The following is a 54422-nucleotide window of genomic DNA, read 5'->3' on the forward strand; positions in this document are numbered from 1 at the left end:
TCACATCCGCGACGCGCTGGATCTCGTCTATCGGCATGTTAAACGCCGATTGCATGTTGGTGATGATGTCGGCCGCGTCGGCGATGTCCAGATCGGAGGCCAGCGCCAGATTTACCGTTGATTCGGTCGATTTCAGAATGGCATCGCCGTTAAAGCCGGATTTCGCCAATACGGATTGCGTGCGCGCGACGTCCGTCGGCGAAAACGCGGTCGTGGCGCCAATATCCCGCGCCTGCTGGCGAATGGCGGCCAATTGCTTGTCATTTTTCGCCAGCCCTAACGTGGCTTGCGTGTCTGACATCTGCCTGTCGAACTGCACCCCCGGTGCAATAAACGCCCCTTCAGCGACCAGCCCGGCGGTAGCGATACCCAGCCCGGCCGCGCTGGTATTACGGACAGCCGCAGTTGCCGATTGCCCGGCCCGGTAACGCGCGCCGACGCGATTAACCTGCTCTTGTTTCTTGCTCAGGCGATCCAGCTCGCCGCGCTGGCGGCCAAGCGCTGTCGTGGCTTCGCTGGCGCTGGCCTTCAACCGGCGCTGTTCTGCGCTCAGGTTCCGGGTAGCGATGCCGTCAGCGTTGAGCGCGTCACGCTGGCGCTGCACCGACTGGCGCAGGCCGTTGTATTTCGTTTGCAGCTCGGCGGCGGCGCGCTTTGATGCCTCCAGCAAGCGCGCTTGCTGCGCCGTGGGCTTTTCCGTCGCCTTGAACTGGACGGCCAGCGCGGCCGCCTCTTCCTTGGCTTTCTTCAGTGCCTTGCCGGTAACGGCAAGCTGTCCCTGCGCCTTGCGAAATCCCTCAATCCGGGCGCTTTGCGCGTCCAGAGCCTTGAGGGTTTGCTGCGTGGTTTTGATGTCACCGGCAAGCTGTTTGCTTGCCTGTTGGATACTCTTTAGCGGGCGGGTGGCTTGGTCTACGGCCTTCAGCAGCACCTGTAGCTGCAGGCTTTTACTCATCGTGATTAACTCCGCTGCGTTGTAGTGCCAAATGGCGCCAGTTCAACAGCTCCGTGAGCGTCATTCCGGCCATTTCAGACGGCGGCCAGTGGAAGATCACCGCGATGTCCGCCATCAGGTCATCAACGCCCAGCCGGGCGTCGGGGATTACGCTGCCGAGTTCGGCGACAAAAAACCGACCACTTTCCCGGCCAGCGCCACCAAATCCGGCAGCTCAAGGCGCGCGCATTCTTCTTTTGTCAGGTTCGGCACGGTCACACGCGGCAGCACAACCAGCAGCGCGTCAACGTCGGCGTTGGCGATCGCCGCCAGCCCGACGCCGCGCAGCGCGCCCGCGTTCGGTTTAATCACCTGCACCTCGGTGATGGTGGTTTCACCACGCTGGATCGGGGTATCGAGGGTAACGGTATTTTCTTTTACGTCTTTCATGGTGTTCTCTCAAATCAGGGGGAAAAGGGCCAGCCCGGCGGGCTGGCGCCCAAATTACAGGCCGATCGCCTTGCGATGCTCGGCCAGGCGGTCAACGCCGTTGACCTTTTCGACCATGTTCACGGTATCGACCTCGATCAGCTCTTTGCTGTCCACGGTCAGCTTGAAGTAAGTACACTCGGTGGATACTTTGGTTTCGGTATCCTCACCCTGCTTGTACTCGCCAAAGTCAATTTCTTTGTGGCGGCCACGCATCACCACTTCCACAGCGGACACCTCGCCGGTGTCGTCACGCTGGAAGGAACCGGCAAAGCGCAGCGGCACGGCATCGACGGCGCCCCACTGCTTCAACACCAGCTCATCAATGCCGCCCATCGACCACTCAACGGCCAGCGCGTCATCGTCCAGCCCCATATCGATGGAGGCCGCACCGTTCATGCCACCGCCCCGGTATTTCTCCAGCTTGCGGGTGAGCTTCGGCAGCGTCAGCGAGGACACCACGCCCATGTAGCTGTAGCCGTCGTTGAACAGGTTCAGGTATTTCAGTTTTTTCGGCAGTGCCATGTTCTAACGTCTCCTTTAGCGGCTCACTGATGCCGCAAACGTCGCCAGATAGCGATCGGTGATACGCTGGCGCAGGGTTAAATCTTCCAGCGGTGGCACCGGCGTGTAGTCGTAATCGATAAACAGCTTGCCCGCCTTCAGGGTTGCGACAGTGTTGGCGCTTTCGTCGTACCAGCAATTACCGTCGATAATCAGCCCGGCGGATTTCAGCTCGCGGAATTTCGCGTTGATACCGTCAATCATGTCGCGCACCAGCGTAGGCGTTACCGGGCGGTCAACAGCCCATAGATGCGCCTCGGCCATGGTATCGGCCAGCACCTGCGCGGTGCGGGTGTAGTTCTCGAACAGGAACAACGGATCATCGGAACAGGTGCGGGAACCCCAGAATTTAAAGCCGTCTTTGCGGATCAACGTGGTGACGCACGCTTGGTTTAACAGGTCGGCATCGGTGCCGGGCGCCTGCAAATCCCAGAACACGCTGGCGGTGATGCCGGTCACGCCGTTAACACCGACGTTTGAAAGCGTCTTATGCCAGCCGGTTTCCGTGTCGATTTTGGCACGCAGGCCCAGCGCGCGGGCGGTGGCATAGGCGATGTCGCTCTGGTTGGCGGTGGTGTTCCAGCTGACAAAATCCGGCCAGATCAGCATCAGCTCGCGCTGGCTGAAATTGTCGCGGTACTTAATCGCCTCTTGCACGGTTTTGCAGCCGTAGGCACTGATATAGCCGAACGCGCGCAACTGCTGGCAAATCCCGGCCAGCGCCGTCGCGACCTCCTGATTATCCAGCCCCGGCACGCCGAGGATGCGCGGCTTAACGCCCAGCTCAGCCTGTGCAGATAACAGCGCTTTCATGCCGGTGTAACGGCCTTCAGCGTTCGCGCCGCCGATGATGTTGGAGGTGGTTTCCGCAGCGTCTTTGCCGGTGGCAACGCGAACAACCACCGTGACCGGCTTCGCCTGTTCGGCGATCGCCCGCAGCGACGCCGCCAGCGTGCCTTTTTTACCGGCCTTGCCGGAGGCGGCCAGCACATCGGTGATAAGTACCGGGGTATCGAGCGGGAAAACCGACGCGTCGGCATCCTCCGCCGTGCAGACCATGCCGACGATTGCCGTCGATACGGTGGAAATAACGCGGGTGCCGTCGTTGATTTCGACGACGCGCACGCCGTGATGATAATCGCCCATTAATTTGCTCCGGGTGGTGAGTAGGTGCAGGCATGATGACGCCCGGCGCGCCGGGCCGCACGCGGTGGGTGCTGGAAGGCCGACCAGACAACAGGCCGGGCCGGATTGGGAGATTTTGAGGAAATAACGATCGCTCGCGCCGATCAATAACGCTGTATTGATCTATGCAATCAATTGGACGGATTTTAGCCGGGCGGGGTAATGTCGAAAGGTAGATGCGGCAACATCAGGGAATACCGCAAATACAAAAGCCCGCATCGCTGCGGGCTTTTTTCTTAGGCGGCGGGCGCCACCGGCCAGTCAATTTCCGGGGCTGACATATCAAGACGATTCAGCGTCACGCGGTATTTTTTCCAGTCCGCCAACAGCGCTTTTTCTGCCTCGGTCGCCATATCCAAATCAACAGCATCCTGAAGCGGCGCAACAGCCTTACCCGCGATCGCCAGTAATTCATTTTTTCTGGCTTCAGCCCTCGCCATCATTTCTTCGGCAGAATAGGCGCGCGGGCTCACCTTCTTACCGTCAAACACCCACTCACCATTAGCCAGACAGCGCTTTGGCAGTTTCGTTGGGTTCAGCTCAATAACCGATAAGCCAATCGGCCACAGCATCGACACATCGCTGTTAATCGCGCAGATAATGCCGCTTTCGTCATAAGCCAGTTTTACGGTGTCCGGCGAAAACAATTTTTGCGCAGCGTACCAGTCAATACCGTTATCATCCTGAAGATAAATCACGTTCTCGCCGAGGAATAATTCTTCCGGCGTGTATCTCATCAAATTCTTAATGTGTTGCATTTTACACCGTTCCAATTGTTGCCCATGTGCCGTTAATCAGCACCTGAACCGCTGAATAAGCGCCCCAGATTGAGGGGTTGTAGTTTGAGCCGGACATACCCGTATAAACACAGCCCGACGGTAAATCGATGCGCCCGCCGGTATCCGCGATAACCGTGCGCCCGGCCATGCGCACACCCTGAACCAAATTCTGATAGGCCCAGTTCTGCGCATTGTTCTGCGCAGCCGAGATATTTTTATTAAGCCAGTTGCTGAGGTAGCCGCCCCAGCAGCTGCCCTGAACGTTGCCGTCCGGATGCCACGTTGTCCCGCTGGATGTGGTGATCGCGGGCCAGTTACCGCCGATATGCATACCTGACTCAAAGGCGGCGGCACCGGTTCTGACATCCACAGAGAACGGACGCAGGTTGTTGAATGTGCCGTACTGGTCGTTTTCTTTTGTCAGCAGAAGGTAAAGTCGGTTGCCGTCATTGCGCCAGAAGGAACCGAACCCACCGCCGACCATGCGATAATTATCAATGTGGGTAGATTGGATCTCCGCGCTGGTCTTTAGCGTCCCGGTTAGCTGCCCGCCGGTCTTCGCCAGATAGCGGCCATCTGCTTCGGTTTTATTCCACGCGTTAACGTCAGCGGCCAACAAATTGACATCGGCGGACAGCGGCTTACCGTTCACCTTGATAGAGCGCAGCGCGTATTTCTGCGCGGCCTGCGCGTCGGTCAGCGCGCCAACGTCAGCCGCCGTCGGTTTGTAGTCCGTCGTATAAACTCGCGCCCAGCGGAGCGAAGCCGAGTTGTCTTTTCGCATCGAGCGCAAATAAAACGCCATATCGCCGGAGCCTACGGCAAATTGCACATTGCGGAATTCGTTCACTTTGCCGGTAAACAACACCCCCATGCCGCCCGGCACGGGATAGCCCTTATTGGTAGTGGCAACCAGTGATTCTACGGTAAAGCCATTTTCGCGATTTAAGTCATCATCAGCATTGGCGGTATTCTCGTTCGGGAATACGATACGCGGCAGAGTTAACGCCCCTTTCATCGTGTCGCCGGTCTGTTTTACATAGCGGCCATCCGCTTCGGTTTTGTTCCATGCGTTGACATCACCGGCAAACAGATTGACATTCCCGCTCAACGGTTTGCCGTTCACCTTGATGGATCGCAGCGCATATTTCTGCATAGCCTGCGCATCCGTCAGCGCACCGGTTTCTTGCGCGGTAGGCGGTTTCGCCGTCGTATAAATACGCGGATTTGCTCCCTGATTAGCTTCAGCTCCCCAATGCAGCTCGTCATCGATCCCCATACCAAGACGCATCAGTGCCTTCCCGGCGACTTGGAAACCGACTGATAAATTACTCTGTGCTGAAGGGCGGCTCATGACCAACGGCGTATGCTGGTTTCCCTCAATATTCAGTGAGTCCCCATCCGTTTCAGCGTTGCCGGGCTTAATAGCCAGTTTTTTAACCGTGCCACCGGACAGCATCAGAAAACGACCGTCAGCTTCGGTTTTACTCCATGCACCGACATCGGCGGCCGTTGGTTTGTAATCCGTGGTGTAAATCCGTGACCACACCACCCCATTTTCCGGCCGGTTAGAACGGCCAATAAAGCCATGCCCCAACCCCGACACGCTGACATAGCCCGTTGATGGTGCGGCATCGCAAGGCAAGCTCAGCACCCCGGCGGCAATATTTCCAGCGATCGGCGGCTTGTTCTCAGAGGTCGCATTCAGCCGGTAAATTTGCGCAGTGTTGCAATAAGCGTTATCGAAAGCCCGCGCGCCCGCACCCAGACCAAACGCACCGACCTCCATCAACTGCCCGCCATCCACCCCGACGTTTTTGGTCGCGGCCGTACCTAACGCCAGATTGCCACGCGCGGCGGCCTTGTCTGGCAAGTCGGACAGATTGGCGGCCTTTTTCATGCTGGCATCGCTGACCGTTTTAAGCGCCTTCGGCGTGCTGGCTTTCGTTTCGTCGGTACTGGTTGTCGCGCTGCTCAACTGTACCAGCCCTTTCGCTATGGTGCTGGCATCCGGGTGATTGCGGGTTTTCTCATGCGCGGCGATCGCCTCAGCCACAAAATCTTTTGTCGCCAGCACGGTGTCATCACCGGCGATCACCTGAATCGCTTCGGAACTGCTGACAATCAAAATCATGCGCAGCGTCTGCGTGCGGCCGCTGCCTTCTGCCAGCTTCGGCTTGTAGCTCTCCGCCATATTGCTGACGGCAATCAGCGTCCCGGCCTCGTCATAGAGGCCCATTTCACGCAGCCAGAAGCCGCCGACGTTCGCCGGAATAATCATTTCGGCCAGAATGTGATTTTTCACTGCCTTATCAATAGTCAGCCCATTGAGCGCCGCACGGTATTTCTCATTGACGAGCGTTGTTTGTGCCGGGTTAGGTGTCGGCAGCGTGCCGTTTCCGTCGCCGACGGCCATAGAGACGATTTTCAACTGCGTGCCGCCCGCGCTGGCGGCGGCAATCTTGGCCGCCCCGGCGGTGGTAATAATCGCTTTGTATTTGCTCATGATTTTCTCTTATCCGGGGTAAACGGTAATGACATCGCCATCAATAGCGGCCGCGCCGGTGTAAATCCGGCCGGGGATGTCCTGCAAAATGTTGAGGCCGATCAGGTGGCGGCTCAGGGGCTTGGCGTCAGCGATCAGGCGCTCCATTTCCTGATACATTTCCTCGGTGATGCCGGTTTCAAGTACGCCAATATCCAGCCGGAAGGTGCCGGGCGGATCTGCGCCGTCGGTGTGGAACCATTCGATAACGTTGATCAGGTAGCCGAGCGGCTCCACCACGCGGCGCACAGCGCCGATAGTGCCCTTGTGCCGGTGAATATAGAACGCAGCAGAAACCACGCCCCGCTTGACGTCCTCCGGCCACGCCTCATCCCATCTATCGACAGAAAACGCCCACGCCAGATAGGGCAGCAGATGCACCGGGCAGGTTTTCGGGTTCCACAAATCACGCAGGGGAACCGGCACGCGCTCCAGCTCGGCACACGCGGCAGCGGCCGCAACCTCCAGCGGTGATGAGCCGACAGGCAATAAGCGGTTAGTCATCGGCGCGCCCCGGTGTGATTTTCACGCCGGTGCAGTAACCCGCCTGCGTTTTATCCAGCACGATGTCGGTGGTCGGTTGAGCAACCTCAACACGTTCAACACCTTCTACGGTCAGCGCTGCGATGATGCCGGAGCGCCGGATACTGCGGCCTAAGCGGCGCATGGTCAGCACATAATTTTGCAAACGTTGTTTGGCCTCCGTGAGGATCGGCGCAACCTCCGGGCCGGGATAGAGAAACAGCGTGGCAACAATGCCATAGCGGGTTATTTTGGCCGCTTGCACGATGACGCGATCGGCAACCGGGCGCACGTCCTCATCATTCAGCGCATCGCGGACAACCTGCAACAATTCGGGGCTGGCGGTGCCGTCGCCGTCCCGCGACAACACGGTGACGATCACGTTAGCCGGTGATGGGCTGATTGCCGTCACATCAGCCACCCGGCCATCGGCCGAGCGGGCGTGAAAACGGTAGGAACCGGCCGATCCCGCTGTGCTCATGCCTTCGAAAGCATCCTGCAGGCGCAGGCGGTAATCTTCATCCGTTTCCATGATTGCCGGTGTCGGCGGGATAGTGCTTTCATCCGCCGGGGTGATCACCAGCCTCGGCGTATTGAAGTTGGCGCCGAGCTGGTCGAGATCTTCGCCGGTGGCGTGCGCCAGCATCACCGCTTTAGCGGCATCATTGACGCGCTGGCGTAAAATCACCTCGCGGTAGGCGTTCTCCTGCAGCAACTTAACGATCGGCTCCGACTCCAGCGACAGCGTACGCGCGACGGCCTCCCGCTGTTCCTCCGGGTTAAGCGAAATCAGCATAGCCTTACGCTCTGCCAAAATGTCTTCATAATCCAGCACCTCAACGACGATCGGCGCGGGCAGTTGGCTTAAATCGATAGTTGCCATGGTTTCAGCTCACAGGAACAGACAGCGACAGCGCGCCGGGGGCATCGGTGCGGGTGCCGGTGATGTCGATCACCATCTTGCCGTCAAAAGTGGTATTAAAAGCGATGCCGGTCAGCTTAACGCGCGGCTCCCACGCCAAAATCGCGCTATAGCAGGCAGCCATAATCTGCAGGCGCAGCGCGTCGTTCTGCGGCTGGTCGAGCAGCTCAGTGAGCAACGAGCCATAAGCCCGGCGCATCGGGCGTGAACCCTGCGGCGTGATAAGGATGTCCGCCATGGACTGGCGAATATGCTCGATGTCCGTCAGCGTGCGGCCGGTGCCTCGGTTCATGCCGATATATTTGGCGCTGTTCATGTTGGTTTCCCCGTTTGGCCGCCGCCGGTCTGGACGCCACCGTGGGTGTGCGTATCAACAACAACACCGTTGGATGAGAACGTACCGCCGCTGTGCTCAATGCTCCCGCGCATCGCCCCGCCTTTTTGCACTTCCAGCATGCCGGTGGTGAGTTTGTTGGTGCAGATCACCTCCGACGCATCGAGCGTGATTTTGTCAGCCGTAACGATCACCACTTTTGTGCTGGCGGTGATGGACTCCGACGCCTGCACGTCGGCGGTTTTAATGCCGGACACGCTCAGCGCGCCGATTTCCGGTTCATACTCGATGACCGCGCCATCCGGGAACGCGATATGCAGCGCATCCGCCGACGCAGACGGGGCCGGGAAGTCATCGGAGAAAATGCCGCACAGCACAAAAGCGGTATCGAGTTCGCCACCCAGCGCAAAGATCAGCACCTGCTCGCCGACGGAAGGCGCCGACCAGCTGCGGGTTCGCCCGGCGCGACAGGTTAACCAGTTGAGCCAATCGGTAAGATTGCCGCCGGTTTCGACACGGCACAGGCCGTTATCGAGGTCGACGGCACTCACTGTGCCGATGCGGATTAGGTTGCGCAGCAGGCGCAATATGTCATGTTGATTGTTCATGACTTGAAGGATGCCGCCCGGCGCGGGCGGCGACAACGAGGAGAGGTTGGAAGACCAAACAAACAACAAACTAATGAATAATCAAACCAACTCAATTAATTGCTTACAAACCTCAAGCAATTCGTTTCGTCTAGAGCCATCACTATGCTGATATTGATCCCTTTCCAAAATTTCTTCAGCAGTCATATGAGGCCACAGCTTCTCTAATACTTGAACTTTTCTAATTTGCGTATGTTGATTTATTATTACCTTCATATCGTCAAAATCAGTTACATTTACATGTACTTCTTTCGCTCTAAAAATAGCATTAGGATGCAAATAATTCTCACACTCTCGTTTCCTAGTAAGGTGACAGAAAACACCACCTTCTCTATACCCATCTATCTCTGGTAACTTCTTAAGAAATTCCGGACTGCTCCCATCACCTAAATCATCAGAATCCAAGAACACTGCCCAAGGTCTATTCAAAGACTTTATTATATTTAAATTAACCCAATGCTTGAGATTTCCACAGCCACCACTAATTAATGGGGTAATGTTTTTATCCTGTAAGCTATGCGTTAAATATCCAGCAGCTTTTAATTTATCACTCAAGCTATTCAGGAATATTACATCCGCATACCCTTCCACCATAACAAAAGCATTAGCACCATAAACTTCTTTGTTAGGCAATATACCTAAGGTTGATGCTACTTTTTCATAAGTTGCGTCATCACCTTTATTAATAGTAACACTGTTATCCTCACCTTTCTCTATAAACCTTATCCCTGACAGTGGAAGTAGACCAGCAAGAGCAGGCACATGAGTTGTCAAAATGACCTGACACCTATCTCTAAGTGAGAGTTTATACAATGCTTTTATTAGCATTTGTTGATTGCCCGGATGTTGAGCAGTTTCAGGTTCTTCAATTGCATATATAACATTTGATGTATTTTCTGATGCGTAGTGTTTCTCAGCCTCCGCCCTAAAGAAATTTAGCAAGATCAAACGCCTGACACCACTCCCCCTTTTATTTACTGAAATACCACTATCAGAAGCCAATGATAATTTAAATAAACTTTTCCAATCCGGCTCTTTAGTAAAATCTGGATTTAAATCTTTCGCTAAAGAACTATCCATCTCCTCAAGTTTTTCTAGTGTACGCTTTGCCACATCCAAGGCCCTTAGACGAACATGTTCTTTTATCTCATCCAGACGGCCTTCAACTTCTTTCAATGCATTAATAATCGCTAATTTCATAGGATCTTGAACTTCCGAATCCTGATCATTACTTCCTCTATCAGAACGGAACAAAGCGTAAACAGGAAGATATTTAGACAATGCCTCCCATATCGCTTTAGCATCCTCTTTATTAACAGCAACTTCGGTCCTTGCCAACACTAATTTTTCATTGGCGTATAGTGTTTTCCTTATCTCAACATTAGAACGCTGATCTGGCACCGCCTTAATATCTATACCTTTCTCTTGTAACCTTTTCTTTAAATCAGATTGTTTTAATGAGTGTAGATCTGACAATCCATTGTTTGTTGGATGGTTTGCAAGAATAGTTATTTTTTCCGAAGGTGTTTTCTTAGTTAAATCGAACGATTTTTTAACCTCCAAGAATCCATCCTCGTTTAATAATAACTCTTGCTGCAATGTTGTTTTGGAAGTTGAGTCTAGGACCACCTCATTAGGTAAATCATCGAATATACAACTTATTGATGCCGTACCATCTTGTGAAAAAACATTCCTGTCAGTTGAATCTATCTTTATTTGCTGGTTATTAAAGAATATCTCCAAAGCCTCTAATATCGTTGACTTGCCTGCATCATTCTTACCTATAACACCTGTCAAAGCATCATCTATATCAATCATCGCTTCATCTTTGTAGCCACGAAAATTAGATAACCTTACCTGTCTAAGACGCATGTCATATCCTCACCAATAAATAAAAAAATCATTGTAACATGCAGAAATATTGGCATTGAGATCTAGCTCAAAATTAGATTACATCAAAATTCACTGAGATGATTAATTATTTCAACTTCAATGATATTCATTATTCTACTATTAAAACCCAGTAATGGCCTAGCGTCATACTTTACCGCCTCGCTGTGCGGCGTCGGCCGATCGCGCAGGCCGTAATGATGCACATTGGCCATGCGCTGAACCCGCCCAACAAACTCAACCACGGCCGCATCGCTGTTGCCCTGGGCTTTCAGATAGCGGGCCGTGCGCAGCTTGGAGAACATCGCCCAATCGCGCAGGCGCTTTTTGCTGCGAAGCCGCGTTTTGCGCGGCGCGTAAGGTGTACCGTCCGGCGCCTGCTGGCGTTTGATGTGTTGCTGTTGACCGGCGCGCAGTCGCTTTGACACGGCAACGGCCAGCGACTTACGCGACTGCGGCGACAGCTTGGCAATCAGCCCGGCCAGCCGGGTGTCAAAGGGGTTAAGCTCGCTCATGCCATTCACTCACTAATTCGCCGTGAACAAAGAGCTGCATCGGCCGCGTCACGTCCTCCGGTAACGGCGGCTCCGGCAGGTGCTCAACATGCAACGCGCCATCGCCTTGCTCTTTCACCAAAACACGTTCGGTCAGCTGCAGCGACACGCTGAAATCGTAAGAGCCGTTGTTGTTAAAGTCGCTCGCAAAGGTGATCCCGGTGCGGCGCTTTTCCTCCGTTGCCATGATGTCCGGCTGGTTTTCCCGTAGCCATGCCTGAACCGGCACCATGATTAAATCCAGATCGCCGGTATAGTCCAAAAACAGCAGGTTCAGCGTATAGCGGTACTCATGGGACAGCGAGACGGCAAGCGTGGCGGCCACATTGCCGCGCTCTACCCGAACTTGCAGGTTTTCAGGGTTGCGCTGTAGCCACGGCAGGCAGCGTGTCAGCTCAGCGCGGAGCTGTTGCGGTTTTAACATCGTGTTGTTCCTGACAGTGTTTTATCGTTTCGACCTGCACCGCGCAGGCCGCCAAGGCGTTTTCAAGTTGGCGAATATCGGCGCTCAGATCGCCGTTAGTCGCCGGGCGGCTGGCCGGGATTTGGCACAGACTCACTTTCGGACAGCCAACGTAGATAATCCGCGGCGCTGGTGAAGCCGGGGCGCTGGTGCAGCCGGGCAACGTCAGCAGGCAAAGCAGTGTTAAACCAATCGCGTAATTGCTGATTTTCATTGAGTAGCCTCTGTATTTTCTGCTCGCGCGTCAGTGCCAGCCGGTGCGCGGCGTTTAGGTCGCCCCTTAACTTTTCCTCTTCCTGCGCCAGCACACCTGCCGCCGCCTGCAGCGTGTCGATCGCCGCGCGGGTATCGGTCAGCGCCGCCGCTATCCGGCCGTTCTCCTGCCGGGCGCTTTCCAGCCGTTCACCCAACGTGACAACCTGCCATTTCATCCAACCGGCGACGACCAGCGCCAGCACCAGAAACCAGCCGATCGCGCGGCTCATTGCGCGGCCCCGATCAGGCAGTGGGCCAGCTCCGCCGCCCGACGCCGTTCCAGCCCCGGCGATTTGACGCCGTTGACGAACACCCAGCGCGGTAACTGCTGGCAGGCGCTGTGCCAGTCCTGCCGCTTGATGAAACCGGCCAGCGTAGAACCGCAGGCGGCCGTGACGCCGACGTTAAAGGCAAAGGACACCACCGCGTCATAAACCGGCGGCGGCATCGTGACAGGCATACAGCGCCCTATGCCGCGCTCCACGCGATACACGTCGGCAACGAGGTTAACGGCAGCTTGGCGCTCGCTGATAACCGTGCCGGGCTTTACCCCGGCCGTGTGGCCGATGCCGCTTGTCCAGACGCCCGCCTGACACTGGTAAGGGGATAAACGGCAGCCCTCGAAATCGGCCAGCAGGCGCAACCCGGCCTCAGAGATCTGCAGCGCGCTGAATTGCGGCAGCAGCACCGCCAGCGCCAGCACGGCGGCCACGCTGCAGCGTTTAGCGATTGAGTTCATCGTAAACCCTCCGGCTGACGCCCAACTTGTTCAACAGCTGGTAGCTTTTGCGGCGGTAGTACCAGTTAACGAGGAACGTCCCAACGCCAACGGCGGCGCCGACCATAAAGCCGATGTCCTGCGGACTGTATCGGCCAATCCAAGCGAGAAAGGCCGCTACGGTATAGGCCACCCACGACGTAATTTTCTCCATTGCTAATCCCATAAATTGACGGTTTCACGCTGCGGCGCGGCGGTCACGTCCGGCAGCTCGACCGGGTGGCCGTGGGGCAAAATCGCCCCGGTAGCGGCCAGCCCTTCATTTAGCGAATAGACCTGCTCAACCACGCCCTGCGTGCGCCCGTAGTAGCGCCAGCAAATAGCGTCAACGGTGTCGCCCTGCAGGGCGTAGACTCTCATCAGAGCAGCCCGATGATGCAGTGGCTACGCTCGGCCACGTTACTGATCGCGTTGCGGGCGTTGCGCCACAGCTCGCCGATCGAGGCTTCGACCACATCAGCCTTGCGGCCGCCGGTGGCGGTGGCGGTGGTGTCGAAACTGCGGTATTGCTCCGAGAGCGTCGCCATGGTCATCGCGCTAACGGCATTGCGGTATTCGCTCACCCGCACGCTTTCGCCGTCGAGCTGTTCGCCCGGCACATCCTCAAGCCGCTGATAGCCGTCGGCCATCTGGTCGCGGCGGAAAGTGAACAGCTCGGCGTTCACCTCCGCGATCGCGCTTTTAATTGCCAGCCGCAGGCGCGGGGCGGTGATGCTGCCTTCAATGCGCATCACGTCGCGCACGTCCGCCGGGTCAATGTCCGGCCAGAAAAAGACGTTTTTAACGATCGGCTCATCCTCCGGGCGCGGTGCTGGCGCGTCCGGGCGTGGCCGTTGGATCACAACGGTGCTCATATGACCTCAGAAAGTTAGGGGGCGGTGGACGACGGCGTTGACGAGGTGAAACCTGTCGCGGCCGTCGTGCCGCCCGGCGCGGGGCGCGTTCTGTCAGCGGCTGGCGGCGGTGCGTATTGCCCGCTCCAGCCGTTCAATGTCTTTTTTCACGCCGCAGCCGTTATGCAACTGCAGCGCACGCTTAAGGTGGTTCAATGCCAGTTCAGCCCTGCCCGCCGCGCGCAAGACGTACCCGGTGATTTTGTGCAACTTGGCGCGCACTTGGTCGGGCATGTCTTCTGCGTCGGTGAGTTCCATCGTCTGCGTGAGGTGGTCAATGTTGACCGGCTCCCCGGCCTCAAAGGCGCGGGTGGCAGACTCGGCGACGTCTTCTGCGATGAGGTATGGCGTGGAGCGCGCGAAATTGCCCGGCGGCGCCAGTTGGTAACGCAGCGCATAGCGGGCGATGTCCAGCGCGCCGGGAATGTCCCCGGCATCCAGACGCCAGATCATGACCGTCATCAGAATGGCGTCCTGCGCGCCGCGACCTTCGGCCAGCACACCGGCAACCCAGGGGGCATAGTCCGGCAGCAGTTGGCGCTTGAGTTCGGCCTTACGCTCTTGTGAGCGCACCTGTTTGAGCTTTCGCTTATCTTCATTGAGTTTATGCATCATCCGTTCATAGCCGTTGGCGTGGCGCAGCGGGTCATTCTCCCGCTGCGCGGCCTCGACCGCTGACTGGCGCATAAGGTGACGGCGGGCAGGGCTGGTCATGGTTATTTACCGCCTTTCGCTTTGTCGTCTGCCGGTGCTTCCTCCGGGGCTTTCACCTCGGTATCAGCGGCAGGCTCCGCTGGTGCGGCGGCTACTTTGACCGCCTTAACAATGGCCTCGGCCAGCTCGGCGATTTCATCTTTTTTTGGTTCCGTCGGTAACAGCTTAATGTTCTCCACCAGACAGCCGCAGGCGTAATCCTCCACCACATAATCCTCATTGATGGATTCATAGTTTTCGATGCGGTCACGCTTCGAGTTTTCCACCATATGGCGTCGGTGCGTGTCCTCCTGCCAGTAGATCGACAGGTTATCCATGCGCGTAATCAGCAGCGCATCCGCCGGGAAGTACGGCACACGCACAGCAGGCAGGTTGCCGATGCGTTTCTGGCTGATAATCAGATCGGCGGCCAGCGCTTCGGTGTTGGGCTGTTCCTGATTGACCAGCGGAAAATACTTGTCGGCCAGCAGTTGGCGACCGCAGATCACCACCAGTTCCGGATCTTCCTGATACCATGGCGCGATCAGGGTGTTGGTGGCATCCATCACCAGTGCGTCGAGGTTGGCGTAATCGCCACCGGCGCCCACGCGGACTTTTTCAGACACCACGCTGCCGTCCTCCCCCACGACTTTATTCATCACGCGGCCCGGCGCGTTCTCGCGGTACTTCTGCAACCAGCCCGGCCCGATGTCTTGCAACAGCGGGAATTTAACGCGGTTGGAGGTTTTCGCGCGGTGAGTACCGTTAAAGCCGATCATGATGCGGTCAAGCGCCTGACGTTCAACAATTGCATCGCGTAAACGGGTCTGGAAATCCTGATAACGGGCCCACAGGTCAAGCGTGTTGTAGCGGATGTGGAAATCGTAATTCACCTGCTGGCAGAAATAGCCTTCTGCATCCAGCGTGGCAAAGTCGGCCGTTTCACGTTCATCGCCGCCGGCGGTATCGGTGGTGCTGGCGATGGAGCCGCTCACACCTAAACCGACTTTCTCTCCCTTCATTTCCTTAACCGGCAAGATATTAATGCGGGTCAGGAACGTCGAGGAATCCTGTACGCGGGTCATGATGGTCTGCGTAACGGACGGCTCTACGCTGAATTTTTTATCCAGATCGCCGGTAGCGACGCCGTTCAGTTCGGCAAGGCGGGACATAAACGCATTAAATTTAAAACGAGTTTGCTTGCGCATTTTTCTTCCTGTTTTATTCGGTTTTATCGGGTGCGACTGCCTTAGCAGTCGGTCAACACGTCTTGCGCGCTGTTGCCGCCAGTGGCATCCGGGCGCGCCGGTTGGCTGAAATCTTCCGAGGCGGAAAGCTGGGCTTGCAGCGCGCTGAACGCATCGCTGCCGGTTTTTACCTGTAGCTTGAGGTCGGCAACCTGCTTGCTCAATGCAGCGAATTTCTCGGTAAAGCGTGTGTCCGCGTCCTGCAACTGCTCGGCCACGGTCATCACGGCGCCTTCCATCTCGCCAAAGCGCACATCGTCGGTAGTCTGCTTGCGGCTAAACATCGCTTTGATGCGGGCAGAGAATGAGGCTTCCGGGTCAGCGACCGGCTCAAAATCGAAACAGACTTCCAGCGGCGCGGAGAACTCGACGTTCTCGTGGCGGCGGCTGAACTCCAACATGTCAGTGCCGAGGCTGGCCGGATCATCGGTGACGGCCAGCCCGACCAGATAAGACTTGCCGCTCTTGGCGAAATCGCGGCGGATCTCCATCGAGGTGAAAACCTTTTGGCCCGCGCCGACCATCGACACCAGATCGGCGGTTGGGGCCAGACTGGCATACAGCGCCCACTTGCCGTGTAACAGCGGTTCATCCGGCTCGTCGATTTTCTCGGCCTTCAGCTCAACCACGCCGCCGTAACGACGAAAATAGCCGTCAGGCAAAATCCCCTTGATGTGCTCCATATTGATGCGGGCGCCGAACACCTTCGGGCTGTAGGTCTCGGCCATCTGCTGAATATCCGCAGCGCCGATCTCGCGGCCGTCAACGGTGTCGCCTTCAACGCCGATGCGGAAAAACTTAGTAACTTTCTTTGCCATGTAAACGGCTCCGGTTGTGGTGATTGGGTTCGGGGCTAGTTTCGGGGGAATGGCGCCGCGTCTCAACGCGTTGCAGTTGGAAGATCTGAGGCACAACAAGGGCTTAATGCGAGTCGCCCGGTGCTTTCGTAGCCTTGGCGACATGAATACGACACAGGCAACAACCATCATCAGCGATCCGCGCCGCCAAGCTGCCTTGCTCTACTGGCAGGGCTTTTCTGTGCGCCAAATTGCGGAAACGCTGAACCTCAAGGGGCCGACCGTGCAGAGCTGGAAACTGCGCGATAAATGGGACGACATCGCGCCCATTTCCCGCGTGGAGCAGAGCATGGAAGCGCGGTTGATTCAGCTCATTATGAAAGACGTCAAGGAGGGGAAAGACTTCAAAGAAATCGACCTGTTAGGCCGCCAGATTGAACGGCTGGCGCGGGTCAATCGCTATTCGGCGACCGGCAACGAGGCGGACTTAAACCCGAACGTCGCCAACCGCAACAAAGGCGAGCGCAAGCCCGCCGAGCGCAACGTGTTCAGCGAGGCCGCCGTAGAGAAGCTACAAAGCATCTTCACGGAAACCACCTTCGAGTATCAAATGGGGTGGTATCGCGCCGGGCTGCAACACCGTATTCGCAACATCCTGAAATCGCGCCAGATCGGCGCCACGTTCTTCTTTGCCCGCGAGGCGTTGCTCGATGCGCTGACTACCGGCCGCAATCAGATTTTCTTGTCGGCCAGTAAGGCGCAGGCGCATGTATTCCGCAATTACATCATTGATTTTGCCCGGCTGGTCGAGGTTGACCTGAAAGGCGATCCGATGGTGCTGCCGAACGGCGCCCGGCTGATGTTCCTCGGCACCAACGTGCGCACCGCGCAGAGTTACACCGGCAATCTGTATCTGGATGAGTATTTCTGGATACCGAAGTTTCAGGAGCTGCGCAAAGTCGCCAGCGGGATGTCGCTGCACAAGCGGTGGCGCACTACCTACTTTTCCACGCCGTCGAGTCTGGCGCACTCCGCTTATCCGTTCTGGTCGGGGGAACTGTTCAACAAAGGCCGCCGCAGCAAAGCCGATCACGTTCAGCTCGACCTCAGCCACAGCCACCTGTCAAAAGGCGTGCTGTGCGGCGATGGGCAATGGCGCCAGATTGTCACGGTTGAGGATGCTCTGACCGGCGGCTGTAACCTGTTTGACCTCGATCAGCTGTCGCTCGAATACAGCCCGGCAGAGTATCAGAACTTGCTGATGTGCGAATTTGTGGACGATACCGCGTCGGTATTCCCGTTCGCCGAGCTGCAAGGCTGCATGGTCGATACGCTGGAAGAATGGGAAGACTTCAACCCTTACGCCCTGCGGCCGTTCGGCTATCGCTCGGTGTGGATCGGCTACGACCCATCGGAAGCCAACGGCGGCGACAGCGCCGGGTGCGCGGTGATCGCGCCGCCAATGGTGGCAGGGGGCAAGTTCCGCGTGCTCGAGCGCCACCAGTGGCAGGGCATGAACTTTGCCGCTCAGGCCCAGAAGATTAAAGACCTTACCGAAAAATATTGCGTGGAGTACATCGGCATCGATGCGACCACCGTCGGCCAAGGTGTTTTCCAGTTGGTGCGCGAGTTCTTCCCGGCCGCGCGGGAAATCAAATACACCCCGGAAATCAAAACCGCCATGGTGCTGAAGGCAAAAGACACCATCGGGCGCGGCTGTCTGGAATACGACACCAGCCACACCGACATTACCGCCGCCTTTATGGCGATCCGCAAAACCATGACCGCCAGCGGCGCGCGCTCCACCTACACCGCCAGCCGCAGCGAAGAAGCCAGCCACGCCGATGTCGCGTGGGCAATCATGCACGCCCTCTTAAACGAACCGCTGACCGCAGGCAGCGGCCACAGCAGCCCGAACATTTTGGAGTTTTACTGATGAGCAAGCGCAAAGGCCGCAAGGCATTTATCCCCCCGGCACCAGCCCCGGCAACAAGGCAGGAACAGGAATTTGAGGCGTTTACCTTTGGCGAGCCGTCCGCAGTGCTGGATAAGCGGGAAATTCTGAATTACATCGAATGCACGACCAATGGCAAGTGGTACGAGCCGCCAATCAGCTTCGATGGGCTGGCACGCAGCCTGCGCGCCGCCGTCCATCACAGCTCACCGATGTATGTTAAGCGCAACATTTTGGCGTCTACGTTCATCCCGCACCGGCTGTTAAGTCAGCAGGAGTTTAGCCGCTATGCGTTGGATTATCTGGTGTTCGGCAACGCCTATTTAGAAGAGCGCCAAAACCGGCTCGGCGCGCCGCTGCAGCTGAAATCCTCCCCGGCCAAGTACACGCGGCGCGGCGTGGATCGCGGCTCGTACTGGTTTGTGCAGGACTGGAAAGAGGCGCACCGCTTCAAGACCGACAGCGTTTTTCACCTGATTGAGCCGGACATCAATCAGGAGCTGTACGGCCTGCCAGAGTACCTCAGTGCGCTTAACTCCGCTTGGCTGAACGAGGCGGCGACGCTGTTCCGCCGTAAGTATTACCAGAACGGAGCGCACGCCGGTTACATCCTGTATATGACCGACGCCGCGCAAAGTACAAGCGACGTTGACAGGATGCGCCAAGCCATGCGCGACACCAAGGGCTTGGGGAACTTTCGCAATCTGTTCATGTACGCCCCGAACGGTAAGCCGGACGGCATTAAGATTTTGCCGCTGTCCGAGGTTGCCACCAAAGACGACTTTTTTAACATCAAGAACGCCAGCCGCGACGATCTGCTGAGCGCGCACCGCGTACCGCCGCAGATGATGGGAATTATCCCAAACAATACCGGCGGTTTCGGGGATGTGAAAAAGGCCGCTCAGGTGTTTGTGCGCAACGAGCTAACGCCGCTGCAAGAGCGCATGAAGGAGGTGAACGACTGGGTCGGGGAAGAGGTTATTCGATTCACGCCGTATGAGTTGCCAACCGAATAAGCAAAAAGCCGCCAGTCATTGGCGGCTTAATTTTTTTCAAGACGTTAGCATCACTGCAACTACATGAAAGACAGAAGGCCATTGAACATCAGTCGATGTGTAGGCTAATACCCAAGCGTTTAGCTTCCATCGTCAGAATTTTTTCACCTAAAGATAGATCACCTTTATGTAGACGATCAAAAAGCGCGCCTAAAAGGTATATGCTAAGGTAATCGGCGTTAATCGGCGAATGCTCAGTAAACGTTATATTCTCTCTAGCAAACTCAGCATTTGCGACAACCTCAGTTTTCGCAATAGCTTCTGTAACTAGGTTGATTAATGATTCCTCGTGACAAGCTATCGTCTCAAGTATGAATTGTTCCTGTTCTTGCGTGAACTCTTGCTCCACCTCATCACCTCTTAATTATCATGTAACCACAATCATTATAAAACAGTCAGTTAAATAGTTTATAAACGAAAAGTTATTAAGTATCTAGCTATAAAGTCAGCATACAGCTCTATCGTTACAAATCATAAAACCGTTAATCTTTGCCTGCTAATAAAAATAACGGTTATTGCATTATTCCAAGAGTTGGGACATAGTTGCGCGCAATGCTATCCCCGCCTCGCCTGCGCGCTTTATGTGTCGCTTTTAATGCAGTTGCATGATCCAGCGCGATCCGCGCCAGTGCTGCCTCTGCGGGGATAAAACTCACACCGGATCATGATGCAAATTCATGCGCCTAATGCATGCTTAGGGTGTTTAGACTGGAGCTGGCTACACTCCCTAGCAGCACACAATCAAATCAGACAGTCCGTTCTGTGCGAGAAGCGGATATTGACATATTTGTTCCGGTAACTAAATTTAGTGCGCCATTAGAAATTTGGCACTTTTCTAGGCTAAGAGCCTATCTCAGTAGGCGTAACTGGCGCAGGCAGTTTGAACATGGACAGCGCATAGAAACCGGTTTGTAGGGCATTGTCCTGTTCAAAACGGCAAGTAAAATAGCCCTAATGGGATAGGCCCGAAGTTCCACAATCTTTCATCTCTCCTCAGCACTTCAATGCTACTTATAGTCTGTAGACTCATTGTCATCTTTTAGATTTAATCGATTGTTATGAAAAAAAATGACTATCAAGTTTGTTTTGGTTTAGCTGTCAGAAAGCATCGAAACAATCGGAACTTAACACAAGAAGAACTTGCAAGCTTATGTGACTTGGACAGGACTTACATAGGTAGTATAGAGCGTGGAGAGAGAAACGTCAGTCTAGTAAATATCCATAAGATTGCCTCAGCTTTAGATATAGAAGTTAAGGAATTATTTGAATGAATTACGCTCAGTTGAAACAAGATATTTTTTCCTATTTCCACTCAAATTTAACGGTTATTGCCAGAAATATACAAGCTAAAAACATCCCACATGGTGGGAAGTCAACACTTATAAATCAAGCGGTTGAAAGTGTAAAAAATGATTTAGAATGTACATTAGCCATTCAACACTCACATTTAGATCGCTCAAAACTATGTATGCTTCTCCAATATTGCTATTCAGTTATGAGCTTTGAATATCGGAATGCCGTTTGGCCATATGAATATATGGCATTTTCACGAAGGAATGGAGAATTGTGGGAGCGTTTTTGCAAAGCTGCATGGGATCATTCTTCACTGCCAAATCTATATCGTATTGCAGCACCAAGTTTCCATGAGGTTAGAAATAGCTTTAGAGATCGCATAATAAATTACACCCAAGGAAATCAATATCAACACCATATCGTAAATGACGTAGATAGTGTTTTTGAACTTGTAGGTGAGATTAATATGATTGAAGATGAAATGTTCAATCTAAATGGACGAAATCATATTATAGACTTTAAAAGTGGCTTTGGTTCCAACGAAAAAGGAAATACACTTCGTTTGATTGCTGTCGGACGGGCCTACAAACATTGGGACCCTAATGTCAATTTACTATTTCTTGTTAGACAAAACGAAAATAATAACTATTTAGAGACTATTCGCAGGAGTAACCTTTGGGAAGTTCATTGTGGGGATGCTGCTTACCGAAAAATAGATGAACTGACAAATGCAGGGATATGCGAAATTAGACGAGAAGCCATTGATTTTAGGAATGACCTATCACCTAACTTTTGGAGCTACTTAGTTAATAACAATCTAGCTCATTATTTAGATTGGTAATGTTAAAGTGGTGCACATAGTGCACCATTTTTAAAAGATCGAGGAAATAAAATCATTTCTTTTGTCTTCTGTTTTTTCCCACCCTTGCATTTTCGCTAACTCGATTATTTTGCTTGCTTCTAACAGCTCAGCTTCGGTCAACTTAGGAACGTTAATTCGCTTCAAATAATTCGCGGAGTTATTAGCCCCTGGTGATACCAGGGACTTTTGTTCTGTTGCAAATGGGTGATTTAGGTAAATCAATAAAAAATCATGATAGCTTGTCTTTTTAGCGAAAACACCAACAACACCTTGGTCAAAAATGCAGTTATCCATTTCTGAAGCTGTTAACCTTCCTGAGGTAACCATAGGTATTGCAAGTCCCTTTTTAAAATAAAAATCTTTGTTTTGAAGCCGAGCTTTCTTATCTTTATAATAATACGTTACAGCTTCATGATCCCATCGAATACAGCTATTTGTAGCTTCGAAGACATTTCTATGCCCTCCTCGAACAAAAGGCACATAAGCTATATCTGAATCTATGCCATGTTCCTTCTCAAGCTCATTTGGAGTTAGATTTACTAGACTCCAATCAACAGGGTGACCATTGATTCTTTTAGGAGGGTTTTCAGAGTCATATCCACAAAACCTTTGGTTATCACCTGTATAAATTCCTGTTTTGCACTCAGCAATCTCACCCAGAGTTACAGTTTCGCGAGATATCTTAATTGATTCGAATAATTTTGGATTAATCCAAGCTTTATCCACGTTATTAATAAAATAATCACCACAAACAAGTGTATTATCCGTTTCTAGCAATTGTAATAGAGATTGATTTGAGTCAACTGCATCGATCCATTTAACTTCGCTATCAGCACTAAGAGTGGCCACATTACCAGCAATAATGCACATATTACTGTAACCGAAGTTAACAGAACCAAATCGCTTACTTTTAAACTGAATGATATGGCTTGGCTTAGCTGATTTAAGTATGAAATGTCTCATATATCTCAAATTCGTACTCGTAAGGAAGGTATCAGGGATAATGAAAACATATCGCCCTCCTTTTTTTAATTTCTGCAAGGTAAAATAGAAGAATAAGGCATAAGATTCTTTAGCATACACATCAGGGAATGCTTTTTTTATCAGTTTTCTATACTCTTGTGATAACTTTAAACCATAAGGCGGGTTGCAAATAGTTGAATCATATTCAGTATTAGGGAGTGCAATTTTACGATTATTTGGTCGAACAAAATAATCGATGAAATCGGCGTGAAAATAATTACAACCCTGTACATTCAAGTCATTTAAAAAATGATGTTCGTCAATGTCAATAGCATCAATATTTTTAGGCTTGCCGATTAGGTTCTTTATAAATGCCCCCTCACCGAAGCAAGGTTCAATGATATTTTGATTAGACACATCCCCCAACAAACTAATCATTGTATTTCTAATATCATGGGCGTCTGTAAAAAAAGCTTGAAAAGATTTATCCGTAATATGTTGGTGCATTTTAATCGCTCAATCTTAAGTGTGCTACTTTTAGTCGTCATTTTACTATATTTTTTACAACTTTCAAGCTAATGATAACTTGGATAAATTATGCGACGTATTTCAACCTAGCGAGCACCCCACACTGGGACTGGCTCTTCTCAGGCTGTGCCAACAGCATCTGTACCTGTTGAATCTAGGCACTGTGCCCCAACCTAATAATCACTTTAAAAACAAAATTATAGATCAAAATTTAAGCATGCTCAGATAGTTTCTCGCCGTTTTTCGGAGCGTGTAGCTATACGCCGCTTTTTTCAGGGGCAATGCTGGTTTTCATCTCCCCCGCCAGTTCTGAAATCCATATCAGTGCAATGTCTTTGTCTTTCGCTTGGCTCTCATAACAAACCCCCAGACGGGCGATGAGTTCAATTCTTTCTAAAACAACTACTTCATCCACTGCTTGCACCCTTTCCCTCCGATGCTTAATTACTGTATACATATACAGTATATGTCTATCGGATTTAATTGCGCAAGAAATTATTGGAAGCCTGCCCAATCGCTAACCACTGGATAGTGCATTGAAATATCACCAAATTTGACTTTAGCACCGCACGCCAGAGCCTCAAGTTCCCAGCGCGTCGGCTCGATACCATGTAGTGCCAGCTCTGAGTAAATTTTGGTTACGCGATCGCGCTCAGCGGTGGTCAACCTGGCCGATGCAGCAGGCTCTATGCGCTTATGTGGGTCAATTCCTCTTTGCTGTCTGTTTATCTGCGGAGCATTTGCCCGTAAACGCGTCATAACAGACCGTGCAACGGTCATGTCATCCCAGTCAATCTGGGTTTCAGGTGCATGTTCCATCACCTCCACGGCCTCTACTGGCTCCCCATCCTGCGTATTTTCGGCGCCACTGCTACCGACCAACCCACAGTTATTGACAGGACTCCGAGGCGCGCCGGAGGCGCTTTTCAAAGTCAAAGGCTCAACGGCAACGGCTTTGGCGACGATGCGCCATTGCGTGGTGCGGGTTTCATAAACGCGATCGGCGCCGATATGCGGGGCAAAAATCCCCGCGATTTTCTGCACTTCTTCGTCATAGGCGTTGCGCTCGTCGGCAACCCGGCGGGCTACACGCACAGTTTGATCGTCACGGGCAACGTTAGGGCCGCCCTGGGCCAGAATGTAAGCGGCAAAGTCACCGGCATCAGCAGCAGCGCGCACCGCCTCAACGGTTTCGTCAAACTCATCGGCCAGACTGACAGAGCGGATCTTGCGGCACTCTCGCCATGCGCCGCGCGACGGCAGGCCGATAAAGTGGAATTGAGGGATACGCCACGTTGAAGCCCACGCGGTGACGGCGGCCGCCGTATCAGTCAACAGCTCGCCGGTTTCATGATCGCGCTCGCCGTCCAGCGCGTAGCCGTCGATGTTTTTTGCAATGTATTTAGCGATATAGCCCGCCGCACCGCCTTTGTTCAGGTGCTTGCAGTCAAAACGGTTTTTCGCGGCGCCGCGTTCGTCCCCATCTTCAGCCATGGCATAACGGCGCATGATGTCGATCACCTGCTGGCGCTGTTTTTTGGAGGTAAACAGCATCATATGCCAGTGCGGCGTCGCGTCATGGTGCGGTTCGACAACGCGCACGCCGTAGACCTGCAGGCCCGCATCTTTAAACGCCGTGCGGATCTTGCTAAACAACTTCACAAGATAGCGCTGACCGTCTTTTGGCGTGTACGCCTCTTCATCCCATTTGTGATTAAAATGCACCTTAGGGCTGTTCTTGCCAACGGCGCGCGTCGGGTGATATTTGGATGGGGTGGTGATGGTGATAAACATCCCTTTATCGCCACGGATAGCGGCGGCCTGCTCAACACCGGCGATCATCGCCATTAACTCCATACGACGAATTTCTGGGTTAGAGATACTTGCCATCACCTTGTCGATGAGGCTGAAGCGTTCGCCGGTTTCGACGTTCTCAAGCTCGCGGCTGTTCAGATAATCAAAATTGGACTGGCGGCGCGCTTTCACATCCCGAATAGCCTGCTTACTGGCATACGACGACGCCCCGCGGTTCACATTACCCAGGGCGATCAGCAACGCCTCGCGCCAGCGCGTGCGCTGAGCCTTCAACTGGCGTTCCCACCACTCGGAATTAACCAACCGTGACAGGCTGGCAATCGCTGACCGGACATCCAGTTTGCCCTTGCGGTATTTGCGCCAGTGCATCGGGGTGATGTTGAAGGCACGCGCCATACCGGCAATGCGGCCATAAAATTCTGATTGAGTGGCGTCTTCGAAAAGACCGGCATTGTCGCCGCCGTTCTCCGCCAAAAACTCATCACAGTAATCTTCGTAATTCTGCAGAAGTTGACCGGCCACCCGATCGGCGAGGCGGCGTAACTCTTTATCATCCATACCGGGCAGTGAAGCGTAATTATCAACTTCAGCAGAAAACCGCATTGACGCGGCGAGGTTCATTGCATTTTTGGCGCTCACCGTTTGCAGACGCGGCCAGATGCGGCGATCGAACTGGAACACCAGCCATTTGTTGGCGTCGTGCAGCCCTTTGCTCTTGAGCAAGTTGGTGTAACGCGTCAGAAACATGGCGCTGAGGAAGCGCGGCAAGCGGCGGATATTGGTTAAAACAGCTTGCCCCTGAGCGAGTTCCTCACGGGTAAGCGGTCTCACCGGCCCGGCAACTGCCGGGCGCGGTTCGTTCCATGGGTAAGCGTAGGCGGATGCCGCTTGGCTCATTGCACTTTCGCGCCGTGTGCGTAGGTGCAGTTGCCACAGTAGCGCTCATTACAATTCACGCACAAAGAATCTTGCAGTATTTGGATGCTTAAAACTACATAGCCAGTTTTCCACTCGCTGACATCTGTAATATGAGTGATTTTTGCAATGATGAATTCACCGGTATATCCGTTAGCATCTTCGAGCCACTCACGAAGCTTTAATAAATCCCCCTCTTTGAAGTCTCTATCATTCAAGCGAAACTCTGCTTTTTTAACTCCAGCACGAACGAAGTTAAAATAAGAGGGTTTAATTTTTAAATCATGTAGCATTACAAAAACTCCTTAATCGTAATTTTGGTTTTCTGGTCTGCGTGCAAATTCTGAATCACTCAAATCAGCAGCAATAAAATGACCTGCCAGCAACGCCAGCAGGCCGAACAAAATAGAGAACTCCGTCATGCCTTCCCCGCGTAAAGGTGACTTTGCGTCTCGCGGATCTGCTGACAGCTTACGCAGGTATCAACGCCGGGAACGGCTGCGCGGCGCGCGGCAGGAATCGGAGCGTCACATTCTTCGCAAACAAAGGCAGAAGGCAGCGCAGAGGATTTGCGAGCATTGGTAATCTGCGCCTCCAATACCAGCGCCTGCCGTTCCTGTTCGTAGTCCATCAAGTCGGCCATTAGTGCAGCTCCTGCGCTTGATGCTCGATGGCTTCAGCCTCTTGGCGGAGCAGCTCCACAGCCTCGACCGCTGTTAACCCCTCTTGGGTGATGTGGGCCGCCAGCCGAACCAAACGCGCAGCAGCTACCTGAGATTGGTTTTTACGTTCATCAATACGCGCGCTATCTAACAAATCTTGAAACTCATTTGTTAAGGCAGAAACCGCTCGGCAAGTACCAGCGACAACACCACGCTGAAAGGCGTTATTTGCCGAGCTGGTTAAAGTTGGAGTAAGAAGTGAAGATTCTTTCATAGTAAATTCCTTATTTCAGACAAAGCTATGCCCGGCGGGTTAACGCCAGCATTACGCAATGCGGTTAATTAATATTTAATTCGCAATCATCATCACTGATAAATCGCGGCAAGGTTTTTGATAAATCAATCAGGTCATTCAGCGCCCACACAATTTGTTTACGCTCTGAATAACTCATTTCTGCAAACTTCATTTTTATATGCCGTTCTTTCAGCCCGGCATGAAAACAAACAGTTCTGCGGATATGTTCCGGCGACTTATCAAAAGCCTCTTGCGCCTGATTCCGCTTATGCGGGAACAGCTCACGCTTAATCTGTGAAATGCGCTTAATACCGATCGCTTTTTGTGTTTCAGTAGCCAACAACATGACAGCCCCAATTAACGGCAAAACAAACGGCGAAGCGGTGAAACAGGCTTAGTCGTTGACAGGCCACGCAGTAAGGCCGCCTGATCGTGACATGGGCGCCAGCGCTTACCGCCCGGCAGTTCAATAAAACCGTGTTCAAAATGCCGCGATGGGCTTTGTTGTTTCAGCAGTGGAGCGATAGAAATAACCACGGTGATCACCTCAGCTTAAACCAGCAACAGCGCTCAGGCCGCTGATCACGTCAACGGTGGAGGCTAGCGCCGGGGTGGATTGGATGCGGTTCTGAACGGTCAAGCCGATCAGCGACAAATGGCGGATCGCCGTGTTGACGCTTTCAAGCAGTGCGCTTTTGCGTACCGGCGTTTTGTGGTCGCCTTGAACGGCGGCGGCGGCAACGTTGCCAACTGCGGCCGTAGCCTGCAGTGCATACGTTGGAATATTCCCGACGCAAGCCTCATTGACAGGCACGGACGGCATACAGTTGATTTGTGCCAGCAAGGCATCAATCAGGCTGGAATCCTCTGTAGCGTCAGTGATCCCCAGCAGTTCGGCACACGTGAGCTGATGCGGCTGGCCCGGACTCAATTTGTTGCGCAGCGTCTGGGCGTTCATGCCGAGCTGTTTAGCCAGCGCCGTCACATTGTGGCGAGCTGGAAACTGTCGGCAGGCTTCATCGAAGTGCGGATGTTTAGAAATGGCATAATCAAACATGGTTAGCTCTACTCTAATAGATAAAATAGATTAAGCCTGAAGAGAGACGCTACATTCACTCAGGGCCTGCACTGTCAAGGCTGCCATGTTCACTTCTATGAGCCCTTTCTTCTGCTTGCCCTTTGGCTTGATAGGTAATTTTCCATATTCAATCAAGTTCTTAGCTGTTTCTTTGTTGGTTCCAGTACGGCGGCAATACTCCTCTAACGGGAGGTAGGGTTCAGGGATGACAATTGTAATGTTAGGTCGCATAAGGCAAACTCCGTCTGTTTAACCGTGTACGGCAATACACGGCAATATAAGTCAATACTCACCACAAGCTATGTCGAGCACTTTAAGTTCGCCAAAAGCTAAAATCAAGGAAAAGTTCACTCAATGATAAACATAGACTTCACTAAAGGTGGCTCCGCAGTGTTAGACAGAGTCCTCGAAGCCTACGGATTCAAAATGAGAGTACAACTAGCTGACCACCTCGGCATCGCGTCAAGCAGCATGGCAATGCGCTATAAAAGAGATATATTTCCAGCAGATATAGTCATTCGCTGCATGTTAGAAACAGGGGTGACGCTCGAGTGGATTACAACCGGCAAGGGAAAAAAATTCGAGAATGGTGATTCAAGTGCGTTACATCTAACTAGACAAAGACTAGTCAATGGGCAGCTACAAGACTTTGGCTCCATTCTCTTTGATGCAGGAATGTTCTTGGATTCCCACAACCAACCAACAGCACCAATTTGCATAGTTGATGACCGAACTCAGTACATCATTGATAAGCATTTCAGTGAAGTAAATGACGGTTTATGGCTGGTTGAAATAGAAGGTAAGGCAGGCATCCGTACGCTTACACGCATACCGGTTAAGAAGGTGCGCATTAGCGGTCATGGCGCCGCTTTTGATTGCGATATTGATGATATAACCGTGCTTGGGCGCGTTGTTCTGACGGTGGAATAGATAATGCCTGTACGGAAGCTGCCCGACGGGCGTTGGATAGCAGATTTCTATACCGTTGATCGCAGTAACGGTAATGAGGGTAAGCGGGTTCGTAAAAAGTTCGCCACTAAGGGCGAAGCTCTTGCGTTTGAAAATTACACACTCGAACAAATTGAGTCAGCGCCTTGGCTCGGGGAAGGAAAAGAAAAACGTCGGCTGACCGAATTGGTCGAGCTATGGTTTAGCCGCCATGGCATTACCTTGAATGATGGTGAAAAGCGTAGAAGCTCGATGCTCTGGGCTGCCGAGTGTATGGGCTTCCCTCTAGCCACAGAATTTAATGCACAACTATTTACAGCCTATCGAGCTAAACGCTTGGGCGGCCATTTTGCTCGAACAAAACGAATAGCAAAAGTTTCACCTCGCACCTTAAACCTTGAACTGGCGTATTTTCTCGCAGTGTTTAACGAACTTAGAAGATTAGGTGAATGGGTACAGCCAAACCCACTTGAAAACGTCCGCCAGTTTCGTGTAGACGAAAGCGAGATGGCCTATCTTACAGATGAGCAGATCGGTTTGCTTTTGCATGAATGTCGCCATAGTTCAGCTAAGGATCTGGAAATGGTTGCCAAGCTCTGTTTGGTGACAGGAGCAAGATGGAGTGAGGCTGAGAACTTGAAAAGCTCTCAGGTTTCGGGAAACAAAATCACCTTTGTTAAAACCAAAGGAAAGAAAAATCGAACGATACCGATTGACCCTTTACTTGCTGACGAACTACCTAAACGAAACGGCGCTTTGTTTACCCCATGCTATTATGCTTTCCGTTCTGCAATTGAACGGGCTGGCATTGTATTGCCAGATGGTCAAATGACCCACGTTTTGCGGCATACCTTTGCGAGCCATTTCATGATGAACGGTGGAAATATTCTCGTTTTGCAAAGAATTCTCGGTCATACCGACATCAAAATGACAATGCGATACGCCCATTTTGCCCCCGACCATTTTGAAGATGCCGTAAGACTTAACCCCCTTACAAAATGTCGCAAAAGTGTCGCATGAAGTTAGGTTTATTGACCTATATTGCCTTACATTAACCTTTTAACCTGTTGTTATTTAACTAAGTTATTGTTTTTTGGTTGACCTAAATGGTTCTCATAATCGCTTGGTCGTTGGTTCAAACCCAACAGGGGCCACCAAATTTTAGCTGTTTTCACAGCCTTACAAGCCATCCTGTCCGGGATGGCTTTTTTGTTTCCCGCCGCCGTGCCACACTTCCCTCTCGGCATTCCTGATTTATTTCGACTCAAAAGGACCCTGCATGATCGTCAACTGCGACCACGACAACCTCGACGCCTGGCTGGCACTGCGCTCGGCGCTGTGGCCCACCAGCCCGTTGGAAGAACACCGCGCAGAAATGCGCGAGATATTGGCTTCGCCGCACCACACCGCGTTTATGGCGCGGGGGCTGGACGGCGCTTTCGTTGGCTTTGCCGAGATCGCGCTGCGCTACGATTACGTCAACGGCTGCGAATCGTCGCCAGTGGCGTTTTTGGAAGGGATTTACACCGTCGAACGCGCCCGCCGCCAGGGCTGGGCCGCGCGCCTGATCGCGCAGGTGCAGGAGTGGGCGAAGCAGCAGGGGTGCAGCGAGCTGGCGTCGGATACCGACATCGCCAATCTGGACTCCCAGCGCCTGCATGCGGCGCTGGGCTTTGCAGAAACGGAGCGGGTGGTGTTTTACCGCAAAACGCTGGGCTGATCAGGCGGCCTTGCTTTGCCGCTGATGCGCCAGCTGCTCGGCGCGCAGCAGGATCTCCTGCAGATCGTCCTCGTCGATATCGAACAGATCTCCCTCCATCAGCGCCTCGTGCAGATCGGCGCGGGTGATGGCAACGGCATCGATCGGCAGATTGGCCGGCTTGGCCTCCGCCGGCGCCAGCGCGTGCGGGTAGCGTCGCCCGGCCAGGTTATTGAACAGAATGGCCAGCGCCGCCAGCAGCACCGAGTTCAGCAGCACCGGGTACAGCACGAAGTCATAGCCCATCTGGTGAATGCCGGGGCCGCCGAGGATGGCGGTCAGCGCCACCGCGCCGCCCGGCGGATGCAGGCAGCGCAGCTTGAACATCAGGCCGATGGCCACCGCCGCCGCCACGCCGCAGGCCAGGCCCGGATCGGGGATCAGCAGACCGGCGCTGACGCCCACCGTCGCCGCCAGCGCATTGCCGCCGACGATCGACCAGGGCTGCGCCAGCGGGCTGTTGGGCACGCCGAACAGCAGCACCGCCGAAGCGCCCATCGGCGCGATAAACCACAGGTTCACCTCACCCAAAATAAAGTGGCTGATCCAGCCGGCGAGCATCAGCCCCAAACCGGCGCCGACGCTGGAAATCAGCATCTCTCGCTTGCCCACCGCCAGCGGGTGCGGCCACAGGCGCGCAACTCCCACTCTTACCCGTTCTATCCACTGCGTCTTCATGTTACCCGATACGGCCCAATTCACGTGTTGGCAACAAATATATCACGTCGCGCCAGCGCCGCCTTCCGCCGTGTCATAAAAGAACTTTTAGGCTAACAGATTGATTTTTAGCCTCCCCTCAACAATGATGAATGTTCCCCCCTTAACCCCGAGGAACCGCCGATGTCTCAACCGATCACCGAGCTTTATACCGACAGTGAATTTTTCAGCCCGTACGCCATGTCCGCCTTTGTCGTGCTGACGGAAAAAGGCATTCCGTTCACCGTGAAGCCGGTGGACCTGGCGAAAGAAGAGAACAAAGAGGCGGCCTACGCGGCGCTGTCGCTCACCCGCCGGGTGCCGACGCTGGCGATCGGCGAGTTCCAGCTCTCGGAGTCTTCGGCGATCGCCGAATACCTGGAAGACATCCACCCGGCCCACGCCGTATACCCGCGCGACGTGAAGCTGCGCGCCAAGGCGCGCGAGATCCAGGCCTGGCTGCGCAGCGATCTGCTGCCGATCCGCGCCGAGCGCTCGACCGAGGTGGTGTTCAACAACGGCAAGTTCCCGCCGCTGTCCGAAGCCGCGCAGGAGGCCGCGCGCAAGCTGATCGCCGCCGTAGAAAAACTGCTGAGCCACGGGCAGGACAATCTGTTCAGGGAGTGGTGCATCGCCGACACCGATCTGGCGCTGATGCTTAACCGGCTGGTGATGCACGGCGATCCGGTGCCGGAGCGAGTGCGCCACTATGCGCACAAGCAGTGGCAGCGCCCGTCGGTGCAGGCCTGGCTGGCATTGTCGGAAAAACGGCGCGCGTGAGAAAAAAATCGGCGGCCACGACGCCGCCGTTCTCAATGCCGAGAAACAACATCACTGCTTGAGGGAAGGCAAATCACCATCCAGAGGGCAGATAGCCTAACAATGAAGCGATGGCGTACACCGCGCTGGCCAGGTACAGCAACACAATGCTGATCTGCAGCAGCGGATGCGTGATCCAGTTACACTGCCAGCGTGGGGTTTGGTCGCCGTGTTTGCGCGCGCCGCGCAGGATCAGCATCGGCATGATCGACAGGATCACCCCGCTGAACACCCCGGCGAAGTAGAGCGCGTTGACGAACGACACCAGCCCGCTGTAGGCCAGCACGAACGGCGGCACCACCACCAGCAGCAGCACGCCGAAACGGCGCAGCGGCAGCTCGTCGTTGCCCAGCCTAAACTTGTCGAAAATATTGGTCAGAAAGCTGCCGCCCAATCCCCAGTACGAGGTCAGCATCGCGCACAGCGCAAAGATGTTGGCGGAGAAGAACGCCCACTGCCCCAGCGCCTGGCCCCAGGAAATGGTGGCCACGTCGGAGATGTCATCCAGCCCGCTGAGCGCAATCACCGACATCGGCACCGCCGCCAGCAAAATGAACGTCACCACCATGCCGACAATGATCGCCTTCGGCAGTTGCTCCGGTTTGTCGGCAAAGCCGCGCGCCATTTCCGGCACGATGTATTGCGCCGAGAAGCAGAACACCACCACGTTGAACACCGGCACCATATAGCGCCAGTCGCCGTCTAACAGGTTGCGCATCTGGGTGGTGTCTTTCAGCAGCGTCGCCGCCACCAGGGCGGTCAACATCACCACCATGCCGATGCTGATGAACTTCTCGCCGCGGCCAATCGCTTTCAAACCGAGGTACAGCACGCCGGCGGCGGGCACGAAGAACAGCAGGCTGCCCAGCGCCGGCGAGATGCCGAACAGCGATTGCAGCAGCTTGCCGCTGCCGGTCATATAGGCGGTGAGCGCCCCAACGCTGTTGACGCACACCGAAGCGAACATCAGCCAGGCGCCCAGGCCGCCGACGTAGCGCTTCGCCAGCCCGCTCAGCTGCAGATGCGCGCGGGTGCGCAGCGTGGATTCGGCAACGTACAGCATGGTGATGGTGGTCAGGCTTCCCACCAGCACCAGCCAGAACAGCAGCGGCAGAAAGCCGGCCTTGCTGGAGGCGTAGGCGATGGAGAGCACCCCGGCGCCGATGTTGGTGCCGACGATCATCGCCACCCCTTCGAGGAAACTTAACGATTTGGCGGGTGCAGGTGCTCGCACCCCGGCGGCAAGCGCCGGAGAAACAGAGATATTATCAGACATGCATCATCCTTTATCGCCCGGCGACGCTGGCCGCCGGGATGGGTTAACGTCCTGACGCTCAACAGCTCACATCGATACACAGGTATTTCAGCTCCAGATATTCTTCTATCCCGTAGCGCGATCCTTCACGCCCGAGCCCTGACTGTTTCACGCCGCCGAACGGCGCCACTTCGTTGGAAATCAGCCCGGTGTTGATGCCGACCATGCCGTACTCCAGCGCCTCCGGCACGCGCCACTGGCGCGCGGCGTTCTGCGTGAACAGGTAGGCGGCCAGGCCGAATTCGGTGTCGTTGGCCATGGCGATGGCTTCTGCCTCGTCATGGAAGCGGAACAGCGGCGCCACCGGCCCGAAGGTCTCTTCTTTGGCGAAGCGCATCTTCTGCGTCACGCCGGTCACCACCGTTGGCTGGAAGAAGGTGCCGCCCAGCGCGTGCGGCTGGCCACCGGTGGCGATCTGCGCCCCTTTGATCAGCGCGTCGTCGATATGGCTCTGCACCTTCGCCACCGCATCGCTGTCGATCAGCGGCCCCTGGGTGGTGCCTTCCTGGCTGCCGTCTCCCACTTTCAACTGCTCGACCGCCGCCACCAGTTTCTCCGCCAGCCGCTCGTAGATGCCGTCCTGCACGTAGATACGGTTGGCGCACACGCAGGTCTGGCCGCTGTTGCGGAATTTGGAGGCCATGATGCCCGCCACCGCCGCGTCCAGATTGGCGTCGTCAAACACGATGACCGGCGCATTGCCGCCCAGCTCCAGCGACAGTTTCTTGATGCTCGGCGCGCACTGCGCCATCAGGATGCGGCCGACCTCGGTCGAACCGGTAAAGCTCAGCTTGCGCACCACCGGGCTGTCGCACAGCACTCTGCCCACCTGCGCCGCTTCGCCGGTCACCACCTGCAACACGCCGGCGGGAATGCCGGCGTCCTGTGCCAGCTTGGCCAGCGCCAGCGCGGTCAGCGGCGTTTGCTCGGCCGGTTTGACGATGATGGCGCAACCGGCCGCCAGCGCCGGCGCCACCTTGCGGGTGATCATCGCCGCCGGGAAATTCCACGGGGTGATGGCCGCGCACACGCCGATCGGCTGCTTCACCACCACCAGACGCTGCGAAGCCTGCGGCGCCTGCAATACCGCGCCGTCCACCCGCTTGGCCTCTTCGGCGAACCAGGTGATGAACGACGCGGCGTACGCCACTTCGCCGCGTGCTTCCGCCAGCGATTTGCCCTGCTCGGCAGTCATCAGCTGCGCCAGATCTTCCTGTGCGGCCAGCACCTTGTCGGCCCAGGCCAACAGCAGCGCGGAACGCTGCTTGGCGGTCAGCTGTTTCCAGTCGTTTTGCGCCCGCTGCGCCGCCGCGATCGCCTGCTGGGTTTCCTCTTCGCTGACCAGCGGAATGCTGGCCAGTTCGGCGCCGGTGGCCGGGTTGATCACCGCTTCGCGTTTGCCACTCAGGGCATCGCACCATTCGCCGTTGATCAGACACTGGCTGCGCAACAGCTCGGGATTATTCAATTTCATGCCGATCGCTCCTTAGTGGGCCAGCGCGCGGGACAGAATGCCCATCGCCTTGGTGAACTGATCGTCCGGGATGGTCAGCGGGTAGAGGAAGCGGATCACGTTGCCGTTCACGCCGCAGCTCAGCAGCAGCAGCCCTTCCTCCATCGCCTTCTGCTGCACCTGACGGGTGATCTCCGCCGAAGGCTTGCCGGTAACCGGATCGTTGAACTCCACCGCCACCATCGATCCCTGCGCGCGCACATCGGCGATCGCCGGGCTGGTTTTGTGCGCCTGCTGGAGCACTTCCACCAGGTGCTGACCCAAGCGCTGAGCGCGCTGGCACAGCTGCTCTTCGTCGATCACGTCCAGCACCGCGTGCGCGGCGGCCACCGCCAGCGGGTTACCGGCATAGGTGCCGCCCAGCCCGCCCGGCGCCGGCGCGTCCATCACCTCGGCGCGGCCCGCCACCGCCGACAGCGGCATGCCGCCCGCCAGGCTTTTCGCCATAGTGATCAAATCGGGCTTAACGCTGTAGTGCTCCATGGCGAACAGCTTGCCGGTACGGGCGAAGCCGGTCTGCACTTCGTCGGCGATCAGCAGGATGCCGTGCTGGTCGCACAGCGCGCGCAGCGCCTGCATGAAATCGGCCGGCGCCACGTTGAAACCGCCCTCGCCCTGCACCGGCTCCAGCACAATGGCCGCCACCTGTTTGGGATCGATATCCGCTTTAAACAGGCGATCCAGGCTGTTCATCGCGTCTTCGGTGGTCACGCCGTACAGCGCGTTCGGGTACTGGCCGTGGAACACCGAGCCGGGGAATGGGCCAAAGCCCAGTTTGTAAGGCGCCACTTTGCCGGTCAGCGCCATGGTCATATAGGTGCGGCCGTGGAAGCCGCCGCCGAAGGTGATCAAGCCCGGACGGCCAGTGTAAGCGCGGGCGATCTTCACCGCGTTTTCCACCGCTTCCGCGCCGGTGGTGAAGAAAGCGGTTTTACACGGACCGGCGATCGGCGCGCGCTGGTTGATGCGCTCCGCCAAAGAAACATAGCTTTCGTAAGGAACGATCTGATAGGCGGTGTGGGTGAAGGCCTGCAGCTGCTTTTCAATTGCGGCGATCACCTTCGGGTGACGGTGCCCGGTGTTCAGCACGGCGATCCCCGAAGCAAAGTCGATCACTTCTTTGCCTTCCACATCCCACAGCGTGGCGTTCTCTGCGCGCTCGGCGTAAAAACCACACATCACGCCCACTCCGCGCGGGGTGGCGTCCTGACGGCGTTGGTTCAATTCTGCGTTTTTCATGCTGTTCTCTCCGGTCGGTGCCAGTTACACGTTTCGTTCACATTCGTGAAACAATGCCGTTTATTTACACAGGATGTGGCCCTATAATCGAGTGCCAGTTACGAATAATTGAGGGATCCAATTGCGCTCATTGAGTGGTGATCTGTTGCTGCAGCGCCTCGGCGAACAGCCCGATGACAAGCTGCACAAGCGGCTTTACAACGCGATCCGCACCAGCATTCTCGACGGCAGCCTGCCGCCCTCCAGCCGCCTGCCCGCCTCGCGCGATCTGGCGCAGGAGCTCAGCCTGTCCCGCAACACCGTGTTAACTGTTTATGAACAACTGCTGGCGGAAGGCTACGTGTCGGCGCGCGCCGGCAGCGGCACCTTCGTCGCCGACACGGTGCCGGACAGCTGCCTCTCCACCGGCGGCGCCCCGGCGGACGGCAGCGGGCAACCGCGGCGCGTCGAACTGTCGGAGCGCGGCGCCGCGCTGCTGCACCACGCCAGCGCCAGCCCCAAACAGTGGGGGGCGTTCATTCCCGGCGTGCCCGACGTCAACGCCTTTCCTCATCAGCTGTTCAGCAAGCTCCAGGCGCGCCTCAGCCGCCGCCCGACGCCACAGCGGCTGACCTACAGCAATCAGGGCGGCAGCCCGGAGCTACAGCATGCACTGGTGGAGTATTTACGGGTGGCGCGCTCGGTACGCTGCTCGCCGGAACAGATCCTGATCACCGAGGGCATCCATCAGGCGATCGATCTGGTGACGCGCATGTTGTGCAATCCGGGGGATGACGCCTGGATCGAAGAACCGGGCTATTGGGGGATCCGCAATATCCTGCGCATCAATGCGCTGAACATCTGCCCGCTGGCGGTGGACGAAGCCGGGCTGGTGCCGCCGGAGCAGCCGACCAACCCGCCGCGGCTGATCTTCGTTACCCCGTCGCACCAGTATCCGCTCGGCTCGGTGATGAGCCTGGCGCGCCGCCAACGGCTGCTGGCGCTGGCGCGCAACGCCGGCGGTTGGATCGTCGAGGACGACTACGACAGCGAATTCCGCTTTTCCGGCCAACCGATCCCGGCGCTGCAAGGGCTGGAAGCCGACGCGCCGGTGATTTACATCGGCACCTTCAGCAAAACGCTCTACCCGGCGCTGCGCCTCGGCTATGTGGTGTTGCCGCCGCCGCTGGTGCAGGCGCTGAAAACCGCCCACGCCGAGCTGTACCGTGGCGGGCACCTGCTGATCCAGAGCGCGCTGGCGGAGTTTATTCAGGCGGGGCACTACACCGCGCACATCCGCCGCATGCGGTTGCTGTACGCCCGGCGGCGCGCCTTCCTGACCGGATTGATCGAACGGCACCTCGGCAAACAGGCACTCAGCGAGTTCAACAGCAACGCCGGATTGCACCTGATCCTCAACCTGCCGGACGAGGCCGACGACGTGGCGATCGCCGCCGCCGCCGGCGCGCAAGGGGTGCTGGTGCGGCCGCTGTCGCGCTACTACATGCTGCCCAATCGGCGGCGCGGCCTGCTGATGGGTTTTGCCTGCGTGCCGGAAGAGCAGATGGCCGCCGCCTTCACCCAACTGCTGGCGTGCATCAACGCCCCGCACTAAGTCAGAGCGCCGCCCACCTGCCTCACCAGGCCTGAAGCCACCAGCCGTCCGCCTGTCGGTGCAGGCGGTGCGTCGGCCGCAGCGCCTGCAGGAAGTCTTCGTCGTGCGACACCACCAGCATCGCGCCGGGGAAATCCGCCAGCGCGGTTTCGATCGCCAACGACGACGCCAGATCCAGGTGGTTGGTCGGCTCGTCGAGCAACAGCAGCTGCGCCGGTTGTCGCCGCCACAGCGCGCAGGCCAACGCTGCCTTCAGCCTTTCACCGCCGCTCAGCGAGCCCAGCGGCAACGCGATGCGATCCGCGCCAAGCTGCAACTGCGCCAGCCGGGTGCGCAACGCGCCTTCCGCCAACGGCGAATCCTGTAGCCCCAGATGCTCCATCACCGACAGGCCCGGGTCGAGCTGCGACAGGGTTTGATCGAGGTAGGCGGTCGACAGCGGACAATGACAATGGCCGGAAAGCGCCGCCAGCCGGCCGAGAATAGTCTTCAGCAAAGTGGATTTGCCGCAGCCGTTGGGGCCGGTCAACGCCACGCGCATCGGGCCGTCGATACGCAGATCGAGCGGCGGCGCGCTGACGAACGGCAGCTGCAGCCGCTCGAGCACCAGCACCTGCTTGTTCGCGTTCACTTCGCTGCCCGGCAGCGCCAGCAACACCGGCTGTTCCTCTTCCACCCGCTGGTAGGCTTCGCGCACCGCCGCATCGAGGCTGTCGCGCCGATCCTGATGCTGTTTGCGCAGCGTGCCGAGGCTCTCTTTCGCCGCCGACTTGTAGGCCACCCGCTCGAAAGAGGCGATATTCAGCGTATCGACGACGCGCAGCGTTTGCGCCGAGCGCCGCTGGCTCATGTCGTGCTCTTTCTGTTGGCGGGCGCGGGTGCGGCGGCGCTCCTCGCGCGCATACTCCAGATCGGCGCGCGCCGCCTGCTGCTCCGTATCGCGCTGGCGCCGGTAGTCATCATAGTTGCCGCCGTAGCTGCGCAGCGCGCCGGGCGTCAGTTCGACGATGCGCTCCATGCGCGCCAGCAACTGCCGGTCATGGCTGGCGATCAGCAACCCGCCCCGCCACTGATCCAGCTGCTGATACAGCCAGGCGCGCCCGACGCTGTCGAGGTGGTTGGTCGGTTCGTCCAGCAGCAGAAAATCCGCCTCGCCGAGCAAGGCGCCGCACAGCGCCGCGCGCATCCGCTCGCCGCCGCTCAGCGAACTGGCGGATCGCAACGGATCGAAGGCCGGCAGCCCGGCGGCGGCGAAGGCGTTTTGCAGGCGATCGTGGAGATCCCATCGCCCTTCCAGACGATCGATATCGTCCGCCAGCGGCCGTCCCTGCTCGAGACGCGCCAGCGCGGCGAACGCCTCGCCATAGCCCAACAGCTGGGCCAGCGTGGTGTCCGCGGCGATCTCCGGTTGCTGTGCAACGTAAGCTACTGCGGCATGAGATTCGACGTGCCCGTTGCCCGGTTGATCCAGCCCGGCGATCAGGCGCAGCAGCTGGGTTTTGCCGACGCCGTTGCGCCCTACCAGGCCGCAGCGCTGCCGGTCGAAAGCGAGATCCAGCGGGCCGAACAGCGTTTCGCCGTCAGCAAATTGGCAGGTCAGTTGATGTAAAACGAAATAAGGGGACTGCGCTGAATGAGCCATAAGCACTCCTGAATGAGATCAAAACATCCCCACAGGGCGCGAGAGCGCACAGCGTGGGACACGATATCAACAGGTGTGGGTGTTCATTTTCGGTAATGGCTCCGCAGAGAGAAGGAATTTACAACGCGTAAAGGCTAACCGATCTTTTGTTCGTTATGCAAACAGAGTCTGAGATTCATGACATCTATCACATTCGGCGCAACGCAAATTCCCAAGCGGCGCGACAACGGCTAGATTTATCTCATCCGACCACTTGTGTTCACATAATTATAACAACGGGCCCCGATTTCACCCGATGGAGAGTGCAATGAGCAATTACCCTCACCTGCTGGCGCCGCTGGATCTCGGCTTCACCACCCTGAAAAATCGGGTGCTGATGGGATCGATGCATACCGGCCTGGAAGAGCTGCCCGACGGCCCGCAGCGCCTGGCCGCGTTCTATGCCGAGCGCGCCGCCGCCGGCGTGGCGCTGATCGTCACCGGCGGCATTGCCCCGAACGAACAGGGCGTGGTGTTTCGCGGCGGTTCGATCCTCAACAGCGAGGCGCAATTGCCTCACCACCGCCCGGTGACTGAAGCCGTCCACCGGGCGGGCGGCAAAATTGCGCTGCAGATCCTGCACACCGGCCGTTACAGCTATCAACCCAAGCTGGTGGCCCCTTCCGCGCTGCAGGCGCCGATCAACCCGTTTACGCCGAGCGCGCTCAGCGCAGCGGAGATCGAGCAGACTATCGCCGACTTCGCCCGCTGCGCGGCGCTGGCGCAGCAGGCCGGCTATGACGGCGTTGAGGTGATGGGATCCGAGGGCTATCTGATCAATCAATTCTTGACGACGCGCACCAATCAGCGCGACGACCAATGGGGCGGCAGCTTCACCAACCGCATGCGCTTCGCCGTCGAGACCGTCAGGGCGGTACGCCAGGCCGTGGGCCCGGAATTCATTCTTATCTACCGGCTGTCGATGCTCGATCTGGTGGAAGACGGCTCCAGCTGGCAGGAGATCGAGCAGCTGGCGCTGGCGATCGAACAGGCGGGCGCCACGATCATCAATACCGGCATCGGCTGGCACGAAGCGCGTATTCCGACCATCGCCACCATGGTGCCGCGCGCCGGATTCAGCTGGGTGACCCGCAAGCTGATGGGCAAGGTCAGCATCCCGCTGATCACCACCAACCGCATCAACGATCCGGCGGTGGCCGAGCAGGTGCTGGCGGACGGCTGCGCCGACATGGTGTCGATGGCGCGTCCGTTCCTCGCCGACGCCGCCTTTGTGCAGAAAGCCGCCGAGGGGCGCGCCGACGAGATCAATACCTGCATCGGTTGCAACCAGGCCTGCCTCGACCAGATCTTTGAAGGCAAGCTGACTTCCTGTCTGGTCAACCCGCGCGCCTGCCGTGAAACCGAAATGCCGCTGACAATGGCGGAAAAGCCGAAAAAACTGGCGGTGGTCGGCGCCGGCCCCGCCGGGCTGGCGTTTGCCACCACCGCCGCCAGCCGTGGTCATCAGGTGACGCTGTTCGACGCCGCCGAGCAGATCGGCGGCCAGTTCAACATCGCCAAGCAGATCCCCGGCAAGGAAGAATTCCATGAAACCCTGCGTTACTTCCGCCGTCAGCTGGCGCTGCGTGAAGTGACGGTCAAACTGGGCGCCAAAGTCGAGGCGGCGGATTTAAGCGAATTCGATGAGGTGATCCTCGCCTGCGGCATCGTGCCGCGCACCCCGGATATTCCCGGCATCGGGCACGCCAAGGTGCTGAGCTATCTGGATGTGCTGCGCGATAAAAAACCGGTCGGCCAGCGGGTGGCGATCATCGGCGCCGGCGGCATCGGCTTCGACACCGCCGAGTACCTTAGCCAGCACGGCGTCTCCAGCAGCCTGGATCAGACGGAATTCAACCGCGAATGGGGCATCGACGACCGCCTTGAACAGCGCGGCGGGCTGGCGGCGCAAGGCCCGCAGGCACCACGCGCCGCCCGGCAGATCTACCTGTTGCAGCGCAAAACCAGCAAGGTGGGCGAAGGCCTGGGGAAAACCACCGGTTGGATCCACCGCGCCAGCCTGGCGATGCGCGGCGTGAAGATGCTCAATAGCGTCAGCTATCGACGGATCGACGATGAAGGGCTGCACATCACCCGCGCCGAGCAAGAGAGTTGCCTGCCGGTGGACACGGTGGTCATTTGCGCCGGGCAGGAACCGCGCCGCGAACTGCAGCAGCCGCTGCTGGCGATGGGGAAAACCGTGCATCTGATCGGCGGCGCCGACGTGGCCGCCGAGCTGGACGCCCGCCGCGCGATCGATCAGGGCACGCGGCTGGCGATGGCGCTGTAAAAAAGGGGCGCACCGCGCCCCTGATATTGATGACAAACCTCATCCCTATGCCGGGGTGGCAGAGAGCAGCGAATAGAAAACAAGGAAAATCAATTTATTGATTTTCGGCTGATAACCACAAAGGGGGAAAAACCACGCTTTTTCCCCCTTTGTCTACAGCCTGAGGGGCGCCCAGCGCCCCTGGTTATTCACGCTCAGCGACGCGCGCCGGATTTCACCGCTCTCAAGATCACGAACTTCTTGTTCGAGGCCACCAGCGTGCAGTTGCCGAACAAACGTTTGAGCTTCTGATGGTAGTCGAGGTGACGGTTGCCGACGATGCGCAGTTCGCCGCCCACTTGCAGGCAGCGCTTGGCGTCGCAGAACATCTGCCAGGCGGTGTGATCGGTAATGGCGTGTTGCTGGTGGAACGGCGGGTTGCACAGCACCGCCTGCACGCTTTCGCGCTCGATGCCCGCCAGCGCGTTGTTCACCTCAAACTGGCAGCGGTCCAGCTCTTGCGGCAGGTTGTGCTCCACGTTCAGCTCGCTGGAGGCCACCGCCATGTAGGATTCATCGACGAAAGTCACCTGCGCGTCCGGATTCTGCGCCAGCGCCGTCAGGCCAATCACGCCGTTGCCGCAGCCCAGATCGACGATATGGCCGTTCAGGCCGCGCGGCAGATGATCCAGGAACAGGCGCGCGCCGATATCCAGGCTGCCGCGCGAGAAGACGTTGGCGTGATTGTGGATCAGCCAATCGGTGCCGTCCAGCGTCCAGTTGGTGGTTTCCGCCGCCGCCGGCGGGACGATGTCCGCCGCCTGGCAGAAAATCAGGCGCGCCTTCTTCCACGCCAGGCTGGTGCGCGTCGGGCCCAGCACCTTTTCAAACAGCTGCATCGTCGAGGTGTGCACGTCGCGCGCTTTGGCGCCGGCAACGATCAGCGTGTCTTCGGTCACGACGTGGCGCAGCGCGCGCAGCTGCTGTTCCAGCAGCGCCAGCGCTTTCGGCACGCGAATCAGCACCACCGCCGGCGCCGCCGGCAGCTCGGCCAGGCTGTCCAACAGCGTGACCTGCTCAGGATCCAGACCGTTGAGCTTGAGGTTGTGGCGCGTCGCCAGCTGGCTCATGTACGAGTCGCTAACGCTGTAAGGACGATGCGCATGCAACGCACAGGCCAGGGTGCCGAAGTTATCGTTGAAAATCAGCACTGGGCGGCCGCCGATATCTACGTTTTCAAGCTGTTGCAGCAGATATTCGTCCGCCGCTTCCCACGCCTGCAACTGGGTGGATTCTTCCTGTTGGGGATAACGCTCCAGCTCAAGTTGCTGTGTTCCCAGATCGAGTTGGCTCATTGCCCCTCCTGACTGATAAAATTTGGGCTGTTTATCCCCTAAAAACGCCCGTCAGTAAAATGTTTTTTCGGATAAATTGCGTATTGCGCCGCGTATCTGAAAACCCGCGCCCCTTTTCTCCTTCAACAACATTAACCTTTCCCTCCCGAGCACCCATGTCGATGTTTTTTTAACCTGACGGGGTGTAACTTTAAATGTTACACTGCCAGTCCCTATGGAAGGGGGAAAGCATGATTAAATCTTTCCGCGATCGCTATCTGGAGCAGTTCTATCTGGAAGGCAGGCGCAGCCGTCTTATCCCCGGCGCGCTCGAGCGGCAGTTGGCCAGAAAGCTCGATATGTTAGCCGCCGCGCAGCAAGAGCGTGATTTGCATCACCCCACGGGTAACTATTACAAGCGGCTATCCGGGCCATTTCAGGGATGGTCGAGTCTGCGCGTCAATATGCACTGGCGGCTGATGTTCCAGTGGCGGCATGATGCCGCCGAAAAAATTTACCTCGATCCTCACCAAGATACCTGAACGAGGGGGAACCTATGTTGGAAACCACGACTCGCGAACCCACCACGGTGGGAGAAGTCCTGCAGGAAGAATATTTAACGCCGTTAGGCATCGGCCAAGAAGAACTGGCAAAGGTATTGGGCGTCACCCGCGCCACCGTCAATCGCCTGTGCAACGGGCATCGACGCATGAGCGTTGCCGAGGCCAATCTGTTTGCCGATCTGTTCGAAACGACCGCCGACTTTTGGCTAAACCTGCAGGCGGCACACGATCGCTGGGAAGCCAGACAGGCCGATGCGCAGCGTGTGCGGCTGCGGCCAATCAAAGAAATACTGGGACGCAATATCACTCATGCATGACATCGAACTCGCCTACCTGCAAGGCTACCCGGCGCATCTGCAAAGCCAGGTGCAGCAATTGATCCACCAGAACCGGCTGGGAGACGTGCTGCTGCAGCGCTATCCGCAGGTGCACGACTGCACCACCGACAAATCGCTGTATCAGTTTACCGTCGATCTGAAAAACCAGTATCTGCGCAACGCCCAGCCGCTGAGCAAGGTAGCCTACGACAGCAAGATCCACGTCATGAAGCACGCGCTGGGCCTGCACACCGCCATCTCGCGCGTGCAGGGCGGCAAGCTGAAAGCCAAGGCGGAAATTCGCGTGGCGACGGTGTTCAAGGTCGCGCCCGAACCGTTCCTGCGCATGATCGTGGTGCATGAGCTGGCTCACCTGAAAGAGAAAGATCACAACAAGGCGTTCTACAGCCTGTGTTGCCATATGGAACCGGATTACCACCAGTTGGAGTTCGATACCCGGCTGTATCTGACGCACCTTTCGCTGTTCGGCGAGCTGTATGCATAGCGAATGAGGGCGTGATAATCTGCGGTTTTAAGCCTGGACCGGAGCTCGCCATGATTCGCTTTGCCGTCGTCGGCACCAACTGGATTACGGAACGTTTTATCGATGCCGCCCATGAAAGCGGCAAACTCAAGCTGAGCGCCGTGTATTCACGCTCCCTGGAACAGGCGCAGGCGTTTGGCGCCAACTATCAGGTCACGCAGTTTTTCGACTCGCTCGAGGCAATGGCCCAGTCCGATGCCATAGACGCGGTGTATATCGCCAGCCCCAACTCCCTGCACTGCCCGCAATCGCTGCTGTTCCTGCGCCATAAAAAGCACGTGATCTGCGAAAAACCGCTGGCCTCCAACCAGCGCGAAGCGGAACAGCTGGCGGCCTGCGCGCGGGAAAATCAGGTGGTGCTGTTCGAAGCGTTCAAAAGCGCCTATCTGCCGAATTTTCTGGCGCTGCAGCAGGCATTGCCGAAAGTCGGCCGGCTGCGCAAAGCCTTCATCAACTACTGCCAATACTCTTCGCGCTACCCGCGCTACCTGGCCGGCGAGAACCCCAACACGTTTAACCCGCAGTTCTCCAACGGCTCCATCATGGATATCGGCTACTACTGCCTGGCCAGCGCGGTGGCGCTGTTCGGCGCGCCGCAGTCGGTGCTCGCCAGCGCCACGCTGTTGGAGACCGGCGTGGACGCCCACGGCACCGTCTGCCTGAACTACGGCGATTTCGACGTCACGCTTTCCCATTCCAAGGTCAGCGACTCGGCGATCCCCAGCGAGATCCAGGGAGAGGAAGGCACGCTGATTATCGACAAGATTTCCGAGTGTCAGGGCGTGGCGCTGACGCCGCGCGGCGGCAACCGCCAGGATCTGAGCCAGCCGCAGCACATCAACACCATGCTGTATGAAGCGCTGGCCTTCGCCGAGCTGGTGGAAAATCACCGGGTGGAACATCCGGGGCTGGAGAATTCGCTGATCGTCGCCCGCCTGCTGATTGATATCCGCCGCCAGACCGGCGTCGTCTTCCCCGCCGACGGAGAATGAGATGAAACCGCTGCTCGTGATGCAAACCGGCGACGCGCCGCAGGCCATTCGTCAGGAATTGGCCAACTTTGATGGCATGTTCCTGCAACAGGGCAATATCGACGCCGAACGCGCGCACATCGTACACTTGCCCGCCGGCGAGCAGCCGTTGCCGCCGGCCGCCTATTGCGGCGTGGTCATCACCGGCTCGCCGGCGATGGTGACCGAACAGCTGCCGTGGAGCGAGGCTGCGGCCGAGTGGCTGCGCCAGGCTATGGCGATCAAACTGCCGCTGTTCGGCGTCTGCTACGGCCACCAGCTGTTGGCCTACGCGCTCGGCGGCGAAGTGGGCTACCACCCGCAGGGCATGGAGGTGGGCACGCTGGAGATCGAACTGCTGCCCGCCGCGGCCGAAGACCGGCGGCTCACCCTGCTGCCGCCGCGCTTCAAAGCCAACCTGATCCACTCGCAGAGCGTGCTGACGCCGCCCGCCGGCGCGCAGACGCTGGCGCGTTCGCAGCAGGACGCGCACCAGATCCTGCGCTATGGCGATCATGCCCTGACCACCCAGTTCCACCCGGAATTCAACGGCGCGGTGATGGGCCAGTATCTGCAGTGGCTCGGCGAGCTGCATCCCGAGCAGCAGGCCCGCTATCAGCAGCAACAACAACAGGTTAGCGACACGCCGTTCAGCCGCCTGCTGCTGCAGGGATTCGTCGTCAGCCTGGGCGCGCAAAAAGCGTTGGCCGGCTAACGCGATTCACGTTGACCGCCGACACATTTTGCATTACTTTCTGCTCTGCAAAGGGGAGTAACTTCATTGCCGGTCAATCGTCATTACGATGCGCAAGCATCCGGTTACCGGGCAACCTGATGTCAAAGGTGTAACCACCTTCATCAACGTTGTAAGTGAGACCTTGCCGGAAGGCGAGGTTTGCTTGCAGCGTTCACAGAGCGGCTGGCGTCTTCCGACGTTGGCCGTTTTTGTTTTTGAAGGATACCTCTGATGATGAATTCCGTTGGCACACCGTGGTTATGGGGCAGCTTCGCCGCCGTCATAGTCGTGATGCTCGCAATCGACCTCCTGTTGCAGGGCCGTAAAGGCGCGCACACCATGACCCTGAAGCAGGCCGCCAGTTGGTCGCTGGTGTGGGTCAGCCTCTCTCTGCTGTTCAATTTCGGTTTCTGGTACTACCTGAATGAAACCGCCGGGCGCGCCGTCGCCGATACCCAGGCGCTGGCCTTCCTGACCGGCTACCTGATCGAAAAAGCGCTGGCGGTGGATAACGTGTTCGTCTGGCTGATGCTGTTCAGCTACTTCGCCGTGCCGGCCAACCTGCAGCGGCGGGTGCTGATCTACGGCGTGTTGGGGGCGATCGTGCTGCGTACCATCATGATCTTCGCCGGCAGTTGGCTGGTCAGCCAGTTCCAGTGGCTGCTGTATCTGTTCGGCGCTTTCCTGCTGTTCACCGGTATCAAGATGGCGCTGGCGAAGGAAGACGACTCGGCAATCGGCGACAAGCCGCTGGTGAAATGGCTGCGCAGCCGCCTGCGCATGACCGACAGCCTGGAAGGCGAGCGTTTCTTCGTGCGCCGCAACGGCATCCTGTTCGCCACCCCGCTGGTGCTGGTGCTGATCCTGGTGGAACTGAGCGACGTGATTTTCGCGGTGGACAGCATCCCGGCGATTTTCGCCGTGACCACCGACCCGTTCATCGTGCTCACCTCTAACCTGTTCGCCATCATGGGCCTGCGCGCCATGTACTTCCTGCTGGCCAACGTGGCGGAACGTTTCTCGATGCTGAAATACGGCCTGTCGGTGATCCTGGTGTTTATCGGTATCAAGATGCTGATAATCGACTTCTTCCACATCCCGATCGGTATCTCGCTCGGCGTGGTGGCGGGCATCCTGACGCTCACCTTGCTGATCAACGCCTGGGTCAATCGCCGCAACGATCGCCTGGCGAAGAAATAACCATAATCTGTTATCCGGGGCGCTAGTCGCCCCGCGATTGTTTGGCAATTCCCCCAAAACGCCAAACGTTATTACGATCACACAAATGTAACCAGTATGTTATCAAGTGTTGATCCGCGCTCAGAATTTCACCCTCGCCTCTTTCCAACATCATTCGATTACTGAATACTGATTCGGCAAACACACTTAGTTACAGAATCATATAAAGCTGCCCGGCGTCGTTCCCGCCGCGGCGGCCAGATAACATCAGGAAGAGAAGCACTATGCAAAAACTACTACAAAGGATGACTCAGGGCAGCCTGGTTAAACAAATCATGGTCGGCCTGGTGGCCGGCATTCTGGTGGCGCTGGTTTCGCCGGCGGCCGCGGCGGCCGTCGGCCTGCTCGGCACCCTGTTCGTCGGCGCGCTGAAGGCGGTAGCGCCACTGCTGGTGCTGATACTGGTGATGGCCTCGATCGCCAACCATAAACAGGGGCAGAAAACCAACATTCGCCCCATCCTGTTCCTCTATCTGCTGGGCACCTTCGCTGCGGCGCTGGTGGCGGTCGTCGTCAGCTTTATCTTCCCTTCCACGCTGGCGCTGACCACCGGCGCAACAGACATCACCCCGCCAGGCGGCATCGTGGACGTGATGAAGGGCCTGTTGATGAGCGTGGTGGCCAACCCGTTCCATGCGCTGATTAACGCCAACTACATCGGCATTCTGGCGTGGGCCGTCGGGCTGGGGCTGGCGCTGCGCCACGCTTCCGAAACCACCAAGGGGCTGATCAACGACATGTCCCATGCGGTCACGCTGGTGGTGCGCGCGGTGATCCGCTGTGCGCCGCTCGGCATCTTCGGCCTGGTGGCCTCCACGCTGGCGGAAACCGGCTTCGGCGCGCTGTGGGGCTATGCGCAACTGCTGATGGTGTTAATCGGCTGCATGCTGCTGGTAGCGCTGGTGCTCAACCCGCTGATCGTGTACTGGAAGATCCGCCGCAACCCGTATCCGCTGGTGTTCGCCTGCCTGCGCGAGAGCGGCGTGACCGCCTTCTTCACCCGCAGCTCCGCCGCCAACATCCCGGTGAACATGGAGCTGTGCAAAAAGCTGAACCTGAATGAGGACACCTACTCGGTTTCCATCCCGCTGGGCGCCACCATCAACATGGCCGGCGCGGCGATCACCATCACCGTGCTGACGCTGGCGGCGGTAAACACGCTGGGCATCGCGGTGGACGTCCCGACTGCCCTGCTGCTGAGCGTGGTGGCCGCCCTGTGCGCCTGCGGCGCCTCCGGCGTGGCCGGCGGCTCGCTGCTGCTGATCCCGCTGGCGTGCAACATGTTCGGCATTCCGAATGACGTGGCGATGCAGGTGGTGGCGGTCGGCTTTATCATCGGCGTGCTGCAGGATTCGGCGGAAACCGCCCTCAACTCCTCCACCGACGTGCTGTTCACCGCCGCCGCCTGCCAGGCGGAAGACCAGCGGCTGGCGAACGAAGACCCGCTGAAGGTACGTTAATCGCGCGTTGCTTCATAAAAAGGCGCTCCCTCGAGCGCCTTTTTTGTCAGCTTTACAGCGTCACCCCGCTTTTAAAGATCGCCAGCTCGCGAAAGTCGTTGGTTTCATTACGCGCCGGACGCCCGTTGGCAATCTCGACAATCAGATCGATGAAGCGGCTGAGCAGCGTCTCCATCGCCACGCCGTGAACCAGGCTGCCGGCGTCAAAATCGATCCAGTGCGGTTTCTTCGCCGCCAGCTCGCTGTTGGTCGCCAGCTTCACCGTCGGCACAAAGCCGCCGTACGGCGTGCCGCGTCCGGTGCTGAACAGCACCATATGACAGCCGGCGCCGGCCAGCGCGCTGGTCGCCACCGCGTCGTTGCCCGGCGCGCTGAGCAGATTCAGCCCCGGCACGCGCAGCCGCTCGCCGTATTTCAGCACGTCCACCACCTGGCTTAGCCCCGCCTTTTGGGTGCAGCCAAGCGACTTCTCCTCCAGCGTGGTGATGCCGCCGGCCTTGTTGCCCGGCGACGGATTCTCATAAATCGGCTGCTGATGGGCGATGAAATAGCGTTTGAAATCGTTGATCATGTCGACGGTTTTGTCGAAGGTTTCTCCATCGCGGCAGCGGCTCATCAGAATGCGCTCGGCGCCGAACATCTCCGGCACTTCGGTCAGCACCGTGGTGCCGCCGTTGGCGATCGCATAGTCGGAAAACCGCCCCAGCAGTGGGTTGGCGGTAATGCCCGACAGCCCGTCCGAACCGCCGCATTCCAGGCCGAACTTCAGCTCGCTCAGGCGGCCCGGCTCGCGGCGATCGTGGCGCATCTCCCGATACAGCTCGTGCAACAGCGCCAGCCCGTCCTCCACTTCGTCGTCCTGCTGTTGGCACACCATAAAGCGCAGCCGCCGCTCGTCCCCTATCCCCAGCGTGGCGCGAAAGGCATCCACCTGATTGTTCTCACAACCCAGCCCGATCACCAGCACCGCGCCGGCGTTGGGATGGCGCGCCAGGTTTTGCAGCATGATGCGGGTGTTGGCATGATCCTGCCCCAGCTGCGAGCAGCCGAACGGGTGGCTGAACAGATGCACGCCGTCGATCCCGTCCGCCTGTGTTTGCTGCAAAAAGCGCTGCTGGATCTGGCGAGCGATACCGTTGACGCAGCCGACGGTCGGCACGATCCACAGCTCGTTGCGGATCCCCACTTCGCCGTTGGCCCGGCGGTACAGCTGCACCTCGCGATCCGCCGCCTGCGGCGGCAGCGTCGGGAACTGCGGCTGGTAACGGTAGCTGTCCAGATCGCTCAGGTTGGTTTTGACGTTTTGCGAATGAATATGCTCCCCAGGCGCAATAGCCGCGAGCGCATGGCCGATCGGCTGGCCATATTTGATGATGTCTTCACCCTCGGCGATCGGGCCGAGCGCAAATTTATGCCCACGCGCCACCGGCTGCGCCAGTTTGACGACCGCGCCTTCCAGCTCAACGCGCTCTCCGGCAGCCAGATCGCGCAGCGCCACCGCCACGTTATCCTGCTCGTGAATCTTTATCGTACTTTGCATAAACCGGTCCCGGATAACGGCTACGCCAGTTCAATGGCGAAATAGTTTTTGGCGTTGTCGAAGCAGATGTTTTTCACCATCTCGCCCAGCAGCGCGATATCCGCCGGCGCTTCGCCGTCCGCCACCCAGCGGCCGATCATCTGGCAAAGGATGCGGCGGAAGTATTCATGGCGCGTATAAGACAAGAAGCTGCGGCTGTCGGTCAGCATGCCGACGAAGCGGCTCAGCAGCCCGAGCTGGGCCAGCTGCGTCATTTGGCGCTGCATGCCGTCCTTCTGATCGTTGAACCACCAACCGGAGCCGAACTGCATCTTGCCCGGCGTGCCTTCCCCCTGAAAATTGCCGATCATGGTGCCGATCACTTCGTTATCGCGCGGATTGAGGCAATAGAGAATGGTTTTCGGCAGACCGCCCTGCCGCGCCTGAGCATCCAGCAGCCGCGACAGCGGTTCCGCCAGCGGCCGGTCGTTGATCGAGTCGAAGCCGATATCCGGCCCGACGGCGGCCAACATGCGGCTGTTGTTATTGCGCAGCGCGCCGATGTGATACTGCTGCACCCAGCCGCGACGCCGGTATTCGCCGGCCAAAAACAGCAGCACCGCGCTTTTGAACTGGGCGCTCTGTTCCGGCGTCGGCAGCTCGCCGTTCAGGCGGCGCAGCAGGATCGCATCCAGCGCCGCTTCATCGGCCTCGCCGAACACCACCACGTCCAGCGCATGATCGGCCACCTTGCAGCCGTGGGCGGCAAAGTGATCCATGCGCTTGTACAGGGCGTCGCACAGCGCGCTAAAGCGGCCGATAGCGGTGTCCGCCGCCGCCTCCAACTGCCGCAGATAGTCGTTGAAGCCGGGCGCATCGATGGTGAAAGCCTTGTCCGGCCGCCAGCTCGGCAGCACTTTGATAGCGAAACTGCGATCGTCGGCGATCGCCCTATGATGACGCAGATCGTCGATCGGATCGTCGGTGGTGCCGACCATTTTCACATTCATTTGCTGCATGATGCCGCGCGCGCGAAACGCATCCTGCGCCAGCAGCGCATTGCCGCGCTGCCAGATTTCATCCGCCGTGGCCGGCGACAACAGCATATCCGTGATGCCGAACGGGCGGCGCAGCTCCAGATGCGTCCAGTGATAGAGCGGGTTGCCGATGGTGTGCGGCACCGTGGCGGCCCAGGCGTCGAATTTCTCGCGATCGCCCGCATCGCCGGTGCATAACCGCTCCGCCACGCCGTTGGTGCGCATCGCCCGCCATTTGTAGTGATCGCCCCGCAGCCAGATATCGTACAGGTTGCTGAAGCGGGTATTCTCCGCGATCTGCTGCGGCGGCAAATGGCAGTGGTAATCGAAAATCGGCTGCTGCGCCGCGTAGTCGTGATACAAGCGCCGGGCAAATTCGCTGTCCAGCAGGAAATCTTCGCTCAAAAACGTCGCCATCTCGGGCTCCTTACTTGCCGTGCGGCACGGGGTTCGAATCACAAAAGTTATCACACCAATTTTTGCTAGCGTCCAGCAAATTTTTCCCGATGTCTGCCGTTCATCCTCTCTCTACGCCCTTTTTCGCTCAATTTACCGGCAAAAATGCCCTATTTCACCGGCCACAGTATCACTCAGGCGAATAATTCCTTTTGTGATATCACTCAACTTTTAAACCTGTATGACAGGTTATTGTCTCGCCAGCCGCATCGACGGCCACACCTTCAAACGGGGAGACACTTCGGATGCGTAAAATTAAAGGGTTACGCTGGTACATGATTGGACTGGTGACCATCGGCACCGTGCTGGGTTACCTGACCCGCAACGCCATCGCCGTGGCGGCGCCGACGCTGGAAGATACGCTGCACATCACCACCCAACAGTATTCCTATATCGTAGCCGCCTACTCCGCGTGCTACACCGTGATGCAACCGGTGGCGGGCTACGTGCTGGACGTGCTGGGCACCAAGGTCGGCTACGCCATGTTCGCCATTCTGTGGGCGCTGTTCTGCATGGGCACCGCGTTGGCCAACAGTTGGGGCGGGCTGGCGTTGGCGCGCGGTGCGGTCGGCATGGCGGAAGCGGCGATGATCCCCGCCGGGCTGAAGGCCAGCAGCGAATGGTTTCCGGCCAAAGAGCGTTCGATCGCCGTCGGCTATTTCAACGTGGGCTCGTCGATCGGCGGCATGATCGCCCCGCCGCTGGTGGTATGGGCCATCGTCGCGCACAGCTGGGAGATGGCGTTCATCATCACCGGCGTGCTGAGCCTGATCTGGGCCATCTGCTGGCTGCTGTTCTACAAACACCCGAAAGATCAGAAGAAACTGAGCCAGGAAGAACGCCGTTACATCCTCGAAGGCCAGGAAGCGCAGCACCAGACCTCTAACGCCAAAAAGATGTCCGCCTGGCAGATCGTGCGCAACCGCCAGTTCTGGGGCATCGCGCTGCCGCGCTTTCTGGCGGAGCCGGCGTGGGGCACCTTCAACGCCTGGATCCCGCTGTTCATGTTCAAGGCCTACGGTTTTAACCTGAAAGAGATCGCCATGTTCGCCTGGATGCCGATGCTGTTCGCCGATCTCGGCTGCATCGTCGGCGGTTATCTGCCGCCGCTGTTCCAGAAGTATTTCAAGGTCAACCTGATCGTCTCGCGCAAGCTGGTGGTGACGATGGGTGCGGTGTTGATGATCGGCCCCGGCATGATCGGCCTGTTCACCAGCCCTTACGCGGCTATCGCGCTGCTGTGCGTCGGCGGCTTCGCCCATCAGGCGCTGTCCGGCGCGTTGATCACCCTCTCTTCCGACGTGTTCGGCCGCAATGAGGTGGCGACCGCCAACGGGCTGACCGGTATGGCGGCCTGGACCGCCAGCACGCTGTTCGCCCTGGTGGTCGGCGCCCTGGCAGACACCCTCGGCTTCAGTCCGCTGTTCGCCGCGCTGTCGGTCTTCGACATTCTCGGCGCCATCGTCATCTGGACGGTGCTGCAAAACCGCCCGGCCGCCGACCCGCAGCCGGCCGCGCTGCAGCCCACCCCGGCGCGCAGCTGATCCCCCGCCCGGCCGCTGCGCCGGGCCCCTTGCTCCTCTGGCAGCGGTGCCGAATAAGTGGTATAACAAATCCGATGGCCACGCGCCCCTTCCCACCGCACCGTATAGAGCATTCACTATGGAATTCACTGAAACCAGACGCCTGTATCAGCAACTGGCCGCCAAGCTGAAGCAACGCATCGAAAGCGGCCGTTACCCGGTAGGCGACAAGCTGCCGGCCGAGCGATACATCGCCGAAGAGATGAATGTCAGCCGCACCGTGGTGCGCGAGGCGATCATCATGCTGGAAGTGGAAGGCTATGTGGACGTGCGCAAGGGATCCGGGATCCACGTGGTGTCCAACCAGCAAAAGCACCTGGTGGTGCCGGGCGACAGCATCGAGTTCGCCACCGCCGGCCCGTTTGAGCTGCTGCAGGCGCGCCAGCTGATAGAAAGCAACATCGCCGAATTCGCCGCCACCCAGGTGACCAAGCAGGATATCGTGCAACTGATGGAGATCCAGGAGCACGCCCGCAAAGAAGACCGTTTCCGCGACTCGCAGTGGGATCTGAAGTTCCACGTGCAGGTGGCGCTGGCCACCCAGAACACCGCCATGGCCACCATCGTGGAAAAAATGTGGGTGCAGCGGGTCAACAACCCTTACTGGAAGAAACTGCACGAGCATATCGACGAACGCTCGATCGCCAGCTGGTGCGACGATCACGATCAGATCCTCAAGGCGCTGATGCGCAAAGATCCTTACGCCGCCAAACTGGCCATGTGGCAGCACCTGGAGAACACCAAGCAGATGCTGTTCAACGCCACCAGCGACGACTTCGAATACAACGCCGACCGCTATCTGTTCGCCGAGAACCCGGTGGTGCATCTGGACGGCGTGAGCCACGAGCCGAAATAGCCACGGCGGTCAAAAACCGTCGGC

At 57.2% G+C, this 54422-nt stretch carries 61 protein-coding genes (1 of these 61 only partly in view); 19 read left to right on the forward strand and 42 right to left on the reverse strand.

The genetic code is table 11. From position 1 onward, the window contains the following. The 23 genes from ACJ8IP_RS17410 to ACJ8IP_RS17520 form a co-directional block, all read right to left on the reverse strand. Positions 1–955, reverse strand: the 5' end (the start) of a protein-coding gene (locus ACJ8IP_RS17410; protein WP_442524461.1) for a phage tail tape measure protein. It extends 1892 nt beyond the left edge of the window; the window shows 955 of its 2847 coding nt (coding positions 1–955); its start codon is at positions 953–955; the stop codon falls past the left edge of the window. Next, positions 948–1070: a GpE family phage tail protein gene (locus ACJ8IP_RS17415; protein WP_023456045.1), complete on the reverse strand. Its 123-nt coding sequence runs from the start codon at positions 1068–1070 to the stop codon at positions 948–950. Before ACJ8IP_RS17415 ends, ACJ8IP_RS17410 begins: the two co-directional genes overlap by 8 nt. 32 nt (positions 1071–1102) lie before the next feature. After that, on the reverse strand, positions 1103–1384 hold the full coding sequence (locus ACJ8IP_RS17420) for a phage tail assembly protein (RefSeq protein WP_060457476.1): 282 nt from the start codon (positions 1382–1384) through the stop codon (positions 1103–1105). A 54-nt stretch (positions 1385–1438) separates the two neighbouring features. Then, positions 1439–1948, reverse strand: a complete 510-nt coding sequence (locus ACJ8IP_RS17425; RefSeq protein WP_171884903.1) for a phage major tail tube protein — start codon at positions 1946–1948, stop codon at positions 1439–1441. 15 nt (positions 1949–1963) lie between these two features. Then, on the reverse strand, positions 1964–3133 hold the full coding sequence (locus ACJ8IP_RS17430) for a phage tail sheath protein (RefSeq protein ID WP_442524462.1): 1170 nt from the start codon (positions 3131–3133) through the stop codon (positions 1964–1966). Positions 3134–3408: 275 nt separating this feature from the next. Further along, positions 3409–3930, reverse strand: coding sequence for a tail fiber assembly protein (locus ACJ8IP_RS17435; RefSeq protein WP_442524463.1), 522 nt, complete (start codon positions 3928–3930; stop codon positions 3409–3411). Position 3931: 1 nt separating this feature from the next. Beyond that, positions 3932–6457: a phage tail-collar fiber domain-containing protein gene (locus tag ACJ8IP_RS17440; RefSeq protein ID WP_442524464.1), complete on the reverse strand. Its 2526-nt coding sequence runs from the start codon at positions 6455–6457 to the stop codon at positions 3932–3934. A 9-nt stretch (positions 6458–6466) separates the two neighbouring features. Then, positions 6467–7000, reverse strand: a complete 534-nt coding sequence (locus ACJ8IP_RS17445; protein WP_015379109.1) for a phage tail protein I — start codon at positions 6998–7000, stop codon at positions 6467–6469. Further along, the gene (locus ACJ8IP_RS17450; RefSeq protein ID WP_442524465.1) at positions 6993–7901 is read right to left on the reverse strand and encodes a baseplate assembly protein; all 909 of its coding nucleotides are present in this window, start codon (positions 7899–7901) and stop codon (positions 6993–6995) included. The genes ACJ8IP_RS17445 and ACJ8IP_RS17450 overlap by 8 nt, the downstream gene beginning before the upstream one ends. 4 nt (positions 7902–7905) lie before the next feature. Further along, complete coding sequence (locus tag ACJ8IP_RS17455) at positions 7906–8256, reverse strand: GPW/gp25 family protein (protein ID WP_442524466.1); 351 nt, start codon at positions 8254–8256, stop codon at positions 7906–7908. Beyond that, positions 8253–8882 carry a phage baseplate assembly protein V gene (locus ACJ8IP_RS17460; protein WP_442524467.1) on the reverse strand — a complete coding sequence of 210 codons (630 nt, stop codon included), beginning with the start codon at positions 8880–8882 and terminating at the stop codon, positions 8253–8255. Before ACJ8IP_RS17460 ends, ACJ8IP_RS17455 begins: the two co-directional genes overlap by 4 nt. A gap of 81 nt (positions 8883–8963) precedes the next feature. After that, on the reverse strand, positions 8964–10793 hold the full coding sequence (locus ACJ8IP_RS17465; RefSeq protein WP_442524468.1) for an AAA family ATPase: 1830 nt from the start codon (positions 10791–10793) through the stop codon (positions 8964–8966). 83 nt (positions 10794–10876) lie between these two features. Further along, positions 10877–11326, reverse strand: a complete 450-nt coding sequence (locus ACJ8IP_RS17470; RefSeq protein ID WP_442524469.1) for a phage virion morphogenesis protein — start codon at positions 11324–11326, stop codon at positions 10877–10879. Then, positions 11313–11789, reverse strand: coding sequence for a phage tail protein (locus tag ACJ8IP_RS17475; protein WP_060457485.1), 477 nt, complete (start codon positions 11787–11789; stop codon positions 11313–11315). Before ACJ8IP_RS17475 ends, ACJ8IP_RS17470 begins: the two co-directional genes overlap by 14 nt. Further along, a complete protein-coding gene (lysC, locus tag ACJ8IP_RS17480; RefSeq protein WP_230199994.1) occupies positions 11761–11991 on the reverse strand; it encodes an Rz1-like lysis system protein LysC in 231 nt (76 codons plus the stop codon). Before lysC ends, ACJ8IP_RS17475 begins: the two co-directional genes overlap by 29 nt. Continuing rightward, positions 11885–12313 (reverse strand): Rz-like lysis system protein LysB, encoded by a 429-nt coding sequence (lysB, locus tag ACJ8IP_RS17485; protein ID WP_442524470.1) that lies wholly within the window; start codon positions 12311–12313, stop codon positions 11885–11887. Before lysB ends, lysC begins: the two co-directional genes overlap by 107 nt. Then, positions 12310–12822 (reverse strand): lysozyme, encoded by a 513-nt coding sequence (locus ACJ8IP_RS17490; protein ID WP_442524471.1) that lies wholly within the window; start codon positions 12820–12822, stop codon positions 12310–12312. Before ACJ8IP_RS17490 ends, lysB begins: the two co-directional genes overlap by 4 nt. After that, on the reverse strand, positions 12806–13015 hold the full coding sequence (locus ACJ8IP_RS17495) for an HP1 family phage holin (protein WP_442524472.1): 210 nt from the start codon (positions 13013–13015) through the stop codon (positions 12806–12808). The genes ACJ8IP_RS17490 and ACJ8IP_RS17495 overlap by 17 nt, the downstream gene beginning before the upstream one ends. A 2-nt stretch (positions 13016–13017) precedes the next feature. Further along, the gene (locus ACJ8IP_RS17500) at positions 13018–13221 is read right to left on the reverse strand and encodes a tail protein X (protein WP_442524473.1); all 204 of its coding nucleotides are present in this window, start codon (positions 13219–13221) and stop codon (positions 13018–13020) included. Next, positions 13221–13715 carry a head completion/stabilization protein gene (locus ACJ8IP_RS17505; protein ID WP_442524474.1) on the reverse strand — a complete coding sequence of 165 codons (495 nt, stop codon included), beginning with the start codon at positions 13713–13715 and terminating at the stop codon, positions 13221–13223. Before ACJ8IP_RS17505 ends, ACJ8IP_RS17500 begins: the two co-directional genes overlap by 1 nt. Before the next feature lie 93 nt (positions 13716–13808). Then, the gene (locus ACJ8IP_RS17510; protein WP_442524475.1) at positions 13809–14468 is read right to left on the reverse strand and encodes a terminase endonuclease subunit; all 660 of its coding nucleotides are present in this window, start codon (positions 14466–14468) and stop codon (positions 13809–13811) included. Between the two features lie 2 nt (positions 14469–14470). Further along, positions 14471–15655, reverse strand: a complete 1185-nt coding sequence (locus tag ACJ8IP_RS17515; RefSeq protein WP_342133965.1) for a phage major capsid protein, P2 family — start codon at positions 15653–15655, stop codon at positions 14471–14473. A 41-nt stretch (positions 15656–15696) separates the two neighbouring features. Beyond that, positions 15697–16512, reverse strand: a complete 816-nt coding sequence (locus ACJ8IP_RS17520) for a GPO family capsid scaffolding protein (RefSeq protein WP_342133964.1) — start codon at positions 16510–16512, stop codon at positions 15697–15699. A 142-nt stretch (positions 16513–16654) separates the two neighbouring features. Here ACJ8IP_RS17520 and ACJ8IP_RS17525 point away from each other — a divergent pair, with 142 nt between their 5' ends. After that, complete coding sequence (locus ACJ8IP_RS17525) at positions 16655–18427, forward strand: terminase ATPase subunit family protein (protein WP_342133963.1); 1773 nt, start codon at positions 16655–16657, stop codon at positions 18425–18427. Beyond that, the gene (locus tag ACJ8IP_RS17530; RefSeq protein WP_442524476.1) at positions 18427–19461 is read left to right on the forward strand and encodes a phage portal protein; all 1035 of its coding nucleotides are present in this window, start codon (positions 18427–18429) and stop codon (positions 19459–19461) included. The genes ACJ8IP_RS17525 and ACJ8IP_RS17530 overlap by 1 nt, the downstream gene beginning before the upstream one ends. Positions 19462–19549: 88 nt before the next feature. Here the strand turns inward: ACJ8IP_RS17530 and ACJ8IP_RS17535 are convergent, their stop codons facing one another. Then, a complete protein-coding gene (locus tag ACJ8IP_RS17535) occupies positions 19550–19849 on the reverse strand; it encodes a hypothetical protein (protein WP_442524477.1) in 300 nt (99 codons plus the stop codon). A 709-nt stretch (positions 19850–20558) separates the two neighbouring features. Between ACJ8IP_RS17535 and ACJ8IP_RS17540 the strand changes: the two genes are divergently transcribed. Together ACJ8IP_RS17540 and ACJ8IP_RS17545 are read left to right on the forward strand one after the other, a co-directional pair. Then, complete coding sequence (locus ACJ8IP_RS17540; RefSeq protein ID WP_075201354.1) at positions 20559–20771, forward strand: helix-turn-helix domain-containing protein; 213 nt, start codon at positions 20559–20561, stop codon at positions 20769–20771. Beyond that, the gene (locus ACJ8IP_RS17545) at positions 20768–21634 is read left to right on the forward strand and encodes a hypothetical protein (protein ID WP_126171395.1); all 867 of its coding nucleotides are present in this window, start codon (positions 20768–20770) and stop codon (positions 21632–21634) included. Before ACJ8IP_RS17540 ends, ACJ8IP_RS17545 begins: the two co-directional genes overlap by 4 nt. 30 nt (positions 21635–21664) lie before the next feature. Here ACJ8IP_RS17545 and ACJ8IP_RS17550 read toward each other — a convergent pair whose 3' ends face one another. The 10 genes from ACJ8IP_RS17550 to ACJ8IP_RS17595 all read right to left on the reverse strand — a co-directional run bounded on the left by ACJ8IP_RS17550 (position 21665) and on the right by ACJ8IP_RS17595 (position 28142). Next, positions 21665–23125: an Eco57I restriction-modification methylase domain-containing protein gene (locus tag ACJ8IP_RS17550; protein WP_126171396.1), complete on the reverse strand. Its 1461-nt coding sequence runs from the start codon at positions 23123–23125 to the stop codon at positions 21665–21667. A 277-nt stretch (positions 23126–23402) separates the two neighbouring features. Next, complete coding sequence (locus tag ACJ8IP_RS17555) at positions 23403–23561, reverse strand: hypothetical protein (protein WP_342188201.1); 159 nt, start codon at positions 23559–23561, stop codon at positions 23403–23405. Positions 23562–23641: 80 nt separating this feature from the next. Next, complete coding sequence (locus tag ACJ8IP_RS17560) at positions 23642–25858, reverse strand: replication endonuclease (protein WP_342188199.1); 2217 nt, start codon at positions 25856–25858, stop codon at positions 23642–23644. Continuing rightward, complete coding sequence (locus tag ACJ8IP_RS17565; protein ID WP_060418377.1) at positions 25855–26169, reverse strand: DUF3850 domain-containing protein; 315 nt, start codon at positions 26167–26169, stop codon at positions 25855–25857. Before ACJ8IP_RS17565 ends, ACJ8IP_RS17560 begins: the two co-directional genes overlap by 4 nt. Positions 26170–26294: 125 nt before the next feature. Then, complete coding sequence (locus ACJ8IP_RS17570) at positions 26295–26519, reverse strand: TraR/DksA C4-type zinc finger protein (RefSeq protein WP_033639330.1); 225 nt, start codon at positions 26517–26519, stop codon at positions 26295–26297. Next, positions 26519–26812, reverse strand: coding sequence for a DUF2732 family protein (locus ACJ8IP_RS17575; RefSeq protein ID WP_035430625.1), 294 nt, complete (start codon positions 26810–26812; stop codon positions 26519–26521). The genes ACJ8IP_RS17570 and ACJ8IP_RS17575 overlap by 1 nt, the downstream gene beginning before the upstream one ends. Before the next feature lie 64 nt (positions 26813–26876). Beyond that, positions 26877–27179 (reverse strand): hypothetical protein, encoded by a 303-nt coding sequence (locus ACJ8IP_RS17580; protein WP_060418375.1) that lies wholly within the window; start codon positions 27177–27179, stop codon positions 26877–26879. Between the two features lie 11 nt (positions 27180–27190). Then, positions 27191–27370: a phage filamentation protein Fil family protein gene (locus ACJ8IP_RS17585; RefSeq protein WP_126171586.1), complete on the reverse strand. Its 180-nt coding sequence runs from the start codon at positions 27368–27370 to the stop codon at positions 27191–27193. A 10-nt stretch (positions 27371–27380) separates the two neighbouring features. After that, positions 27381–27890 carry a phage regulatory CII family protein gene (locus ACJ8IP_RS17590; protein WP_442524478.1) on the reverse strand — a complete coding sequence of 170 codons (510 nt, stop codon included), beginning with the start codon at positions 27888–27890 and terminating at the stop codon, positions 27381–27383. A 30-nt stretch (positions 27891–27920) separates the two neighbouring features. Continuing rightward, entirely contained in the window at positions 27921–28142 is a 222-nt protein-coding gene (locus ACJ8IP_RS17595; protein WP_060431390.1) for a hypothetical protein, read from the reverse strand. Positions 28143–28265: 123 nt separating this feature from the next. Here ACJ8IP_RS17595 and ACJ8IP_RS17600 point away from each other — a divergent pair, with 123 nt between their 5' ends. The 3 genes from ACJ8IP_RS17600 to aac(6') all read left to right on the forward strand — a co-directional run bounded on the left by ACJ8IP_RS17600 (position 28266) and on the right by aac(6') (position 30579). Continuing rightward, the gene (locus ACJ8IP_RS17600) at positions 28266–28841 is read left to right on the forward strand and encodes a phage repressor protein CI (RefSeq protein WP_126171587.1); all 576 of its coding nucleotides are present in this window, start codon (positions 28266–28268) and stop codon (positions 28839–28841) included. Positions 28842–28844: 3 nt separating this feature from the next. Then, positions 28845–29879 carry a phage integrase gene (locus ACJ8IP_RS17605; protein ID WP_126171588.1) on the forward strand — a complete coding sequence of 345 codons (1035 nt, stop codon included), beginning with the start codon at positions 28845–28847 and terminating at the stop codon, positions 29877–29879. A gap of 259 nt (positions 29880–30138) precedes the next feature. Continuing rightward, entirely contained in the window at positions 30139–30579 is a 441-nt protein-coding gene (aac(6'), locus tag ACJ8IP_RS17610) for an aminoglycoside 6'-N-acetyltransferase (RefSeq protein WP_042785406.1), read from the forward strand. Here aac(6') and ACJ8IP_RS17615 read toward each other — a convergent pair whose 3' ends face one another. Continuing rightward, a complete protein-coding gene (locus ACJ8IP_RS17615; RefSeq protein WP_164106512.1) occupies positions 30580–31296 on the reverse strand; it encodes an HPP family protein in 717 nt (238 codons plus the stop codon). It abuts the gene before it with no gap. A 162-nt stretch (positions 31297–31458) separates the two neighbouring features. Between ACJ8IP_RS17615 and yfcF the strand changes: the two genes are divergently transcribed. Then, positions 31459–32094, forward strand: coding sequence for a glutathione transferase (gene yfcF, locus ACJ8IP_RS17620; protein ID WP_004937171.1), 636 nt, complete (start codon positions 31459–31461; stop codon positions 32092–32094). A 73-nt stretch (positions 32095–32167) separates the two neighbouring features. Here the strand turns inward: yfcF and ACJ8IP_RS17625 are convergent, their stop codons facing one another. From ACJ8IP_RS17625 to ACJ8IP_RS17635, 3 genes are read right to left on the reverse strand one after another with little or no spacing between them, the layout of a single operon-like run. Continuing rightward, complete coding sequence (locus ACJ8IP_RS17625; RefSeq protein WP_042785408.1) at positions 32168–33409, reverse strand: aromatic amino acid transport family protein; 1242 nt, start codon at positions 33407–33409, stop codon at positions 32168–32170. 58 nt (positions 33410–33467) lie between these two features. Continuing rightward, positions 33468–34922, reverse strand: a complete 1455-nt coding sequence (locus ACJ8IP_RS17630; RefSeq protein ID WP_042785409.1) for an NAD-dependent succinate-semialdehyde dehydrogenase — start codon at positions 34920–34922, stop codon at positions 33468–33470. 12 nt (positions 34923–34934) lie between these two features. Further along, a complete protein-coding gene (locus ACJ8IP_RS17635) occupies positions 34935–36200 on the reverse strand; it encodes a 4-aminobutyrate--2-oxoglutarate transaminase (protein ID WP_042785410.1) in 1266 nt (421 codons plus the stop codon). A gap of 121 nt (positions 36201–36321) precedes the next feature. Between ACJ8IP_RS17635 and pdxR the strand changes: the two genes are divergently transcribed. Next, positions 36322–37794, forward strand: coding sequence for a MocR-like pyridoxine biosynthesis transcription factor PdxR (gene pdxR / locus ACJ8IP_RS17640; RefSeq protein ID WP_164106514.1), 1473 nt, complete (start codon positions 36322–36324; stop codon positions 37792–37794). Positions 37795–37816: 22 nt separating this feature from the next. Here the strand turns inward: pdxR and ACJ8IP_RS17645 are convergent, their stop codons facing one another. After that, entirely contained in the window at positions 37817–39436 is a 1620-nt protein-coding gene (locus ACJ8IP_RS17645; RefSeq protein ID WP_164106515.1) for an ABC-F family ATP-binding cassette domain-containing protein, read from the reverse strand. A gap of 307 nt (positions 39437–39743) precedes the next feature. Between ACJ8IP_RS17645 and ACJ8IP_RS17650 the strand changes: the two genes are divergently transcribed. Continuing rightward, entirely contained in the window at positions 39744–41765 is a 2022-nt protein-coding gene (locus tag ACJ8IP_RS17650; RefSeq protein ID WP_164106517.1) for an oxidoreductase, read from the forward strand. 194 nt (positions 41766–41959) lie between these two features. Here the strand turns inward: ACJ8IP_RS17650 and rlmG are convergent, their stop codons facing one another. Then, a complete protein-coding gene (rlmG, locus tag ACJ8IP_RS17655; RefSeq protein WP_033644533.1) occupies positions 41960–43099 on the reverse strand; it encodes a 23S rRNA (guanine(1835)-N(2))-methyltransferase RlmG in 1140 nt (379 codons plus the stop codon). Positions 43100–43329: 230 nt separating this feature from the next. Between rlmG and ACJ8IP_RS17660 the strand changes: the two genes are divergently transcribed. The 7 genes from ACJ8IP_RS17660 (at position 43330) to sstT (ending at position 48947) form a co-directional block, all read left to right on the forward strand. Next, entirely contained in the window at positions 43330–43620 is a 291-nt protein-coding gene (locus tag ACJ8IP_RS17660) for a type II toxin-antitoxin system RelE/ParE family toxin (RefSeq protein ID WP_016930174.1), read from the forward strand. A gap of 14 nt (positions 43621–43634) precedes the next feature. Beyond that, positions 43635–43958, forward strand: a complete 324-nt coding sequence (locus ACJ8IP_RS17665) for a HigA family addiction module antitoxin (protein ID WP_015379150.1) — start codon at positions 43635–43637, stop codon at positions 43956–43958. Beyond that, complete coding sequence (locus ACJ8IP_RS17670; RefSeq protein ID WP_042785417.1) at positions 43951–44463, forward strand: M48 metallopeptidase family protein; 513 nt, start codon at positions 43951–43953, stop codon at positions 44461–44463. Before ACJ8IP_RS17665 ends, ACJ8IP_RS17670 begins: the two co-directional genes overlap by 8 nt. 50 nt (positions 44464–44513) lie before the next feature. Beyond that, positions 44514–45494, forward strand: a complete 981-nt coding sequence (locus ACJ8IP_RS17675) for a Gfo/Idh/MocA family protein (RefSeq protein WP_164106519.1) — start codon at positions 44514–44516, stop codon at positions 45492–45494. A gap of 1 nt (position 45495) precedes the next feature. After that, positions 45496–46227 (forward strand): glutamine amidotransferase, encoded by a 732-nt coding sequence (locus tag ACJ8IP_RS17680; RefSeq protein WP_096242615.1) that lies wholly within the window; start codon positions 45496–45498, stop codon positions 46225–46227. Positions 46228–46479: 252 nt separating this feature from the next. Beyond that, a complete protein-coding gene (locus tag ACJ8IP_RS17685) occupies positions 46480–47448 on the forward strand; it encodes a TerC family protein (RefSeq protein ID WP_025304345.1) in 969 nt (322 codons plus the stop codon). Between the two features lie 263 nt (positions 47449–47711). Continuing rightward, complete coding sequence (gene sstT / locus ACJ8IP_RS17690) at positions 47712–48947, forward strand: serine/threonine transporter SstT (protein WP_028128305.1); 1236 nt, start codon at positions 47712–47714, stop codon at positions 48945–48947. 52 nt (positions 48948–48999) lie between these two features. On the opposite strand, the gene ACJ8IP_RS17695 is transcribed toward sstT, so the two are convergent. Together ACJ8IP_RS17695 and uxaC are read right to left on the reverse strand one after the other, a co-directional pair. Continuing rightward, positions 49000–50487 carry a UxaA family hydrolase gene (locus ACJ8IP_RS17695; RefSeq protein ID WP_164106521.1) on the reverse strand — a complete coding sequence of 496 codons (1488 nt, stop codon included), beginning with the start codon at positions 50485–50487 and terminating at the stop codon, positions 49000–49002. Positions 50488–50507: 20 nt separating this feature from the next. After that, positions 50508–51920 carry a glucuronate isomerase gene (gene uxaC, locus ACJ8IP_RS17700; RefSeq protein WP_033644528.1) on the reverse strand — a complete coding sequence of 471 codons (1413 nt, stop codon included), beginning with the start codon at positions 51918–51920 and terminating at the stop codon, positions 50508–50510. 284 nt (positions 51921–52204) lie between these two features. Here uxaC and ACJ8IP_RS17705 point away from each other — a divergent pair, with 284 nt between their 5' ends. Together ACJ8IP_RS17705 and exuR are read left to right on the forward strand one after the other, a co-directional pair. Next, the gene (locus ACJ8IP_RS17705; RefSeq protein ID WP_072626935.1) at positions 52205–53503 is read left to right on the forward strand and encodes an MFS transporter; all 1299 of its coding nucleotides are present in this window, start codon (positions 52205–52207) and stop codon (positions 53501–53503) included. A gap of 118 nt (positions 53504–53621) precedes the next feature. Next, on the forward strand, positions 53622–54398 hold the full coding sequence (gene exuR, locus ACJ8IP_RS17710; RefSeq protein ID WP_163966422.1) for a transcriptional regulator ExuR: 777 nt from the start codon (positions 53622–53624) through the stop codon (positions 54396–54398). Positions 54399–54422 lie beyond the last annotated feature (24 nt).

This window comes from Serratia sp. CY52157, from assembly GCF_052168495.1.
In the GTDB taxonomy this organism is placed as follows: Bacteria; Pseudomonadota; Gammaproteobacteria; order Enterobacterales; family Enterobacteriaceae; genus Serratia; species Serratia ureilytica.

Coding starts and splice junctions, on each gene's coding strand:
- ACJ8IP_RS17415 (WP_023456045.1), bottom strand. CDS start 1,070: ATGGCGGACATCGCGGTGATCTTCCACTGGCCGCCGTCTGAAATGGCC.
- ACJ8IP_RS17420 (WP_060457476.1), bottom strand. CDS start 1,384: ATGAAAGACGTAAAAGAAAATACCGTTACCCTCGATACCCCGATCCAG.
- ACJ8IP_RS17425 (WP_171884903.1), bottom strand. CDS start 1,948: ATGGCACTGCCGAAAAAACTGAAATACCTGAACCTGTTCAACGACGGC.
- ACJ8IP_RS17430 (WP_442524462.1), bottom strand. CDS start 3,133: ATGGGCGATTATCATCACGGCGTGCGCGTCGTCGAAATCAACGACGGC.
- ACJ8IP_RS17435 (WP_442524463.1), bottom strand. CDS start 3,930: ATGCAACACATTAAGAATTTGATGAGATACACGCCGGAAGAATTATTC.
- ACJ8IP_RS17440 (WP_442524464.1), bottom strand. CDS start 6,457: ATGAGCAAATACAAAGCGATTATTACCACCGCCGGGGCGGCCAAGATT.
- ACJ8IP_RS17445 (WP_015379109.1), bottom strand. CDS start 7,000: ATGACTAACCGCTTATTGCCTGTCGGCTCATCACCGCTGGAGGTTGCG.
- ACJ8IP_RS17450 (WP_442524465.1), bottom strand. CDS start 7,901: ATGGCAACTATCGATTTAAGCCAACTGCCCGCGCCGATCGTCGTTGAG.
- ACJ8IP_RS17455 (WP_442524466.1), bottom strand. CDS start 8,256: ATGAACAGCGCCAAATATATCGGCATGAACCGAGGCACCGGCCGCACG.
- ACJ8IP_RS17460 (WP_442524467.1), bottom strand. CDS start 8,882: ATGAACAATCAACATGACATATTGCGCCTGCTGCGCAACCTAATCCGC.
- ACJ8IP_RS17465 (WP_442524468.1), bottom strand. CDS start 10,793: ATGCGTCTTAGACAGGTAAGGTTATCTAATTTTCGTGGCTACAAAGAT.
- ACJ8IP_RS17470 (WP_442524469.1), bottom strand. CDS start 11,326: ATGAGCGAGCTTAACCCCTTTGACACCCGGCTGGCCGGGCTGATTGCC.
- ACJ8IP_RS17475 (WP_060457485.1), bottom strand. CDS start 11,789: ATGTTAAAACCGCAACAGCTCCGCGCTGAGCTGACACGCTGCCTGCCG.
- lysB (WP_442524470.1), bottom strand. CDS start 12,313: ATGAGCCGCGCGATCGGCTGGTTTCTGGTGCTGGCGCTGGTCGTCGCC.
- ACJ8IP_RS17490 (WP_442524471.1), bottom strand. CDS start 12,822: ATGAACTCAATCGCTAAACGCTGCAGCGTGGCCGCCGTGCTGGCGCTG.
- ACJ8IP_RS17495 (WP_442524472.1), bottom strand. CDS start 13,015: ATGGAGAAAATTACGTCGTGGGTGGCCTATACCGTAGCGGCCTTTCTC.
- ACJ8IP_RS17500 (WP_442524473.1), bottom strand. CDS start 13,221: ATGAGAGTCTACGCCCTGCAGGGCGACACCGTTGACGCTATTTGCTGG.
- ACJ8IP_RS17505 (WP_442524474.1), bottom strand. CDS start 13,715: ATGAGCACCGTTGTGATCCAACGGCCACGCCCGGACGCGCCAGCACCG.
- ACJ8IP_RS17510 (WP_442524475.1), bottom strand. CDS start 14,468: ATGACCAGCCCTGCCCGCCGTCACCTTATGCGCCAGTCAGCGGTCGAG.
- ACJ8IP_RS17515 (WP_342133965.1), bottom strand. CDS start 15,655: ATGCGCAAGCAAACTCGTTTTAAATTTAATGCGTTTATGTCCCGCCTT.
- ACJ8IP_RS17520 (WP_342133964.1), bottom strand. CDS start 16,512: ATGGCAAAGAAAGTTACTAAGTTTTTCCGCATCGGCGTTGAAGGCGAC.
- ACJ8IP_RS17525 (WP_342133963.1), top strand. CDS start 16,655: ATGAATACGACACAGGCAACAACCATCATCAGCGATCCGCGCCGCCAA.
- ACJ8IP_RS17530 (WP_442524476.1), top strand. CDS start 18,427: ATGAGCAAGCGCAAAGGCCGCAAGGCATTTATCCCCCCGGCACCAGCC.
- ACJ8IP_RS17540 (WP_075201354.1), top strand. CDS start 20,559: ATGAAAAAAAATGACTATCAAGTTTGTTTTGGTTTAGCTGTCAGAAAG.
- ACJ8IP_RS17545 (WP_126171395.1), top strand. CDS start 20,768: ATGAATTACGCTCAGTTGAAACAAGATATTTTTTCCTATTTCCACTCA.
- ACJ8IP_RS17550 (WP_126171396.1), bottom strand. CDS start 23,125: ATGCACCAACATATTACGGATAAATCTTTTCAAGCTTTTTTTACAGAC.
- ACJ8IP_RS17560 (WP_342188199.1), bottom strand. CDS start 25,858: ATGAGCCAAGCGGCATCCGCCTACGCTTACCCATGGAACGAACCGCGC.
- ACJ8IP_RS17565 (WP_060418377.1), bottom strand. CDS start 26,169: ATGCTACATGATTTAAAAATTAAACCCTCTTATTTTAACTTCGTTCGT.
- ACJ8IP_RS17570 (WP_033639330.1), bottom strand. CDS start 26,519: ATGGCCGACTTGATGGACTACGAACAGGAACGGCAGGCGCTGGTATTG.
- ACJ8IP_RS17575 (WP_035430625.1), bottom strand. CDS start 26,812: ATGAAAGAATCTTCACTTCTTACTCCAACTTTAACCAGCTCGGCAAAT.
- ACJ8IP_RS17580 (WP_060418375.1), bottom strand. CDS start 27,179: ATGTTGTTGGCTACTGAAACACAAAAAGCGATCGGTATTAAGCGCATT.
- ACJ8IP_RS17590 (WP_442524478.1), bottom strand. CDS start 27,890: ATGTTTGATTATGCCATTTCTAAACATCCGCACTTCGATGAAGCCTGC.
- ACJ8IP_RS17595 (WP_060431390.1), bottom strand. CDS start 28,142: ATGCGACCTAACATTACAATTGTCATCCCTGAACCCTACCTCCCGTTA.
- ACJ8IP_RS17600 (WP_126171587.1), top strand. CDS start 28,266: ATGATAAACATAGACTTCACTAAAGGTGGCTCCGCAGTGTTAGACAGA.
- ACJ8IP_RS17605 (WP_126171588.1), top strand. CDS start 28,845: ATGCCTGTACGGAAGCTGCCCGACGGGCGTTGGATAGCAGATTTCTAT.
- ACJ8IP_RS17615 (WP_164106512.1), bottom strand. CDS start 31,296: ATGAAGACGCAGTGGATAGAACGGGTAAGAGTGGGAGTTGCGCGCCTG.
- yfcF (WP_004937171.1), top strand. CDS start 31,459: ATGTCTCAACCGATCACCGAGCTTTATACCGACAGTGAATTTTTCAGC.
- ACJ8IP_RS17625 (WP_042785408.1), bottom strand. CDS start 33,409: ATGTCTGATAATATCTCTGTTTCTCCGGCGCTTGCCGCCGGGGTGCGA.
- ACJ8IP_RS17630 (WP_042785409.1), bottom strand. CDS start 34,922: ATGAAATTGAATAATCCCGAGCTGTTGCGCAGCCAGTGTCTGATCAAC.
- ACJ8IP_RS17635 (WP_042785410.1), bottom strand. CDS start 36,200: ATGAAAAACGCAGAATTGAACCAACGCCGTCAGGACGCCACCCCGCGC.
- ACJ8IP_RS17645 (WP_164106515.1), bottom strand. CDS start 39,436: ATGGCTCATTCAGCGCAGTCCCCTTATTTCGTTTTACATCAACTGACC.
- ACJ8IP_RS17650 (WP_164106517.1), top strand. CDS start 39,744: ATGAGCAATTACCCTCACCTGCTGGCGCCGCTGGATCTCGGCTTCACC.
- rlmG (WP_033644533.1), bottom strand. CDS start 43,099: ATGAGCCAACTCGATCTGGGAACACAGCAACTTGAGCTGGAGCGTTAT.
- ACJ8IP_RS17660 (WP_016930174.1), top strand. CDS start 43,330: ATGATTAAATCTTTCCGCGATCGCTATCTGGAGCAGTTCTATCTGGAA.
- ACJ8IP_RS17665 (WP_015379150.1), top strand. CDS start 43,635: ATGTTGGAAACCACGACTCGCGAACCCACCACGGTGGGAGAAGTCCTG.
- ACJ8IP_RS17670 (WP_042785417.1), top strand. CDS start 43,951: ATGCATGACATCGAACTCGCCTACCTGCAAGGCTACCCGGCGCATCTG.
- ACJ8IP_RS17675 (WP_164106519.1), top strand. CDS start 44,514: ATGATTCGCTTTGCCGTCGTCGGCACCAACTGGATTACGGAACGTTTT.
- ACJ8IP_RS17680 (WP_096242615.1), top strand. CDS start 45,496: ATGAAACCGCTGCTCGTGATGCAAACCGGCGACGCGCCGCAGGCCATT.
- ACJ8IP_RS17685 (WP_025304345.1), top strand. CDS start 46,480: ATGATGAATTCCGTTGGCACACCGTGGTTATGGGGCAGCTTCGCCGCC.
- sstT (WP_028128305.1), top strand. CDS start 47,712: ATGCAAAAACTACTACAAAGGATGACTCAGGGCAGCCTGGTTAAACAA.
- ACJ8IP_RS17695 (WP_164106521.1), bottom strand. CDS start 50,487: ATGCAAAGTACGATAAAGATTCACGAGCAGGATAACGTGGCGGTGGCG.
- uxaC (WP_033644528.1), bottom strand. CDS start 51,920: ATGGCGACGTTTTTGAGCGAAGATTTCCTGCTGGACAGCGAATTTGCC.
- ACJ8IP_RS17705 (WP_072626935.1), top strand. CDS start 52,205: ATGCGTAAAATTAAAGGGTTACGCTGGTACATGATTGGACTGGTGACC.
- exuR (WP_163966422.1), top strand. CDS start 53,622: ATGGAATTCACTGAAACCAGACGCCTGTATCAGCAACTGGCCGCCAAG.